This window comes from Enterobacter sp. BIGb0383, from assembly GCF_003751845.1.
Lineage (GTDB): Bacteria > Pseudomonadota > Gammaproteobacteria > Enterobacterales > Enterobacteriaceae > BIGb0383.
Genome location: NZ_RJKQ01000007.1, coordinates 1 through 57,119, shown reverse-complemented (window position 1 = coordinate 57,119; position 57,119 = coordinate 1). Strand labels below are relative to the sequence as shown.

Here is a 57,119-nt window from a genome sequence, read left to right as displayed (position 1 = left end):
TGTTCAGGGAAGCGTGCCGCCCAGTACGCATAGTGCTCACGCGGGTAGTGGCACAGGGCGCGATCCGGGCCGCCATGAATGACTTTTTCCGCCTGCTGATCCCCTTCCAGGCCCAGCGGACGAAGCGTCAGGGCGCCATCGACCTGCCGTTTGCCAATGGCGCTGGGGCGGCTGCCTTCGTAGGCCCGGATCTGCCCAATAAATACGTTTGCCGGATAGCGCATCTTACGATTCCCCTCTTCTTTGCCCGTCGACTGCACAAAATGAGAGACGGGTTCACCTGTCCGGCCAGCGGACATGCTATGACTATTCTTGTTTTTGAAACGCCATTTCACCAATAAGGAGTCAACGACGTGACTATCCAATCGCAATTTTCCGGCGTCTGGTGCCCTTCGATAACGCCGATGGAGGATGACGGCAGCCTGGATCTCAACGGCCTCGCCCGCCATATTAACCGCCTTACCGAAGCCCGACTCGACGTGATCCTGCTGATGGGCAGCATCGGCGAGTTCGCTTCGCTGACGATGGACGAACGCCTGCTGCTGATCCGCGAAGCCAGAGCGATGTCGCCGCTGCCGATGGTGGCAAACGTGTCCGCCACCAGCTTCAGCGATATTCTGCGGCTGGCGAAAGAGGCCGACCGCTGCGGCTACGATGCCGTGATGGTCCTGCCGCCTTACTATTACGGGCAGACCACCCGCCAGCTACTGCATTACTATCGGGCGCTCGGCCAGAAGCTGCCGGGAAAATGGTTCGCCTATAACTTCCCGGCGCGCACTGGCTGCGATATCACGCCGGAGCTGGTTGCCACCCTGGTCGCCGAGTTTAGCAACTTTGCCGGGATTAAAGACACCGTTGACTGCCAGTCCCACACCCGCAACATTATTCTGGCCGTGCAGGATGTGCGCCCGGACTTCGCCGTGCTCTCCGGCTACGATGAATATCTGATTCCGAACCTGCTGGCGGGCGGGGCCGGGATTATCTCCGGCCTGAACAATATTATGCCCGAACGCTTTGTGCAGGCGAAGCAGGCGTGGGCGCAGGGCGATCTCGCCATGCTGCATCAAATCCAGAAAGATATCAGCCGTTTCTCCGCCATTTACGCCATCGGCGACGATTTTGTCACCACGATTAAAACCGTCGTTTCACGCAAATTCGGCTACTGCGGCACCACCGCACGTAACTTCGGCGGCGAGCTGGATGACGCGGCCTGCCGGACGGTCGATACGCTGTTCGGGATAGACAGATAGCGGACATAAAAAAAGGTGGCACCAGGCCACCTTATCCAGCTTAACGAAAAAACTTATTTTTTCGCGGCGAAACGCGCTGCTGCTTCGTCCCAGTTAACCACGTCCCAGAATGCTTTGATGTAGTCCGGACGACGGTTCTGGAATTTCAGGTAGTAAGCGTGCTCCCACACGTCCAGGCCCACAATCGGGAAGCCGGATGCGCCAGAGATGGCTTCACCCATCAGCGGGGAGTCCTGGTTAGCAGTAGACACTACCGCCAGTTTGTCGCCTTTCAGTACCAGCCACGCCCAGCCGGAGCCGAAACGGGTAGCAGCGGCTTTTTCGAACTCTTCTTTGAATTTATCAACGGAGCCGAAGTCACGCTCGATAGCTGCTTTCAGGTCGCCCTGCAGGGTAGTACCGGTTTTCAGGCCTTTCCAGAACAGGCTGTGGTTAGCGTGGCCGCCTGCGTTGTTGCGCAGTACGGTTTTCTTATCGGCCGGCAGCTGATCCAGTTTGGTGATCAGTTCTTCAGCAGACAGGCTGGCGAATTCTGGCAGGCTTTCCAGCGCCGCGTTGGAGTTGTTCACATAAGTCTGATGATGCTTAGTGTGATGGATTTCCATCGTCTGCTTGTCGAAGTGCGGTTCCAGTGCATCATAAGCGTACGGCAGGGATGGCAGTGTATAACTCATAATCATCTCCATTATTATCGGGCGGCAGAGTGGTGTTAAAGCCGCGTAAGCAGTTGGTTCATTATAGTTAATTAAATGATATTGAAAATGTTTATCAATGCCGCATTTTCTATATGGTTATAACCGTTGGTTATGTTGCTTAAATTGTGAGCTTAATCACCCACTTAACGCGTTCATTGCCAGCCTCGTCGATCCGGCGGCAAGCTCCCTAAGGTAAATCAGGCGGCCGATTTTTAGACTCATCGGGTCGGATGGATATCCGACCATAAAAACGATGAGGATGAAAAAATGAGTAACGCGATTACGATGGGTATTTTTTGGCATTTGATAGGTGCAGCCAGTGCAGCCTGTTTCTATGCCCCGTTTAAAAAGGTCAAAAGTTGGTCATGGGAAACCATGTGGTCCGTCGGTGGGATAGTCTCGTGGCTCATCCTGCCCTGGACCGTCAGCGCCCTGCTCCTGCCTGATTTCTGGGCCTACTTCCGCAGCTTTGACGCTGCGACCCTGCTGCCGGTGTTTCTGTTCGGGGCCATGTGGGGGATCGGCAATATCAACTACGGTCTCACCATGCGCTATCTCGGGATGTCGATGGGGATAGGCATTGCCATCGGCATTACGCTGATTGTCGGCACCCTGATGACGCCGGTGATCAACGGTAATTTCGATGTGCTGATCGGCACGCCCGGCGGGCGCATGACCCTGCTTGGCGTGCTGGTTGCGCTGGCGGGCGTCGCGATTGTCACCCGCGCAGGCCAGATGAAAGAGCGCAAAATGGGCGTTAAAGCCGCCGAATTTAACCTCAAAAAAGGGCTGGCGCTGGCGGTGATGTGCGGTATTTTCTCCGCCGGGATGTCCTTTGCCATGAACGCCGCGAAGCCGATGCACGAAGCGGCCGCCGCGCTGGGCGTCGACCCGCTGTACGTGGCACTGCCGAGCTACGTGGTGATTATGGCCGGCGGTGCGCTGGTCAACCTGGGCTTCTGTTTTATCCGCCTGGCCAAAATGAAAGATCTGTCGATAAAAGCCGACTTCTCGCTGGCAAAATCGCTGATTATCAGCAATATCCTGCTATCTGCACTTGGCGGGCTGATGTGGTATCTGCAGTTCTTCTTCTACGCCTGGGGCCACGCCAGCATTCCGCCGCAGTACGACTACATTAGCTGGATGCTGCATATGAGCTTCTACGTACTGTGCGGTGGGATTGTCGGGCTGGTGCTGAAGGAGTGGAGCAACGCCGGGCGACGTCCGGTCGCCGTACTGGGCCTGGGCTGCATGGTGATTATCGTCGCCGCCAATATCGTTGGCCTCGGCATGGCGAGCTAATCAGGCGGCGGCGCGACTGCGATGACGCCACTGGCCTGGCGTCATCCCGATTTCGCGGTTAAAGACCACCGAAAAGTAGTTACTGTCCTCAAACCCGCACTGCATGGCGATTTCGCCGATCATCATCTCCGTATGCTGCAGCAGATATTGAGCATGGCAGATACGCAATTGCCGCAGGTAGTGATTGACGGTCATCCCCGTCTGGTTGCGGAACTGCTGGCGCAGGGTGCGCTCGCTGCACTGCTGCTGTTCGCAGAATTTATCGAGAATAAACGAACGGTTCAGGCTACCGGCCAGGGCGGTGATCAGTTTATCGAGCAGCGCCTCCTGGGTGCTGGCCTCCGGGTTATCCGTGGCATAGCGATAGCGCTTCAGGGTCATCACCAGCTGGGCAAAAAGCGCTTCCGCCATGCTGTTGGCCAGCGCATCCTCTTTCAGACACTCCTGCTCAAGCTGGGTAATCAGCTGGCGCACCAGATTCATCCCGCCGCTGCCCAGCCGCCAGTGTGGGGTGCTGTCCGGGCCGTTGAAGCCGGGGATCGAGGCGGCCCAGTCAAGGTTCAGCTTCAGCCGCTCCGGGCAGTAGATGACGTTTTGCAGCACCAGGTCGTTGACCGAGGCGTAGGAGTGTTTGTCTTCAGCGCGGATATAAAACAGGTCGCCACGGGTAATGCGGTACGGGCGATCGTTGAGCACGTGCAGGCCGTTGCCGCGCCACACCAGCACCAGTTCGCAGAACTCGTGGGTATGCTCGGCAAAAACGTTTTGCGGATAGCGATCCGCCACCCCGACAGCCTGCTCCGGGGTGGAGAAGAAGTCGGCTTTACGGAGAATTAACTGGCCCGGCACGGGGTCACCTCAACGGCTAATAACCCGTCATTATTAGCCGGTTTGCGGTAAAAAAACGGTGATACCCTTCGCGTTACTGAAGAGAGGTATCCCGCCCCTGGCGAATATCGCGCGGGGACCAGTCGAATTCGCGGCGGAACAGAGTCGAGAAGTGGTTACTGTCGCCAAACCCGCAGCGGTAGGCGATATCGGTCACGCTGGCATCGCTGTGACGCAGCAAATGGCGCGCTTTAATCAGCCGCAGACGGTTCAGATAGCGCTGGGGCGTCAGGCCCGTGTGCTGTTTGAGCTGGCGGTGCAGCGTGCGCAGCGAAAGCGTGAAATCCCCGGCAATCGACTCCCAGCACACCTCCTCGGCGTAGTGATCCTCCAGCCAGGCCAGGAGCTGATTCAGCCGCGCATCGTTATTTTCCGCCCCTTCCTCCAGGCTGCTTTTACGCAGCAGCACCAGCAGCTGCATAAACAAGATTTCGCGGTTAGCGAGGGCGTGAGCGTCAACCTGCCCCTCCGAGCCTTCCATCTGGCCGATGATCTGCCGAACCTGTCCCAGCGTGCTCTGATTCACCCGCCAGTGGGACGGATAGTGCCCGTCCTGCTCCTGCGGCAGCAGCTGATTCAGCCCGGCGAGGAACTGGAAACCTTCCGGCGAGCGGTAGAGCACGTTGGTCAGGCAGAGGTTATCCGTATGCTCATACAGATGCCGGTCGTGATCGCGCACAAAGCAGACGGTCCCGCCGCTGATGGTATAGGGCTGGCCGTTAAACACGTGAATGCCGGTGCCATGTTCAACAATCACGATTTCATGGAAATCATGGTAGTGCTCAGGAAACGCCGCCTGTGGCAGCCGCGGTTCAATCGCGACAGGTGACTGACCTGACGGAAAAAAATCCACGCTATGCAGTACGGTCATGATGGCTCCGGCTACTGAGAAAAGTTCTCAAAATACTAATTAAGGATGCTGAACCTCACCTTCAACTTTCGACAGCAATCCGTGCAAAGGCTGTCGATTTTTCAAGAATCGCCGGGAAAGATCGGGAAATGCGGTCACGGTCACAGCGCCTGCCACCCGCGCTTTTAGCGGAAATTGTGAACTCCCTCACGTTCATCTTTGCTTTCTTGCCAGCGGCGAAATCCCCCTGTCAGTAACAAGAAGGTCGGAAAAACGGGCTTTTTTTAGACTGGTCTGCAATGACTCTCAGAAGGACCCCATCATGACTTTTCGCCATTGTGTCGCGGTTGACTTAGGTGCCTCCAGCGGACGTGTAATGCTGGCGCGCTATGACCGCGAACAGCGATCCCTGACGCTTCGCGAAATCCACCGTTTCGTAAACTGTCTGCAAAAAACAGACGGCTTCGACTGCTGGGATATTGACAGCCTGGAGGCGGAAATCCGCTGCGGGCTGGAGAAAGTCTGCGCGCAAGGGATTGCCATCGATAGCATCGGGATCGATACCTGGGGCGTCGACTACGTCCTGCTTAACGCCCGGGGAGAACGCGTTGGCCTGCCCGTTGCCTATCGGGACAAGCGCACGGACGGCGTGATGCTGCGCGCCCAGAAGCAGATCGGCAAAGCCGAGATCTACCGCCGCAGCGGCATCCAGTTTTTACCCTTTAACACCCTCTATCAGCTGCGCGCCCTGGTCGAACAGCAGGGAAGCCAGGTGGATCAGGTCGCCCATGCGTTGCTGATCCCCGATTACTTCAGCTACCGGCTAACCGGCAATCTCAACTGGGAATACACCAACGCCACCACCACCCAACTGGTCAATATCAACACCGATAACTGGGATGAAACACTGCTGGCGTGGACCGGTGCCTCCGCCGACTGGTTTGGTACGCCGACCCATCCCGGCAATGTGATCGGTCACTGGCGCTGCCCGCAGGGCAATGCGATCCCGGTGGTCGCCGTCGCCAGTCACGATACCGCCAGCGCGGTGATCGCCGCACCGCTGGCGGGTAAAGATGCGGCTTACCTCTCTTCCGGAACCTGGTCGCTGATGGGCTTTGAAAGCAAAACCCCCTGTACCAGCGAGGAAGCGCTGGCGGCCAATATCACCAATGAAGGCGGGGCCGAAGGCCGCTACCGGGTGCTGAAAAACATTATGGGGCTGTGGCTGCTGCAGCGGGTGCTGAAGGAGCAAAACATTAGCGATCTGCCCGCGCTGATCGCCCGCACGGAGCAGCTGCCCGCCTGTCGCTTTCTGATCCACCCCAACGATGACCGTTTTATCAACCCGGACGATATGAGCGCCGAGATCCAGGCCGCCTGCCGGGAAACCGGTCAGCCCGTGCCGGAGAACGCCGCCGAACTGGCGCGCTGCATCTTCGACAGCCTGGCGCTGCTCTACGCCGACGTGCTGAGTGAGCTTGCCGCCCTGCGCGGGAAGCCGTTCAGCCAGCTGCATATTGTCGGCGGCGGCGGCCAGAACCAGCTGCTTAACCAGCTCTGCGCCGACGCCTGCGGCATCCGCGTGGTCGCGGGTCCCGTCGAAGCCTCGACCCTGGGCAATATCGGCGTGCAGCTGATGACCCTCGACGAACTGAGCAACGTCGACGACTTCCGTCAGGTGGTCACCGCCAGCCACGCGCTGACGACCTATCTTCCCCATTCCGATCATGAAATTGCCCGCTACGCCGCGCAGTTTCAGCAAAAACGACAGACAAAGGAGCTTTGCGCATGACCACTCAACTTGAACAAGCCTGGGACCTGGCTAAACAACGTTTTGCCGCCGTCGGTGTGGATGTCGAGGAGGCGCTGCGCCAGCTTGATCGTTTGCCCGTCTCGATGCACTGCTGGCAGGGCGATGATGTTGCCGGATTTGAAAACCCGGAAGGCGCCCTGACCGGCGGTATCCAGGCCACGGGCAACTATCCGGGCAAAGCGCGTAATGCCGTCGAGCTGCGCGCCGATCTTGAGCAGGCCCTGAGCCTGATCCCGGGACCAAAGCGCCTGAATCTTCATGCGATTTACCTGGAGTCAGAAACGCCGGTCGGGCGCGATCAAATCAAGCCGGAGCACTTTAAAAACTGGGTGGAATGGGCCAAAGCCAACAAGCTGGGGCTGGATTTTAACCCGTCCTGCTTCTCACACCCGCTGAGTGCCGACGGTTTTACCCTCTCCCACGCCGACGACAAAACCCGCCAGTTCTGGATTGACCATGTGAAGGCCAGCCGCCGCGTCTCGGCGTACTTCGGCGAGCAGCTGGGCACGCCGTCGGTGATGAATATCTGGATCCCGGACGGGATGAAAGACGTCACCGTTGACCGCCTGGCCCCGCGCCAGCGCCTGCTTAATGCCCTGGACGAGATCATCAGCGAGAAGCTCAATCCGGCCCACCATATCGACGCCGTGGAGAGCAAGCTGTTCGGTATCGGCGCGGAGAGCTACACCGTCGGCTCGAACGAGTTTTATATGGGCTACGCCACCAGCCGCCAGACCGCGCTGTGCCTGGATGCGGGCCACTTCCATCCGACCGAAGTAATTTCCGACAAGATCTCCGCCGCCATGCTCTATGTTCCGCGTCTGCTGCTGCACGTCAGCCGCCCGGTGCGCTGGGACAGCGACCACGTGGTGCTGCTGGATGACGAAACCCAGGCCATCGCCAGCGAAATCATCCGCCATAACCTCTTTGACCGCGTCCATATCGGCCTCGACTTCTTCGACGCTTCCATCAACCGTATTGCCGCCTGGGTGATCGGCACCCGCAATATGAAACGCGCTCTGCTGCGCGCTCTGCTGGAACCGACTGAGCAGCTGCGTCAGCTGGAAGCCGACGGTGATTACACCGCCCGTCTGGCGCTGCTGGAAGAGCAAAAATCCCTGCCGTGGCAGGCGGTATGGGAGATGTACTGTCAGCGCCATGACACCCCGGCTAACAGCCAGTGGCTGGAAAGCGTGCGCGCCTATGAAAAAACCATTTTGAGCCAGCGTGGGTAACAGACCCTTAGCGATTTAACAGGAACCAAAAGACTATGCAGAACATTACCGACGCCTGGTTTGTCCAGGGCATGATTAAAGCCACCACCGATGCCTGGCTGAAAGGCTGGGACGAGCGCAACGGCGGCAACCTGACCCTGCGTCTGGACGAGGCCGATATCGCGCCGTACAGCGCCGATTTCCACGCGCAGCCGCGCTATATCGCCCTGAGCCAGCCGATGCCGCTGCTGGCTAACACGCCGTTTATCGTCACCGGCTCCGGCAAATTCTTCCGTAACGTCCAGCTCGACCCGCAGGCAAATATTGGCGTGGTAAAAGTGGACAGCGACGGCGCGGGCTACCACATTCTTTGGGGGTTGACGCACGAAGCGGTGCCGACATCCGAACTGCCGGCGCACTTCCTGTCCCACTGCTCGCGCATCAAGGCGACCAACGGCAAAGACAGAGTGATTATGCACTGCCACGCCACCAACCTGATTGCCCTGACCTATGTCCTGGAAAACGACACGGACCTGATCACCCGCAAACTGTGGGAAGGCAGCACCGAGTGTCTGGTCGTGTTCCCTGACGGCGTCGGCATTCTGCCGTGGATGGTGCCGGGCACGGATGAGATCGGCCAGGCGACCGCCAACGAGATGGTGCAGCACTCGCTGGTGCTGTGGCCGTTCCACGGCGTGTTCGGCAGCGGTCCGACCCTGGATGAAGCCTTTGGCCTTATCGACACCGCGGAGAAATCCGCAGAAGTGCTGGTGAAAATCTACTCGATGGGCGGCATGAAGCAGACCATCACCCGGCAAGAACTGGTTGCCCTGGGTCAGCGTTTCGGCGTCACCCCAATGCAGTCAGCGTTAGACCTTTATCAATAACAACATCGCGCCCCGCTCACCGAGACGGGGCGAACTCTGTATCACCTGCAAACCCCTACACTCGTCTATGTGGAGTAAAAGCAATGAAAACAAAAGCAAGCTTGATCCTCACCGTTGCCATCCTGGCGTTGTCCGGTTCCGCCTTAGCTGAAGTCAAAATCGCCCTGGTGGCGAAATCCTTAGGAAATGGTTTCTTCGAAGCGGCGAACGTTGGCGCACAGGAGGCGGCCAAAGAGTTAGGCGATGTCAAAGTCATCTATACCGGCCCGACCACCACCACCGCCGAAGCGCAGATCGAAGTGCTTAACGGTCTGATCGCCCAAGGCGTGGATGCGATCGCGATCTCCGCCAACGATCCCGATGCCGTGGTGCCGGTGCTGAAAAAAGCGATGCAGCGCGGTATCAAAGTCGTTTCCTGGGATTCCGGCGTGGCAAAAGCCGGGCGCCAGATCCACCTTAACCCGTCCAATAACGCGCTGATTGGCGAAACCAACGTCAAGCTGGCCGCCGATGCGCTGAAAGCGCTGAATGTAGACAAAGGCGAAGTGGCGATTCTCAGCGCCACGCCAACCTCCACCAACCAGAACACCTGGATTGCCGAGATGAAAAAGGTGCTGCCGCAGTACCCGTCCGTCAATCTGGTGACCGTCGCCTACGGGGACGATCTCTCCGATAAAAGCTACCGCGAAGCGGTCGGCCTGCTGAAAACCTGGCCTGATCTGAAAGTCATTGTCTCTCCGTCCTCGGTGGGCATTGTCGCCGCCGCGCAGGCGGTAAAAGACCAGGGCAAGATTGGCAAAGTGTACGTCACCGGCCTGGGACTGCCGTCCGAAATGGCCGGCGCGATTAAATCCGGGGCCAGCAAAAGCTTCGCCATCTGGAACCCGATCGATCTGGGCTATGCCGCCACATATCTGGCGAACGACCTGGTCAAAGGTACCGCCACCAAAACCGAAGCCAGCATGGGCAAGCTTGGCAAAGTGACGCTGGATGCCGACGGCAACGGGGCGATGGCCGAGCCCTTTGTCTACGATGCCAGCAACATTGATAAGTTCTCGAAGATTTTCTAATGCCAGCGCCCTCTTCTGACGGAAGAGGGCATCTACCGGAGAACTATCATGACGGCATCCACACCGCTGCTGTCGCTCAAGGGGATCAGTAAAATCTTCCCCGGCGTGCGCGCGCTTGAGAACGTACAGCTCGACCTCTGGCCCGGCAAAGTGACCGCCCTGATCGGCGAAAACGGCGCGGGTAAATCGACGCTGGTCAAAGTCATGACCGGCATTTACCAGCCCGAAGAGGGCGAAATCCTCTATAAAGCCATCCCTATTCAACTTCCCAACCCCGAATCGGCGCATAAAGTCGGCATCACCGCCATCCACCAGGAGACGGTGCTGTTTGACGAGCTGTCGGTGACGGAGAATATTTTTGTCGGCCAGTATCTGTATAAAGGCTGGCTGAAAAAGCTCGACTGGCCTGCAATGCACGCGAAAGCGCAGGCGCTGCTTACCCGCCTGGAGGTGCAGATTGACCCCAGATCGACGCTGAAAACGCTGAGTATCGCCCAGCGCCATATGGTGGCTATCGCCCGCGCGCTCTCTTTTGATGCTCAGGTAGTGATCCTCGACGAGCCGACCGCCGCGCTGTCGCAGCATGAGATTCTGGAGTTTTATCAAATCGTTGAGCGTCTGAAGCAGGAAGGCAAAGCCATCCTGTTTATCTCGCATAAGTTTGATGAAATCTTCGAGCTGGCAGACCACTACACGATTCTGCGCGACGGCGTCTATGTTGGCTCCGGCAGCATCAACGACATTACCGAAGAGCGGATGGTGGCGATGATGGTCGGGCGCGCCATTACCCAGACTTACCCTAAAGGCACCAGCGAGCCAGGCGAGACGGTACTGGAAGTGCGCGATCTCTGCCACCCGACGGAGTTTGCCCATATCGACTTCTCTCTGCGGAAAGGGGAGATCCTCGGCTTCTATGGCCTGGTGGGCGCGGGGCGCACGGAGCTAATGCAGGCGCTGTCCGGCATCTCACGCCCGAGCAGCGGCGACATTATCCTCAACGGTCACCGGGTGCAGTTCCGCCAGCCCGCCGACGCCATCCGGGCCGGTATTGTCTGCGTCCCGGAAGAGCGCCAGCGGCAGGGCGCGATTATCGAACTCTCCGTGGCCCATAACATCAGCCTGCCCCAGCTCAGCAAGCTCAATCCTTCCGGCGTGCTGAATGACGCTCGCGAGTGGGCGCTGGCCGACGAATACGCCCGCCGTCTGCAGGTTAAAGCCTTTAGCTGGAAACAGGCGGTCAGCACGCTCTCCGGCGGTAATCAGCAGAAGGTGGTGATCGGTAAATGGCTGGCGACACACCCGGAGGTCATCATTCTCGATGAGCCAACCAAAGGGATCGATATCGGCTCCAAAGCGGCGGTCCATCAGTTTATGTCAGAGCTGGTGGCTCAGGGGCTGGCGGTGATCATGGTCTCTTCAGAATTGCCGGAAGTGATGGGCATGGCGGACCGGATTATCGTCATGCATGAAGGGTTGATGGTTGCGCAGTATCGCGCCGGGGACGTGACGGCGGAAACCATCGTCAGCGCCGCCAGCGGCGTCAGTCAGGAGGCGGCATAATGTGGCAACAGCTGCTTAAACACCGCGAAGCCCTGCTGGGTGCGGTGATCGTATTAATGGTGGCGGCGATTGGCAGTCGTGTGCCGTCGTTTGTCAGTCCCAACAACCTGGTGGAGATCTTTAACGATACCGCCATCCTGATTATCCTCGCCCTCGGCCAGATGATGGTCCTGCTGACCAAAGGCATTGATTTGTCGATGGCCGCCAACCTGGCGCTGACCGGCATGATTGTCGCCCTGCTTAACTTCCACTATCCGGCGATCCCGGTCGGAGCGCTGCTGCTCCTCGCCACCGGGCTGGGGCTAGTCATGGGTATGATTAACGGCCTGCTGGTGTGGAAACTGGGTATCCCGGCGATTGTGGTGACGCTCGGCACCATGAGCATTTATCGCGGCATTATCTTCCTGCTCTCCGAGGGCGGCTGGATCAACGCCCATCAGATGAGCCCGGCATTCCTGGCCCTGCCGCGCACGGTGGTGCTGGGCCTGCCATTGCTGAGCTGGTGCGCCGTCGCTGCGCTATTGGTGGTGGGCTACTTCCTGCGCTATAGCCGGACCGGCCGCGCCCTGTATACCGCTGGCGGCAACGCCACCGCCGCCTGGTACACCGGGATCAACGCCGGAAAAATGCAGTTTGTCAGCTTCTGCCTCTCCGGGGCGCTGGCGGGCTTCTGCGGCTATTTATGGATTTCCCGCTTTGCCGTCGCCTATGTTGACGTCGCTAACGGTTTTGAACTGCAGGTCGTGGCAGCCTGCGTCATTGGCGGTATCAGTACCATGGGCGGCACCGGTCGGGTGCTCGGCTGTCTCTTTGGTGCGCTGTTCCTCGGCGTGATCAACAACGCTCTGCCAGTGATTGGCATTTCGCCCTTCTGGCAGATGGCGATTTCCGGGGCGGTGATTGTGATCGCCGTGGTGCTGAACGAACGCGGCAATAAGCGCAAAGGTCGACTGATCCTGCGCGATGCGGCGCTGGCCAGACAAAAACAGGCGGTGAGCTCATGAGCAAAATACTGACCTCTGAAGAGATACAACAGACCCCAACGGCAACGCCGTTTTTCCAGCGCCTGCTGTGCTGGGAAGGCTTTCTGCTGGCGGTCACCCTGGCGGTATTCGTGGTGAACGCGCTCGCCTCACCTTACTTCCTGAATATCTGGAACCTCTCAGACGCCACCTTTAACTTCACGGAAAAGGCAATCATCGTCCTGCCGATGGCGATGCTGATCATCGCCCGCGAGATTGATTTGTCGGTGGCCTCAACCATCGCCCTGAGTTCGACCGCAATGGGCTTTTGCGCGGCGGCGGGCGTTGATACGCCGCTGCTGGTGTGCGTCGGCCTCGGCGTCGGGTTGCTGTGCGGGCTGTTTAACGGTTTGCTGGTGACCCGCTTTAACCTCTCCTCCATCGTGATCACTATCGGCACCATGAGCCTCTATCGCGGCATCACCTATATCCTGCTGGGCGACAAGGCGCTGAATCAGTACCCGGAGAGCTTTGCCTGGTTCGGTCAGGGCTACGTCTGGGGCGCGCTCTCCTTTGAGTTCGCCCTGTTCCTGCTGCTGGCGGCGCTGTTTGTCTTTCTGCTGCACCGTACCAACTTCGGCCGCCGGACCTACGCTATCGGCAATAACCCGACCGCAGCCTGGTTCTCAGGTATCAACGTCAAGCGTCATAACCTGCTGCTGTTCGCGCTGGTGGGGCTGATGGCCGGGCTGGCCTCGGTGCTGCTGACCTCGCGCCTCGGCAGTACCCGCCCGACCATTGCGATGGGCTGGGAGCTGGCGGTGGTGACCATGGCGGTGCTCGGCGGGGTCAATATTCTCGGCGGCGCGGGCAGTATGCCCGGCGTGATTATCGCCGCCTTTTTGATGGGGCTGGTGACCTTCGGTCTGAGCCTGCTTAACGTTCCCGGCATAGTGATGTCGATAATCATCGGCGCGATGCTGATCGTGGTGATCTCGCTGCCCATTATCACCCGCAGGGTGATGCAGCGAAGACGGATTTAAGCCGGGGGGCGGTATGCCGCCCGGCAAGAAAATCACAGTAATCAAGGAGAGTAATCATGAGTTTTATGCTGGCACTACCCAAAATCAGCCTGCATGGCGCAGGCGCTATTGGCGATATGGTCAATCTGGTGGCAGGCAAGCAGTGGGGCAAAGCGCTGATTGTCACCGACGGGCAGCTGGTCAAGATGGGCCTGCTCGACAGCCTGTTTACCGCGCTGGACGCGCATAAGATGTCGTATCAGCTGTTCGACGAGGTGTTTCCCAACCCGACAGAAGAGCTGGTGCAAAAAGGCTATGCTGCTTACCAGGAAGCCGGGTGCGACTACGTCATCGCCTTCGGCGGCGGTAGCCCAATCGATACCGCCAAAGCGGTAAAAATCCTGACCGCCAACCCCGGTCCGTCCACCGCCTATTCCGGCGTCGGTAAAGTAAAAAATGCCGGCGTACCGTTGGTGGCAATCAACACCACCGCCGGAACCGCAGCGGAGATGACCAGCAACGCGGTGATTATCGACAGCGCCCGCCAGGTGAAAGAGGTGATTATCGATCCGAATATCATCCCCGATATTGCCGTGGATGACGCCAGCGTGATGCTGGATATTCCGGCCTCGGTGACCGCCGCAACCGGCATGGACGCTCTGACCCACGCCATCGAAGCCTATGTTTCCGTCGGGGCCCATCCCCTGACCGACGCCAACGCCCTTGAGGCAATTCGTCTCATTACCCTGTGGCTGCCTGCCGCCGTGGATAACGGCCAGAATCTGGAAGCGCGGGAGCAGATGGCCTTCGGCCAGTACCTGGCAGGAATGGCCTTTAATAGCGCCGGTCTGGGTCTGGTCCATGCTCTGGCCCACCAGCCGGGCGCGACCCATAACCTGCCCCACGGCGTCTGCAACGCTATCCTGCTGCCGATTATCGAAAACTTTAACCGCCCGAATGCCATCCCGCGCTTTGCCCGCGTGGCCCAGGCGATGGGCGTTGATACCCGTGGCATGAGCGACGAAGCGGCAAGCCAGGCGGCGATTAACGCCATCCGCGAACTGAGCGCCCGCGTCGGTATCCCGTCCGGGTTCAGCAAGCTGGGCGTCACCAAAGCGGATATCGAAGGCTGGCTGGATAAAGCCCTCGCCGATCCCTGCGCGCCCTGTAACCCGCGCACCGCCAGCCGCGATGAGGTCCGCGAGCTGTATCTGGAGGCACTATGATCCGCAAAGCCTTTGTGATGCAGGTTAACCCCAACATGCACGAAGAGTATGAGCGTCGCCATAGCCCAATCTGGCCCGAGCTGGAAGCGGTACTGAAAGATCATGGCGCGCACCACTACGCGATCTGGCTCGATAAAGAGCGCAACCTGCTGTTTGCCACGGTGGAGATCGAATCGGAAGAGCGCTGGAACGCGGTCGCCCATACGGACGTGTGCCAGCGCTGGTGGAAGCATATGCGCGACGTGATGCCCGCGAATCCGGATAACAGCCCGGTGAGCGCGTCGCTGAAAGAGGTGTTTTACCTGCCGTAATCAAACGCGCTGCCGCTGTCGCGGCAGCGCGTTTTTTTAGCTGGCCTTCGCCGTTTGTGCATCGCCAACGGCCGGTGCAACGGGGCGTTTCGACAGAGTGAAGGCTGAGATAATCGTCACCGTCAGCACAATACAGCCCAGAATCAGGTAGGTATCCTGGAAGCCGATCCGGTCATACATATTCCCGGCAAAAGCGGAGAGGAAAATCGCCGCCAGCTGTTTGGCAAAATTGAAACCCACCAGATAGATCGTCGCCGACAGGCGGGTATCAAATACGCCGGTAATGTATTTAAACGCGCCCACCAGCAGGAACGGCACTTCCAGCGCGTGCAGCATCTTCAGCGCCACCACTTCATACACCGAAGTTGCAAAGGCCGAGCCGATAATACGGGTGGTCATAATGGCCCCGGCGATCAGCAGGGTATTTTTCGCACCGATACGGTTAATGATCCACGGCGAGCAGAACATAATAATGGCGTTGCAAAGCTCCCCGGCGGTGGTCGCAAAACCAAAGGCCTGGGTGCCCGCCTGCGGCGTGGAGAAGAAGGATTTAAAGAAGGTGGCGAACTGCTGGTCGAAGACGTCATACACGCAGGCGACGCCGATCACGTAGAGAATAAACATCCACATTTTGCGCTGACGGAACAGGTTTACCACCATTTTCAGGCTAATCTGCGGCTGGTTCGCCCCCAGCGCATCAATGACCTGGGCATTGGGATTCACCCCCGGTTTCGCCACCAGCAGCAGGATCATCAGCAGCACCGCCGCCGCCGACCCCATCCAGAACACCCACTCCGGGTTAATGCTGAACAGCATCCCCGCCGTCGAAGCACATAGCCCCCAGCCGAGGCAGCCAAACATCCTTGCCTTACCGTACTCAAAGTTGCTGTTGCGGCTAACGCGCTCAACGTAGGCCTCAATCGCCCCCGATCCGGCAGCGAACACAAAGCCGATATACAGCCCGCCGCTTAGCGCCCCCAGCCAGATATTGACCCGCAGTAGCGGCGCAAAGACATAGAGGAAGAAAGGCGCGAACAGGAACAGCAGGATGGCAATCACCCACAGCAGGTTCTTCTTCAGCCCCAGCTTGTCGGAAATAATACCCAGCACGGGCTGGAACGAAATTGCCGACAGGGAAATACAGGAGAAGACGATACCGGTATGGGTTTTACTCAGGCCAATGACATCCGACAGCCAGATCGGCAGGAACGGAAAGCAGGTGGCCATGATGAAGAAATAGAGAAAGACAAACGAACCAAAAATCCAGAAGTTAGGGTTATTTTTATGGGTACAGGTACTGGCAGTCATGTTGTTATCCTCAGTCAGGGGCCGCAGAGCGGCCCCGTCTCCACTATATACCCGTCATACTTCAAGTTGCCTCTTTGTTGGCTGCACTCGTTCACCCCAGTCACTTAGTTATCTAAGCTCCTGGGGATTCACTCGTTTGCCGCCGCGATGCAACTCGAATTATTTTGGGTATACGCGTTCCAGCCCGATTAAAATGGCGCTTTCCGGATCCAGCACCGGCAGCGTTATCCCGGCCTTCATCAGCCATTCACCGCTGACCGTCTGCGGCGTCATCATCCAGCCGGGAAGCTTGCGCATGGTATGGCCGCCTTCCCCGGTAATCTGAATATTGGGGTGGTCCAGCAGCGTGACGCTATAGCGGGCGCTGGCCTCCAGACCCGGAATACGCAGCGGCGCCAGCAGCGTGTAATCCGGCATCGCCAGTTGGCTGATAAGGTACAGCGCCTGGCGTTTATCCTCGCTGACAATCCCCTGAATCTGCGTTGTCTTATCGGGAGCGTCCACGCGCCACTGGGTGCCGGAGTGGATCAGCTTGCGCCACTGTTTATACAGTGCCGCATAGTGGCGATAGCCTTCCCGTTCCCGGGCGTCGGCGCTGACCGGATCCAGCTCCAGCCCCATATGGCCGAAGAGCGCGGTCAGGCCGCGAAACTCGATACTGTGCTGGCGGAAGGTGGCGTGGCAGTGGCGGTTGCCGATATGCGCGCCCATCACTTCCGGCGGGAAGAAATAGCTCATGCCGCGCTGGATGGTGTTGCGCTCCAGGGCGTCGTTATTGTCGGAAGCCCAGAAGCGGTGGCAGCGGGTAAGCACCTCATAGTCGATGCGTCCGCCCCCGGCAGAGCAGGATTCAAACTCCACCTGCGGGAAGCGGGCGCGCAGGGTATCCAGCAGGCGATAGTACTGGTGGGTTTGGGCATCGGCGGCGGCCAGCCCCTGATGGCCCGGCTGCACCAGCTCGCGGTTCATATCCCACTTCACATAGTCGACCTGATGCTCGCCCAGCAGCCAGCTCATACGTTCCAGCAGGTAGTCGAAAGCTTCCGGGATGTTCAGGTTCAGCACCAGCTGATGACGGCCGGTAAGCAGCTTGTAGCCCGGCAGCGCCAGCACCCAGTCCGGATGCGCCCGATAGAGATCTGAATCCGGGTTAATCATCTCCGGCTCAATCCAGATCCCAAACTGCATCCCGCAGGCTTTGACATGATCGATAACCGGTCCCAGTCCCTGAGGATATTTCTTCTCATCGAGATACCAGTCGCCCAGCGCAGCGTAATCATCGTTGCGGCCTTTAAACCAGCCGTCGTCGATAATAAAGCGCTCGACGCCCAGCGCCGCCGCCTCGTCCGCCATCTTCATAATGTAATCAGGGTGGTGGTCGAAGTAGATCCCTTCCCAGGTATTGAGATGCACCGGACGCGTTTTACCGTTGGGGAAACGGATCACTTGCTCACGCAGATAGCGGTGGAACTGCTGGCTCATGCCATTCAGGCCGCTGGCGGAGTAGCTGGCATACAGATACGGCGTCCACAGGGTTTCCCCCGGATTCAGCATTTTTTCGCCCGGCATCCACAGCGCTTCGGCCTGCAGATAGCGGCGGCCGTCAGTTTTCACCTCGGCGCGCAGGCGATGGTTGCCGCTCCAGCCTAAATGCACGCCCCAGACGTCGCCCTGCTGTTCGCTGAAGCCGCCGCTGCCGGTGATGATAGCCGGGAAGTGTTCATGGGAGGTGCGACCGCGGCGGTTCTCAAGCACAAAGCTGTCGTGCTCAAGGCGCAGACGGTGGGGCTGGAACTCACGGATCCAGCGCCCGTGAAAGGCCATGACATCCCGGGCGTACTCCGCTACCGGCAGGGTGATTGCCAGACGCTCTGCCTGCCACACCGTAGTTTGCAGATTGGTCAGGCCGTGGCGAATTTTCAGGACCCCGCTGCTATCCAGCAGCAGCTCGCTGGTCAGGCGCAGCCCGGCGTGCACATCCTCGCTGATTAACGTCAGGGTATTGCCCTGCTGGTGCACCTCGATAGTAGAAAAGACCGGTGAACTGCACAGCCCGGCGCGATGACCTTCGATGCCGGGCGTACCGAACAGGCCGTGCCCCAGCTCCGCCATTAGCGTGACCGGGGAATCAACATCCAGCCGACCGTTGGCCACCGGGCGGTCAAGGCTCAGCGCATCTTCCGGGGAGAAGGCGTCTAAATGCGGTCCCCAGTAGACAATTTCGGCGTAAGGGTGGGTTTTTAGCACCACGTCGGCGCTGGCGCTTTCCAGGCGCAGGTAAACGGATTCCATAAGACATCTCCGGTGATTTTATGTCTTAACTGTTGATCCGAAACGTTTCGGATGCAAAGCCAAACGTTTCGGATATGTGACGAGCGTTAAAAATTCAGCGGGAAAACGGGAGTGTTAGCTGGTGATACCCGGATGAAATTCAGGCTGCCAGAGCACCTGCAGCTGACGGATATCGTCCCCGGCGATAAGACGCTGGATCATGGCAGCAATCTGCACGCCAACGCCCTCGCGGGTAGACTGGATCACCGCCCCCACGTCGGTGGTAACAATGCTGTCCGCCGGTAAACCGTCGTAGACCACCAGCGCAACGCGCGCATCGCCGCTCAGGCGGTTTAGCTGGGCAAGCGCCATCGCAGCCCCGTCACCGTGGGTGTTACAGTCGGTGATAATCGCCGTCGGCGGCTGGGGCAGCGCCAGCAGTTCAAGGGTCTGCTGATAGCCCGCTCGCCTGGACGGCGACAGCGTCCGCTGCCATTCCGTCGACAGTCCGTGTTCGCTCAGCGCATCGAGAAAGCCCTGCCGACGCTGGGAAATAAACGCCTGGCTGTTGTGCTCGCCCAGCAGCGCAATGCGCGTATGGCCGCTGGCAATCAGATGAGAGGTAGCCTGATACGTTCCGGCGTAGTTATCAAAATCAAACCACGCATAGGGCTGCGTCAGCTGGCTACGACCGAGGGCGAGGAACGGGAAACCCGCCGCCTGTAGCTCTTCAAGACGGGGATCGTGCTCCAGGGTGTGGGCGACAATCAGCGCATCCACCCGACGACTCTGCACCAGCCGCATATAGCTGTGCTTATCGGACAGATCGTCATCGGCAATCAAGAGCAGATCGATTTCATGGCGCGCCAGCTCGCGGCTGATCTCGCCGACCATATCCATAAAGACGCTGTTATTGAGCGGCACCGGATGGACCGGAAAAACCAGCCCGACCGCATCGATTTTGCCCATCTTCAGCCGACGCGCAAGGGTATTTGGCCGGTAGCCGCGTCGCTTCGCCTCCGCTTCAACGCGGGCACGCGTCTCGTCGGCGACGTCATCATAACCATTCAGCGCCCGGCTTACCGTGGTAACGGACAGCCCCAGGTCTTTAGCGATGGATTTAAGCGACATATCTTTCCTTGTCAGTAAGTCAGAGTCATGGGATCAGTGTTCCGCAACCATCAGCGCCAGGGTATCCGGCTCCAGCGCCCGGAAAATATGCGCCTGGTCCGCCGGATAGCAGATGTAATCCCCGGGATTCAACTCTTCCGGCGACTCGGTGAGACCGACCAGCGCCCGGCCCTGGGTAACAATAATATGCTCAATAGATCCGGCAGGATGCGGATGGGAAAGGCGATCGCTCCCCGGCTGCGCCATCAGCAGGAAAATGTCACGACGTGCGCCCGGCGGGCAGTTCGCCAGCAGGATAGCCTGAAAGTTCGCGTGTTCCGACACCACTTTCGGGCCTTCACCGCGACGAATCACCTGGGTTTTGCTGGCCTGTGGCTCAAGAAGGCGAGCAAAGGGGATATCCAGCGCCACGCACAGGGACCAGAGGGTTTCCAGGCTGGGATTACCGTTACCGGCCTCCAGCTGGGACAGCGTCGATTTGGCGATCCCGGCGCGACGGGCAATCTCCGCCAGCGACAGGCCAGTACGCTGACGCTCCCGCACCAGGCTTTTGGCAATCACGCTAATTGGCTGTGTCATAGCACGGCTCCAGTGTTCATTAAATCGAACGATCGTTCGTCTTGTAAAACGATTGTAGTGCGTTCATTATAATGGATACCCGTTCGATATGGCTAAAAAGCATGTTTAAAAATCTCTTTTCCTCTCTGCAAGGCGACACGGTTAAAGCGATCCTGCTGGTGTGCCTGGCGGTCGGCGTGGTCGGTGTCTCCTACGGCTCGCTGGCGATGGCCTACGGTTTTCCCCTGTGGGTCCCGATGGCGCTCTCTATGCTGGTCGTGGCAGGCGCATCCGAATTTATGTTTATCGGGATTGTCGCCAGCGGCGGTAATCCGCTGGCCGCCGCCGCTGCGGGCCTGCTGGTTAACGCACGCCATCTGCCGTTTGGCGTGACGGTCCGTGACCTGGTGGGCAAACGCGCTGCGGGTCTTCTTGGCTGTCACATCATGAATGATGAAAGCGTGGTGTTCGGTCTTTCACAGAAGACGCCGGAGCAGCGTAAAGCCGCCTACTGGCTCTGCGGGCTGGGCGTTATGGTGCTCTGGCCTCTGGGAGTCTTAATCGGCAGCGGAATCGGCCAGCTGCTTCCGGCCCCGGAAACTATCGGCCTTGACGCGGTATTCCCGGCCATTCTGCTGGCGCTGGTGCTGCCCGCGCTGAAGAAAAAAACCACGCTGATCCGCGCCTCCAGCGGCGCAGCGCTCTCCCTGGCCGCAGTGCCTTTTGCCCCCGTGGGCCTGCCGGTGCTGCTGTCGCTGCTTGGCTTACTGACGAGGAAGAAATAGATGGCCAGTACCACGCTGATTATCGGCGGTATCGCCCTGCTGTCGGTGGGAACTTATCTGATGCGCTTCGGCGGCGCAAAGCTGGGGAATAAGCTGGCGCTTTCAGAGCGGGCGCAGGCGCTGCTGTCCGATGCAGCCACCACCTTGCTCTTTGCCGTGGCGCTGGCCGCGACGCTGTATGAAAATGCGAGTTTTGCCGGAATGGCGCGGGTGCTGGGCGTGGCGTTTGCTCTGTTTCTGGCCTGGCGTAAAGTCCCGCTTATCCTGGTCATACTCTCTGCGGCGGTGGTGACGGCGCTGCTGCGGCTGGCGGGTATAAAATAAAAAAGCGCCCTGAGGCGCTCTTTCGACGTTGGAACCGGCTTATTTGGTCAGTTCGGCGGTCATATGAACCTGGTTGCCGTTGAACGCTTCAGTGATCTGGTAAGAAGATGCACCAGCGGCCTGAGCCTGAGCGGCGATTTTGGCTTCAGCACCGGACAGAGTACCGGCAGTTGCGGTCACGGTCTGAGCTGCGAAAGAACCGAAAGAAGTAGCCAGAGCGATAACTGCGACAAAAGTTTTGATGCTTTTCATAGTATAAATCCTTCACGTTGGTTGTTTAGATAAGGCACCGTGCCTTGATGTGATAATAATAGGCCGGATAACGAACAACTAAAAGCGGAAGGATTTGCTGATAACGTTCAATTTATTTGACCATAAAAACCCCCAACCACAAAAACAAAAAAAGCGCCCCGAGGGCGCTCTTTCGACATTGGAACCGGCTTATTTGGTCAGTTCGGCGGTCATATGAACCTGGTTGCCGTTGAAGGCTTCGGTGATCTGGTAAGAAGAGGCACCAGCGGCCTGAGCCTGAGCGGCGATTTTGGCTTCAGCACCGGACAGAGTACCGGCAGTTGCGGTCACAGTCTGAGCAGCGAAAGAACCGAAAGAAGTAGCCAGAGCGATAACTGCGACAAAAGTTTTGATGCTTTTCATGATATAAACCCTTCAGATTAGTTGTTTGTATAAGGCACCTCGCCTTGATTTGATAATAATAGGCCGGATAACGAACAACTAAAAGCGGAAGGATTTGCTGATATAATTCAATTTATTTGAACAAATAGAGTCTTCACTGACTGGCTGAAATCAATCGCTGCGGATGGGTATAGATGGTCGCCCTGCCCGGTTTGCAAAAGCCCACCAGCGTCAGGTTGCAGCGCTCCGCGACTTCTACTGCCAGAGTGGTGGCCGCAGAGACGGCAAAAACAATTTCCACGCCGCACATGGCCGATTTCTGCACCATCTCGTAGCTGGCGCGGCTGGAAACCAGCACCGCGCCCGGCAGCCAGCTTTCGCCCTCGCGGGCGCGACGCCCCAGCAGTTTATCCAGCGCCACATGACGTCCCACATCCTCATGCCCGCCCGCCAGCACACCGTCAGGCCTGAGCCAGGCGGCGGCGTGGGTACAGCCGGTCAGCTGACCCAGCGGCTGGAAATCCCGCAAATGGGGGAGCGCATGGTCGAGTAGATCGAGAGAGAAGCTTTGCGTAAACGGCAGCGGCGCGACAGGGCGGCCAATATCGTCCAGCTGTTCAACGCCGCAAACGCCGCAGCCGGTGCGTCCGGCCAGCGCCCGACGCCGTTCTTTCAGCCCCATAAAGCGGCGGCTGGACAACTCAATACGCACCTCAAGACCGTTGCAGGAGGGCACCACGTCCATTGCGTAGATCTCGCGTGGATTCTCGATAATCCCTTCGGATAAAGAAAAACCGATAGCGAAAATCTCCAGATCCTTCGGCGAGGCCATCATTACCACGTGGGAAATACCGTTATAGACCAGCGCGACCGGCACCTCTTCCGCCAGGCGGTCAGGCAAGGTCTTCTGCAGGTCGTCCCGCTGCCACAGGGCAACCTCACGACACCCTGTGATATCAGTCACATTTTCAACTGTCTCTGGATGGTTTTTATTCACTTTATATTAACCGTTTTAAAACAAGCGTAATCACATTGTGGTATTCTGCTATTACGCCCTTTATTTATGGGGGCTTGTTCAAACAATTCTGAACTCTTGCGGCGTTGACCGCAAAGAAAACAATAATCCCTGTGCATCTGAAAACCGCAACCAGGGACAAGCAATGTCGAGAAAAGGAGTAAACCATGCAGGTCAGCAGAAGGCAGTTCTTTAAGATCTGCGCTGGCGGTATGGCAGGCACTACGGCAGCAGCGCTGGGCTTTGCCCCCGGCGTCGCGCTGGCGGAAACACGGCAGTATAAGCTGCTGCGCTCCCGCGAAACCCGTAACACCTGTACGTACTGCTCGGTCGGCTGTGGGCTGTTGATGTATAGCCTCGGTGACGGCGCAAAGAACGCAAAATCCTCAATTTTCCATATCGAAGGTGACCCGGACCACCCGGTAAACCGCGGCGCACTGTGCCCGAAAGGGGCCGGCCTGGTGGATTTCATCCACTCCGAATCGCGCCTGAAATACCCCGAATACCGCGCACCAGGTTCAGATAAATGGCAGCGAATCAGCTGGGACGATGCCTTTGACCGCATCGCGAAGCGAATTAAAGAAGACCGCGACGCTAACTACATCGCGCAGAATAGCGAAGGCACCACCGTTAACCGCTGGCTCTCCACCGGGATGCTGTGCGCCTCTGCCTCCAGTAATGAAACCGGCTATTTAACCCAGAAATTTACCCGCGCACTCGGCATGTTAGCCGTCGATAACCAGGCGCGTGTCTGACACGGACCAACGGTAGCAAGTCTTGCTCCAACATTTGGTCGCGGTGCGATGACCAACCACTGGGTCGACATGAAGAACGCCAACCTCATCGTTGTGATGGGTGGGAACGCGGCAGAAGCGCATCCGGTGGGATTCCGCTGGGCGATGGAAGCCAAGATCCACAATGGCGCTAAGCTGATTGTTATCGATCCACGCTTTACGCGAACCGCTTCAGTAGCGGATTTCTATACGCCGATTCGTTCCGGTACTGACATTGCCTTCCTGTCAGGCGTGTTGCTGTACCTGTTAACCAACGAAAAATACAACCGCGAATATACCGAAGCCTACACCAACGCCAGCCTGATCGTGCGCGAAGACTTTGGCTTCGACGATGGTCTGTTTACCGGCTACGACGCGGATAACCGCAAATATGACAAAACCAGCTGGCACTACGAGCTGGATGAAAACGGCTTTGCCAAACGCGACACCACTCTGACGCACCCGCGCTGCGTGTGGAACCTGCTGAAAACGCACGTTTCCCGCTATACGCCGGACGTCGTGGAAAACGTCTGCGGAACGCCAAAAGCCGACTTCCTGAAAGTCTGCGAGTACATCGCTGAAACCTGCGTGCACGACAAAACTGCGTCCTTCCTCTACGCGCTGGGCTGGACTCAACACTCTGTCGGTGCGCAGAACATCCGCACCATGGCGATGATCCAGCTGCTGCTCGGCAATATGGGGATGGCTGGCGGCGGCGTTAACGCCCTGCGTGGCCACTCGAATATTCAGGGTCTGACCGATCTTGGCCTGCTGTCGCAGAGCCTGACCGGCTATATGAACCTGCCGAGTGAAAAACAGGCCGACCTGCAGACCTATCTTGCTGCGAATACGCCAAAACCGCTGCTGGACGGCCAGGTTAACTACTGGAGCAACTATCCGAAGTTCTTCGTCTCGCTGATGAAAGCCTTCTACGGCGACAAGGCGACGGCGGATAACAGCTGGGGCTTTGACTGGCTGCCGAAGTGGGATAAGGGCTACGACGTGCTGCAGTATTTCGAGATGATGAACCAGGGCAAAGTGAATGGCTATATCTGCCAGGGCTTTAACCCGGTGGCCTCATTCCCGAATAAAAACAAGGTTGTGGCCTCGCTGTCGAAGCTGAAGTTCCTGGTCACTATCGATCCGCTGAACACCGAAACCTCGACCTTCTGGCAGAACCATGGCGAACATAACGACGTGGATACCGCCAGTATTCAGACAGAAGTATTCCGCCTGCCGTCCACCTGCTTTGCGGAGGAGAACGGCTCTATCGTCAACTCCGGCCGCTGGCTGCAGTGGCACTGGAAAGGCGCGGACGGTCCGGGTGAAGCCGTGACCGACGGTGAGATCCTCGCCGGTATCTTCACGCGTCTGCGCAAGATGTATGCCGAAGAGGGCGGTGCGTGCCCGGAACAGGTCCTCAATATGACCTGGAACTACAGCACGCCGCATGAACCGGCGTCGGAAGAAGTGGCGATGGAGAGCAACGGCCGGGCGCTGGCGGATATTACCGATCCTGCAACCGGTGCCGTACTGGTGAAAAAAGGCCAGCTGCTGAGTACGTTCGCCCATCTGCGCGATGACGGCACCACCTCCAGCGGCTGCTGGATTTTCGCCGGGAGCTGGACGCCGGAAGGCAACCAGATGGCGCGACGCGATAACGCCGATCCATCCGGGCTGGGCAATACCCTGGGCTGGGCATGGGCGTGGCCGCTGAACCGCCGCATCCTGTACAACCGCGCCTCCGCTGACCCGCAGGGCAACCCGTGGGATCCGAAACGTCAGCTGCTGAAGTGGGACGGTACAAAATGGGGCGGCGCCGATATTCCGGACTACAGCACCGCCGCGCCGGGCAGCAATGTCGGGCCGTTTATCATGCAGCCGGAAGGGATGGGACGTCTGTTTGCCCTCGACAAGATGGCAGAAGGACCGTTCCCGGAACACTACGAGCCGTTTGAAACGCCGCTGGGCACCAACCCGCTGCACCCGAACGTGGTATCCAACCCGGCCGCCCGCGTGTTTAAAGGCGATCTGGAAGCGATGGGTAAAGCCGATAAGTTCCCGTATGTCGGCACCACCTACCGTCTGACGGAGCACTTCCACTACTGGACCAAACACGCGCTGCTGAACGCCATTGCGCAGCCGGAACAGTTTGTGGAGATCGGCGAGAAGCTGGCCAATAAGCTCGGCATCACTCAGGGCGATACGGTCAGGGTCTCTTCGAACCGCGGCTATATCAAGGCGAAAGCGGTGGTAACCAAGCGTATTCGCACCCTGAAAGTGAACGGTCAGGATGTCGATACCATCGGCATTCCAATCCACTGGGGCTACGAGGGCGTGGCGAAGAAGGGCTTTATCGCCAATACCCTGACCCCGTTCGTCGGTGATGCAAACACCCAGACGCCGGAGTTCAAGGCGTTCCTGGTGAATGTGGAAAAGGTATAGCGGAGACGAATTATGGCTTATCAATCTCAAGATATTATCCGTCGTTCCGCGACTAACGGTTTCACGCCCGCGCCGCAGGCGCGGGATCACCAGCAGGAAGTGGCGAAGCTTATCGACGTCACCACCTGTATCGGCTGCAAAGCCTGTCAGGTGGCCTGTTCAGAGTGGAACGATATCCGTGACGAGGTGGGTCACAACGTCGGGGTGTACGACAACCCGGCGGACCTGACCGCCAAATCCTGGACGGTGATGCGCTTCTCGGAAGTGGAGCAGAACGACAAACTGGAGTGGCTGATCCGCAAGGATGGCTGTATGCACTGCGCCGACCCGGGCTGCCTGAAGGCGTGTCCGTCGGAAGGGGCTATCATTCAGTATGCCAACGGAATTGTCGACTTCCAGTCCGAGCAGTGCATTGGCTGTGGCTACTGCATCGCCGGCTGTCCGTTCGACGTGCCGCGTATGAACCCGGAAGACAACCGCGTCTATAAATGCACCCTGTGCGTGGATCGCGTGAACGTCGGCCAGGAGCCTGCGTGCGTGAAAACCTGCCCGACCGGCGCTATCCATTTCGGGTCGAAAGAGGAGATGAAGCAGCTGGCGGGCGAGCGCGTAACGGAGCTGAAAACCCGTGGTTACGACAACGCGGGCCTGTACGATCCGGCGGGCGTCGGCGGAACGCACGTGATGTACGTGCTGCACCATGCCGACAAGCCGAATCTCTATCACGGCCTGCCGGAGAACCCGGAAATCAGCGCCACCGTGAAGTTCTGGAAAGGCATCTGGAAACCTCTTGCGGCGGTGGGCTTTGCGGCCACCTTCGCGGCCAGCATCTTCCACTATGTCGGGGTCGGTCCGAACCGTGCGGATGAGGAAGATGACAACCTGCATGAAGAGAAAGACGAGGTGCGCAAATGAAAAAACGTGACACCATCGTGCGCTATACGGCGCCGGAACGCATCAACCACTGGATCACCGCCTTCTGTTTCATACTGGCAGCGGTGAGCGGACTGGGGTTTTTCTTCCCATCTTTTAACTGGTTAATGGGGATCCTCGGTACGCCGCAGCTGGCGCGCATTCTGCATCCGTTTGTCGGCGTGGTGATGTTCGCTTCGTTTATCATTATGTTCTTTCGCTACTGGCACCATAACCTCATCAATCGGGAGGATATCTTTTGGGCGAAGAATATACGTAAAATAGTGGTCAACGAAGAAGTGGGTGACACCGGGCGCTATAATTTCGGTCAGAAGTGCGTCTTCTGGGCGGCGATTATTTTCCTGGTGCTGCTGCTGGTAAGCGGCGTGATTATCTGGCGTCCTTACTTTGCACCCGCCTTCCCTATTCCGCTTATCCGCGCCGCGCTGCTGGTACATTCATTTGCAGCCGTGGCCCTGATTGTGGTTATCATGGTGCACATTTACGCCGCCCTGTGGGTAAAAGGCACCATCACCGCTATGGTGGAGGGATGGGTTACCAGCGCGTGGGCGAAGAAACATCACCCGCGCTGGTACCGTGAAATCCGCAAGACAACGGAAAAAGAGACTGAATGAGCATTCGCATTATCCCGCAAGATGAGCTGGAGAAGAGCGAGAAACGCACGGCGGAAGCAATTCCGCCGCTGTTGTTCCCCAGACTGAAAAACCTCTATAACCGCCGCGCCGAGCGTCTGCGCGAGCTGGCGGAAAACAACCCGCTGGGCGACTATCTGCGCTTCGCGGCGCTGATCGCCCACGCTCAGGAAGTGGTGCTCTACGACCACCCGCTGCAGCTGGATCTCAGCGCGCGCCTGAAAGAGGCCGCTGCCCAGGAAAAACCGCCGCTGGATATTCACGTCCTGCCGCGCGATAAGCACTGGCACATGCTGCTGCACTCCCTGATCGCCGAGCTGAAGCCGGAAATGAGCGGTCCTGCGCTGGCGGTGATTGAGAACCTGGAGAAAGCGTCTGAGCAGGAGCTGGAGCAGATGGCCAGTGCGCTGTTTGCCTCTGATTTTTCGCAGGTCAGCAGCGATAAGGCCCCGTTTATCTGGGCTGCACTCTCCCTGTACTGGGCACAGATGGCCAGCCTGATCCCGGGCAAAGCGCGTGCCGAATACGGCGAACAGCGCCAGTTCTGCCCGGTCTGCGGCAGTATGCCTGTATCCAGCGTGGTACAGATTGGTACTACCCAGGGTCTGCGGTATCTGCACTGCAATCTGTGTGAATCAGAATGGCACGTGGTACGCGTGAAGTGCAGCAACTGCGAGCAAAGCCGTGACCTGCACTACTGGTCGCTGGATAACGAGCAGGCACCGGTGAAAGCGGAAAGCTGTGGCGACTGTGGGACGTACCTGAAGATTCTTTATCAGGAAAAAGACCCGAAAGTCGAAGCGGTTGCCGATGACCTGGCCTCGCTGGTGCTCGACGCCCGTATGGAGCAGGAGGGCTTCGCCCGCAGCTCCATCAACCCGTTCCTGTTCCCGGGTGAAGGCGAGTAATCCTCCGATGAATGCCGGGCTTGCCCGGCATTCACTATTATCCGTTCAACGATCCCATCGCGCTTTAGATTGGTCTTATTTTAGGGGGAGGGGTAATGTGGCGGGTAATAGATAATCGCGGATTTGATTTTTATTATTTAGAACAAAACAAAAAACCACATCAAATAAAGAACACCTGAAATAATTTCAGATACCCAGCAAGCCAGGCTTGCCAGATATCCGCATTCAGATATTAATGAACGTTAAATTACGGGCGATTCCCTGGATCGTTAGCATCGATACAGCCAACGGGTGCCGGGAAGCAAACACAGGTGATGCCATCCTGAGTTTGCGGCGTACATTGACTGGCGATGGCATTAACAGAATATGACACGCCTGATAAAGCAGCTAAAATAACAGCCAATTTAATTACCTTCATTTTTATTCCCTTCCTTTGCTGAGTGATTGATTTTATTAAATCATGAATAAGTTAAACGAAAGAGAAACAAAATAATTCAGCTCTGGGAGAGTATCTTTTCCACCCAGACACATTATCAAATACAACGTCAGAAATACAAAATAATAAAAACCCAGTAAAAAAGGACCCTAAATAATATCAAATTAAGCAAACTTTCCCTGTTTGCCGATAAAAAGGTGTCAGGTCGGGCTTACGCTGGCGGGCTTTTTTATTGGGCCAGCGCGGCGATCACGTGCAGCGGGTCGTTGGCAATCGCACGCAGCAGCGCTTTTGCCGGCCCGGTTGGCGAACGGCGGCCCTGCTCCCAGTTACGCAGGGTATCCACGCTGACGGAAATCAGGCTGGCGAATTTCGCCTGCGACAGCCCCGATACCTGGCGAATCTCTTTAATTTTTAAAGCATCTATATGAAAGGTTCGGGAAGGCTGACGAGCGCCTTCATCGATCTCATTCATCTGCGTCATGCTTGCGGTTAAGCGTTCAAACAGCGCCTTATCCATCTACCACCTCTCGTTTAGTGTGCGAAGCATCACTTTTTCCTGTGGGGAAAGATCGTCTTTGATTCCTTTACGGTAGATCAGCAGTAAGCGAATCTCAGATCGACTGACCTGGTGAAAATAGATGACTCTTACTCCACCGCGTTTTCCTTTCCCCTGTGCCGCCCAGCGAACTTTTCTCAGGCCACCCGTCCCGGGAATGAGTGCGCCACGCTCAGGCTGTACGGCAAGAAACACCTGAAAAATTCGGTATTCGTCATCATCCAGCAGTTCTTTGACGTCTTCAGTAAAGATTTCCGTTTCTATGAACACCATAAAATATACGCCATTGGCTTATAATAACAGGAATCAAATGTACGTCAATGACGTACCCCTCACGATTACGTTACGAGCCTGAACAGCGCAATGCCAGCGGTTACCCAAGGGAGTTTTTCTTTTGCGAGGCACTTTCCACAATCCCACCGATGGCGATATCCCCCCTTTCACTTTCTCAGGAAACCAGGGTATAAACCTGTATATCCATACAGAAAAAGGGAATGGAAATGACACTGGAAAAAGGCATTGCGCTCCTCGTTGAGGACTTTATCGCGGCGGGTCGCCCCTCATCGCGGAAGAAGAGTATTGATGACCGGAGAGCAGGCTATGTCGCCAGCGCCGTGCTGGCAGGCGAAACAGAAACCCGCGTGCAGGTGGAGGATATAACCCTGGAGGGCCTCACCCTGCGGGTGGTTTCTCCGCCGAACGCCTCGGGCGCATTGCCGACGGTCATTTACTATCACGGCGGCTGTTTTATCAGCGGTGGCTTTGCGACCCACGATAATCAGCTACGTCAGTTGGCGTACTACAGCGGCTGTCGGGTGATTGCGGTGCAGTATCGTCTGGCACCTGAGCATATCTGGCCTGCCGCGCATGATGACGCCGAACGTGGTGCCCAGCTGGTCTGGCGCTATGCGGAAAAACTGGGGGTGGATAAACAACACATCACCCTCGCCGGAGACAGCGCGGGTGGGCATCTGGCACTGATAACAGCCCTGCGGCTGAAGGCCAGCGGAGAGTGGCAGCCCCACAGACTACTGCTGATCTACCCGATGCTGGATGCCACCGCCAGCCATAAGAGCTATACCACTAACGGCGAGGACTACATTATCACCCACCATACCCTGCTCAGTGGATATGAGATGTACCTGCCTGACGTCGATCCGCGCCACCCGGAGGCCAGCCCATTATGGCGGAATGATTTTAGCGGCCTGCCGCCGGTGCATATTGTCACCGCCGAGTTTGACCCGCTGCGTGATGAAGGTGAAGCGCTGTACCAGCATCTGACTGAACAAGGTGTTGATTGCACCTGCCAGCGCTGGTCAGGCGTGATCCACGGCTTCTTCCAGCTTGGCGGAATAAGCCCGGCGGCTCGCGGATTAATGCGGGATTTGGCCTGGCGGGCGGCTGAATAAGCCACCCGCAGGGACCAGCCGCTTACTCCTCTTCGTTACCGCCTTCTATATACGGTCCGAAAGGTCTCGCAGGCAGCACCAGATAGGTGCCTTCAAAGATAGCGCCCGAGGTCTCGTCGCCGAACAGCTCGACCTGCATCTGTACACGCGACTTACGTCCGCGCGCCAGACGGTCGAGATCGCCGCTGAGGGAGCCGAGATCGGCGATCGCGCTGGGTTTACCCGTGATGGGCTTGCTGTAGCGGATATGCGCATCCGCCAGAATAATGGTGCCGCCCAGATGGCGTTCACGCAGCATCAGCCAGATAAGCCCCCAGCCGGTCAGCGTCGCCAGCGAAAACAGGCTACCGGCGAACAGGGTATGGTGCGGGTTCTGATTGCCCGTTTCCGGCATGGTGGTGATAAATTTCTGCCCGGTATACTGCTGAATGCGCACCCCCATTTTTTCACTCAGGGGAATATGCTCATACCAGGCCTGCTGTAGCTGCCCGCACCAGTCGCCGCGATGGAGAATATCGTCAAGGGTAGCGACAGGTTTAATCATCAGAAAATGGCGGACCGGCGTGGTCTGCGGGGTGGTGATTTCGCCCTGATTGACAAATCCGAGCTTGGCAAAGAATTCAACGGCATCCTCGCGGGCACTACAGGTCACGCGCTTCACGCCTTCCTGACGCGCCACCGACTCCAGGGTCATCGCCATCAGTGTCCCCAGGCCTTTCTCCTGTACCGCAGGATCTACCGCCATAAAGCGGATAGACGCCTCGTTATCGGCGTTGATATAGAGTCGCCCGACGGCAACCGGGTTGTCATCTTCATCCACCACCATCTGGTGGTGCGCCAGGGCATCCCAGGCATCACGCTCGGAGCCTTTCGGCTGATGCAGCGGCTTGCGCAGCATTTCCCAGCGGAACTGGTAATAACGCTCAAGTTCTTCTTCCGTTTGCGGCACACGCAGGTGATACATAGCGATACTCTCTCTTGTTGCCCGCAGCCGTACAGGGAGCTGGTTCATACCTGCAACCAGAAGGTTACGGGGCCATCATTGACCAGCGACACCTGCATATCCGCAGCGAATCGCCCGGTTTGCGTTGCCATCTCCTGCGTACGGCAGCGCTCAACAAAGTAGTCATACAGGGCTTCTGCCCGATCCGGCGAAGCGCCCCGGGAAAAGCCCGGACGATTTCCGCGTTCGGTATCGGCCACAAGCGTAAACTGCGACACCACCAGCAGGCTGCCGCCTGCCTGCTGTACGTTAAGGTTCATCCGGCCTTCAGGGTCGCTGAATACGCGGTAGTTCAGTACCCGCTCGCACAGACGGTTCGCTTTCTGTTCATCGTCATCCTTTTCGACACCCAACAACACCAAAAGTCCCGGACCGATTTCACCCGTCACTTCCCCCTCCACGGTGACGCTGGCCCGGGATACGCGCTGAATTAATGCAATCATGGCTGTTCTTCTTCTTGTTCTGCGTTGTGTTTAAGTTTGCGGTATTCACCGAGAGTGACAGTTATTTCAGCGCCAAGCAAGACGATACACCAGGTCCAGTAGACCCAGACGAACAGGATAGGCACCACCGCCAGCACGCCATAAATCAGCTGCCAGGAGGGGAACATGGTGATGTAGAGGGTAAAGATTTTTTTGCCCAGCTCGAAGAACACCGCCGCCACAAACGCCCCGACCAGCGCATCGCGGTTCGGTACCCGGGTGGTCGGTACAATGCTGTAGAGCAGCCAGAAGGAGATCCAGGAGAGAAGAAGAGGGAAGATACGCAGCAGGTTATCCACCACCCCGTTGAACTCGCTGGCCCAGCGCAGTGACAGCAGATAAGAGCTGATCGCCAGGCTTGCCCCGGCAAGCAGCGGTCCCAGCGTCAGGATCATCCAGTACACGGCAAACGAGTACACCGGCGGCCTGACCCGCGTGCTGCGCCAGATAGTATTCAGGGCGCTATCGATGGCATACATCAGCAGTAGCGAAGTGACGATCAGCCCGCAGGCTCCCACCGCGGTCATTTTGCTGGAGTTCGCCACAAACTGCTCGATATAGCGCTGAATCACGTCCCCGGTGGCGGGAATGAAGTTCGCGAAAATAAAATGGCGCAGCTGAACGCTGACTTCGGAAAACATCGGAAATGCGGCAAACAGCGCAAAAATCACCGCCACCAGCGGCACCAGCGACAACAGAGAGACGTAGGCGAGGTTCCCCGCCAGCGTCGTCATATTGTCCTCATCGATGCGTCGCCAGAGCAGTTTCAACCACGCCCATAGCGGGCGGGTATGGTGCTTTGCTTTATGCCGCACGTTTTTCAGCATAGCGTCTTCGCAAAATAAGCCGGGATCGTCTCCCTGTCGGTGACCAGAATGCTGGTCAGCCCCAGCTGATTCGCCCCGGCAATATTATCAGCGTTATCGTCGAAAAAGACGGCGTCATCTACTGAGAAGCCTTCCAGCTCAAGCACTTTCTGGTAGATTCGCGCCTCTGGCTTACGCATCCCCATCTCCTGAGACAGATAGATATGATCGGCGGCCTCACGAACCTCCGGGAATTCATCCGGCCAGAAGGTGGTATGCAGACGGTTGGTATTGGAGAGCACCACCACGCGATGCCCCTGCTCGCGCAGTCGGTGCATCACGTCAATCACCTCGGGCCGTAGGCCGACAAACACCGCCTGCCAGCCGTGAGAAAATTGCTCATAGCTAAGCGGCAGCTCCAGCTCATGACAGAGCGCTTCGGCAAAGGCTTCATCGCTGATTTCGCCTCGCTCGTGCTGATGGAAGGCCTCTCCCATCGTGAAGTTTTGCGTCAGCGTCGCCAGCGGTACACGGCTAAAGTCGCTCCATGCGCCCAGCACCCTATTGAAGTCAATATCGACAATCACATTACCTAAATCAAAGATATAGAGCATGATCCTCTCCTTGCTTGCCGTGGAGAGTTAACTGTAGCGGTAAAGTCTGGAGTTGAATAGTTCCCCCGCTCACGCCCTGTAAATTGCGCTTAAGGCCAGCACGTCTCGATACAGGTCTGAACCGCCGATAACGACGATGCCTGGAGCAGAGTAAAGAGCGCGGACTCATTGCCTGTCAGCCGGTTCAGCGCGTCAAGGATCGCAATATGGGAAAGGTCATGGGAGGGAACCAGAATAATAATCAGCAGCGGCGAAAGATTTGCCGCAAAGCGCCCAAAATCAAGCGGCCGCTTCATTTTTAGCAGAGATAGCGCTCCGGTGGAGGTTCCCGCAGGCGGTGCGGCGTGGAGAAGTAAAACCTGCGGTGTGAGGTAGGTCGTAACACCCGATTTCTCAATGTGCCTGATGATCCGTTCTCCGTAATGGTGGCTGACCACGCCCTCCCCCACCAGTGGCTGAACCGCCGTCCGGATAGCCTGCCGCCAGCTCAGTTGACGACCGCAGAACTGAATACGCTGATGCAGATAGTCTGCCAGCGTTAGCGGCAGCGGCGCCAGCCGTTCGCTCTCCATAAAATGGCCGACAATCGCGCTGAAGGTCTGCTCCAGCTCGGCTTTTGCCTCAGGGGCATAGTGCCCGACGGCGGCCACCAGCGCCTGAACCAGCTCGCGGGAATCACCGATCCCGCCGGGGTTTTCCAGCATTAGTCGGATCTGCTGTCGGTCTGCACTTGTCAGCATATGCTGCACCTGAATAAACGGAACCGCGTCGGGCCGCTCGCCCTGTAGCGGGATGGTGCTAACAATCAGCCGCGTCTGCGCCGGGATGCCCTGCTGCTCCAGCTGGCTCACCGAGCAGGGAACGATCTCCAGCGGTACCACGGTCAGGTTTCGCAGCTGGTTTTCAAGAATTGCCGTCGAGGAAAGCCCCCCTTCCGTCAGCAGTAAAACCTGCTGCTCGCCCGTTTCCGGCCGCCGGTCCAGCCAGGCGGCAAAACTGACCGCGATATAGCTCAGCTCATCATCATTCACGACAATACGGTACTCCTGCTCCAGGGTGACGATCGTTTGCCGGCACAGGCGAAAAATCAGCGGATAGCGCTGGCTCACTTCATCCCGCAGGACATTTTCGTGCTGGATCCCAAACAGACTGCGGTGGATAGCCGGGCCAAGATGAGCAAACAGACGGGCAACCAGCCGGGAAACATCGGCCAGATAGATCCCGGAGAGAGCCTGAAACTGCGTAATCATCGCCTGAATCACCCCGACAAGTCGGCGATCCTCCGTCGACCCTGTCGGACTGGCGTGAAGGCGTTTACTGGTGGAGAGCAGCAGGCAGAAAAACAGCGTGTTATCGAAGAATGCCGGAACGGACAAGGCCGTTGCCAGGTGGCGATTCAACAGCGCCGCCGTTTCGCACTCGGGCTGTTCACTCAGGAATCCGGTCTGCTGCGCCGAAAAATGAATATGGCTTCCCCTGAGAGCATCCAGCAGGCTGAACATCAGCATATAGTGCAGCAGCCGCTTATCCTTATCGGTAAAGGTCCGACCCCGACTGTGCTCGATCAGCTGCAGCCCCTGCTCTATCGCCCGCTGCGTTCGGTCCGCTGCCATCCCGCAGCCGCTGAGGTATCCCTGTATCACGTGGGCAATACGGGTTTCCGTCTGGGTATCTGAATACTTCAGGTTGCGCTGCAGCAGCTGCTGCACACACAGACGTAGCGCCAGGCGGCTCCCCTCAATGTGGTAGCCCTGTTTTTTACCTACCGTCAGGGTAAGCGCATGTTTATCCAGTAAGAACCGCTTTAGCAGATGCAGGTCTTCCAGCGTGGTATTGCGGCTGACGTGGTTGATTTCGCTCAGTTGCTGAGTAAAAAGAGGGGTCGCATTGCAGGTAAGATGCAGCAGGAGATGGTCGCGGCGTTCCCCGGCGCTCAGCTTATAGTGATGGCCATAAAGCACCGCCAGTTGGCGAAGGATAGCCCCGGTTTCACCGGCCTGTAACCGCACGCCCTGCTGGCCTGAGCAGGACAGCGGCGCGTATCCTTCCTCCATCAGCCAGTCATTAATGCGCGACCGCCGATAGTAAAAATGCCGCTGCGCCAGGCCGATACGCTCGCACAGTCCCTTAATCGACATGCCCGGCTCCGCCGCGACCTTCTTCAGAATAGTGACAGCCTGGTGGTCGAGTTGCATATCACCTCCTGATATGGCGGGCACCGGAGGTGCCCGACACGCTAAGACTCAGAGGAAGGAAGGGAAAGGTAAATCCGTTTCTGCCTCAAAGATATCCGGGAATCCACGCGGATGCTGATAAACGCGGCGATCGCGATCCTGCGGATAAACAAACTTCCCGCCCGGCTGCCAGATGAAGGGGACAAATCGGTACTGCAGGCGGTGGCGACGCATCTCGAACAGGGTCAGGATTTCATTGGTGTCGGCCAGCATATTGCACCAGATATCGTGATGGAACGGGATCATCACCCTGGTACGCAGCGCTTCCCCCATACGCAGAATATCAACGGCGGTCATTTTGTCGGTGATACCGACCGGGTTTTCACCAAATGACCCCAGGGCCACGTCGATGTCGTACTGTTTACCGTGCCAGGCATACATATTCGAGTAGTGCGAATCACCGGAGTGGTAGATATTACCGCCGGGCGTTTTCAGCAGATAATTGACGGAGCGCAGGTCCATATCGGGGATCGCGCTGTCGCTGTCCGCCAGCGGTTTTGGCGGATCGGTAATCAGGATAGTGCGGTCCGACGAGGCCAGCACCACAATCTCCATATCCTTGATTCTGATAACGTCTCCGGGTTTAACGACCCGGCAGCGTTCCGCCGGAACGCCCCACTGCATCCATAAATCAACGCAGGCCTGCGGCCCGATAAAAGGCACATCGTCAGACGCATTTTTTAATACGGCGGCGGCCACGTTAATATCAATATGGTCAGCGTGATAATGAGTCGCCAGCACCGCGTCTATCTGGCGGATAGAAAACGGATCCATCACCAGCGGCGTGCTGCGCAGATTCGGCTGGGCGATACGCGCCCCGCTCATTCTGGCCATCTGGTGGCCCGGTTTCATCGCCGGCAGATCCTTACGGCGCTTGCCGGTACCGCACCAGAAGTCGACGCTGATATTGGCCCCCGCCGGGGTTTTCACCCACAGCCCGACGCACCCCAGCCACCACATAGCGACCGACCCCGGCGCGACGTTCTCCGCCTCAATTTCATCATTCAGCCAGCATCCCCACTCCGGAAACGTATTCAGTACCCATGATTCACGCGTAATTTCATTCACCTGAGACATTTTTTTCTCCTTACAGGTCGCAGGACTGCGCTATGTTCTGAAAGGCGATAGCCGCATCCCGACAGCTGCTCGCCTTGAGAATGGCACCGCCGACAATGGCGATATTCGGATTCAGTTGTTGCCTGATAGCAGGCAAAGTATCGAGGCTAATCCCGCCCGCCAGGGCTATGGGTAAGCCGGTGGCTTCACGCACGTCCAGAAACTCACGGAAGGCGGCCTCCGGATCATCGCCACAGTCGGCATTCTTATGCACGCAAAGCAGCGTGGCTCCCAGCGTCTGTAGCGCCAGGGCGCGCTGAACCGGATCGACAACGGACTGCAAATCAAAGACCACTCTGGCCTGATTTTCACCGGCAATGGCCAGCACCTTTTTCACCGCCGTGTCGCTGGCCACCGCCAGCATGGAGTAGTATTCCGCCCCGCACCGGGCCATTAAGGTCGCCTCACGTTCCGGGCCATCAATGATTTTCATATCGAGAAACAGCGGCTTGCCCGGGCAGATAGCGCGGATCTCCTCGACAATGGCGATCCCACAGCGCTTCAGCAGGGAGGTCCCCACCTCAATAATGTCGACATAAGGCCCCGCCTCACGCACCACTTTCAGCGCCTGCTGGCGGTCAAGCAGGTCCAGCGCCAGTTGAATTTTCATCTCATTCTCCATCGTCGTTATGCCACCAGGCCAAACAGCGCCCCGATGAACTTCAGCAGATAAAGCAGCGGCAGCCAGACCAGGGTGAAGTCGATGTTGGAGAACATCAGCCCGGAGCCGTACAGGGAACCCATCAGCGGGTAGAGCAGAATAACGCCGCTATGGGCGAGCAGGCTGGTGATAAAGCCCGCGGCCAGCGCGCCTTTATAGCCACCATATTTGTTACCGAAGACCCCCATCGTGCAGCCGTCAAAGAACATGATGATCGGACTGGGAAAGACGATAATCGGGCACTGAAGCAGAATGGTTGCCCCCATCACCACCAGCGCACCAGCAACCGAAGCGATAAAACCCAGCATCGCTCCCGTCGGCGAGTAAGGGTAAAAAGCCGGGCAGTCGAGGGCGGGAACGGCATCGGGCAACAGGCGGTCGGAGATGCCTTTAAACGCCGGGACAATCGAACCAATAAACATCCTGACACCCACCAGCAGTACCACTACGCCTGCGGTGAAGGTCAGGCCCTGCATCAGCAGCCAGATCACCCAGTTCGTTTTACCGCTGAGTTCGCCAATCCCTTCTGCGCCAACGGCGAAGCCAATGCCCATAAAAATCAGCGGCATCAAAAAAGCGAGGGAGATCGTATTGTCGCGAAACAGGGACAGAAAGCCCGGCAGATGCAGGGATTCCGCATCCTGAGAAACGTTGCCGCAGACGCGGGCAATCTTACTGGCGACCCACGCCCCAACCTGCTGATGGTGGCCCAGAGTGAGATCGTCCCCGACAAAATGCTGCGCCAGTCCCCGCGTAATGGCCGGTGTCAGCGTCCAGTACAGAGCGCAAAGCACCGCTCCGGTCACAATCAGCGGCAGCCCGGAAAGCCCCAGCGCACCCGGCAGCGACAGCACCAGAAAGGTGGCGAGAAAAAGCTGGATGTGCACGGTCAGATAGACGTTTTTACAGCGTTTAAACGGGATCAGATAGACGAATAACAGATGCAGAACAAACCCCAGGATAAACGTCAGGGTGACATCGTTGGCCAGTTTGAGCATCGCAATGCCAAAAGCGGCCTCATTCGCCGGCAGGACGCCCTGGATCCCAAGCGTCGTATTCAGCTTGCCCATCACCGGTGCCAGCGAGGTTAGCAGAGTGCCTGAGCCGATAGTCAGCACCAGCAGACCGACGATGGTTTTCACCGTGCCATCCACCACTTCACTGGCTTTTTTGCGTTGCAGCATCAGGCCCAGCAGCGCAATACATCCCAGAAAAAGCGGTGCCTTATCCAGTATCTGGAAGATAATAAAATCGATAATGTCTTTCATATGCAACCGTCCTTGCGTGGCTGTTTACGGCACCAGGTGTTTGATGTACGCCTCCATACAGCTTTCAATCTCCACCTTGCGCACAAAGTTCGTCAGAACGACGGTTTTATCCTGGAGCTCCGCGGGCATATTGATCGCCAGCTCGCGCGTCGTCACATACAGATCCGCCGCAACGCTGCGCACGCTGCGCACGCTGCCCAGGTCACAGGTATCGACGGTGGCGGAAATGCCCATATTTTTCAGGACCTGCTCAATGTTCATTTTGGCGATAACGCTGGAACCCAGCCCCATGCCACAGACGCAAATGATGTGCATCCTGGTCTCCTTATTTCAGATGATTGATGGCGAGATAAAGGGTATTAACGTCGGTCGCGCTTTCTAACAGCGCGATGTTTTGCGGGTCGTCCAGGAACTGGACGAGCTGAGAGAGCATCTCAATGTGGTTGTGGTTATCGGTCGCACACAGGCCGAAGACGATATGAACGGGATCGTTCTCTTCGCTGCCAAAATTCACCGGCGTTGCCAGCGTGACCAGGCTAAGACCGGTCTTGATGACGCTGGCTGCCGGACGGGAGTGTGCAAGGGCCAGGCCCGGTGCCACGACAATGTAAGGTCCGAGGGTTTCAACCGCCTCGATCATCTCGCGGGTATAGTCCGGGGTCGTATAGCCACCTGCGACCAGCAGATCGCCTGCCGCACGGATCGCCTGACGCCAGTCCGCAGCCGCCGTTTTTAGCTGGATATTCTGGCCGGGAATAATTTCGTTCATCATTGCCACGCTCCTGTGAAAAATCTGCGGCAATGCTAGGGCGAAATTCCACCGGGGGAAAAAACAATTTAGGTTAAGGGGAGAGTCGACAAACTGGGCGCATGTCCGGGATCGGGATATATCCGGGAGAGGTGCATCACGGAAAAAGCCACCAGCGACGTTTTTTCGCGAGGTTAAGCGGAAGAACAGGGGGAAAGATAAGGTGTGGAAATTTGACCCGCTTCAAATCGGGCGCATAAAAAAGCCGCTGAATTCAGCGGCTTTTTTGGACGAAACGCTAATGCTTAGTCGCGAGGACCACGCATTGCACGTTTACGATCGTTCTCGGTCAGGTGACGTTTACGGATACGGACAGAGGTCGGGGTGACTTCTACCAGTTCGTCGTCATCAATGAACTCAAGAGCCTGTTCCAGGGACATTTTCTGAGGCGGAACCAGAGTGGTCGCTTCATCAGTACCTGACGCACGCATGTTGGTCAGTTTCTTACCGGTCAGGCAGTTAACGGTCAGGTCGTTAGAACGGCTGTGAATACCGATGATCTGGCCTTCATAGACTTCCGCACCGTGGCCCAGGAACAGCTTACCGCGGTCCTGCAGGCTGAACAGTGCAAACGCAACTGCTTTACCCTGGCCGTTGGAAATCAGCACGCCGTTCTGGCGCTGGCCGATTTCACCGGTACGCACGTCGTCGTAGTGGCTGAAAGTGGAGTACAGCAGACCGGTACCGGAAGTCATGGTCATGAACTCGGTACGGAAGCCGATCAGACCACGCGCCGGGATCAGGTAGTCCAGACGAATACGGCCTTTGCCGTCAGGGATCATGTCTTTGACATCGCCCTTACGCTCGCCCATCGCCTGCATCACGGAACCCTGATGCTGTTCTTCGATATCCAGGGTCACGTTCTCGAACGGCTCCTGCATACGACCGTCGATCATACGGTTGATAACTTTCGGACGGGAAACCGCCAGCTCAAAGCCTTCACGACGCATGTTTTCGATCAGTACGGACAGGTGCAGCTCACCACGACCGGATACGCGGAACGCGTCCGCATCTTCGGTTTCGTCAACGCGCAGCGCAACGTTATGCACCAGTTCTTTGTTCAGACGGTCAAGGATCTGACGTGAAGTCACGAACTTGCCTTCTTTACCACAGAACGGAGAGGTGTTGACGTTGAAGAACATGGTTACGGTCGGCTCATCAACGGACAGCGCCGGCAGCGCTTCAACATTTGCAGGATCGCAAATGGTGTCGGAGATGTTCAGCTCGCCCAGGCCGGTGATTGCGATGATGTCGCCCGCTTCAGCTTCAGCGGCTTCAATACGCTCCAGACCCAGGTGACCCAGCACTTTGCCCACTTTACCGTTGCGAGTTTTACCTTCGCTATCGATAACGGTGATCTGCTGGTTCGGCTTCACTTTACCGCGCTTGATACGACCAATGCCGATGACACCAACGTAGTTGTTGTAGTCGAGCTGAGAGATCTGCATCTGCAGCGGACCGTCAAGGTCAACGCTCGGCGCTTTAACGTGGTCAACAATCGCCTGGTACAGCGGGGTCATGTCTTCCGCCATATCGGTGTGGTCGTTGCCCGCGATACCCATCAGTGCGGATGCATAGATGATAGGGAAATCGAGCTGCTCGTCGGTCGCGTCGAGGTTAACGAACAGGTCGAAGACCTGGTCAACAACCCAGTCAGGACGCGCGCCAGGACGGTCAACTTTGTTAATTACAACAATTGGCTTCAGGCCATGGGCAAACGCTTTTTTGGTTACAAAGCGAGTCTGCGGCATTGGGCCATCCATTGCGTCAACAACCAGCAGGACGGAGTCTACCATGGACATTACACGTTCAACTTCACCACCGAAGTCGGCGTGACCCGGGGTATCAACGATGTTGATACGGTAGTCATTCCATTTGATAGCGGTGTTTTTAGCGAGGATGGTAATCCCACGCTCTTTCTCCAAATCGTTGGAGTCCATCACGCGTTCAGTAGCCTCAGCACGTTCGCTGAAGGTACCAGATTGTTGCAGCAGCTTGTCAACCAGGGTCGTTTTCCCATGGTCAACGTGCGCAATGATGGCGATGTTACGCAGATTTTCGATCACAACTTTGCCTCAGGCATTAGAAATAGCGCGTTATTGTACACGTATTAATCGAAGGACTAAACAGGATCACAAAGAACCTTTACAAACAATACCGAAAGTAAGGGTTTGTGATCGTTTTCACGGAGCGGTAAAAGGGCACCCAACGTAAATTGCACCAATACAGTGCTTGTTGTTCACTTAAAAGCACTACATTGGTGCAAGGTAACCATTGTGGTGCAGCCCTTTTGCACTATGACGTGCATGATAACGCCTTTTGGGGGGCATTTGAAAGTTGGCACAGATTTCGCTTAATCATTTTTATGGCAACAACGCCAGCTTAACGCTGAGTTTGAAGACCTCGTTACCACGACGACACTGACCAATCCGGGAGAGTTTAAGTATGTCCGCTGAACACGTTTTGACGATGCTGAATGAACATGAAGTGAAGTTTGTCGATCTGCGCTTCACCGATACCAAAGGCAAAGAGCAGCACGTCACAATCCCTGCTCACCAGGTGAACGCCGAATTCTTCGAAGAAGGCAAAATGTTTGACGGCTCCTCGATTGGTGGCTGGAAAGGTATCAACGAATCTGACATGGTTCTGATGCCGGACGCTTCTACCGCGCTGATTGACCCGTTCTACGAAGAATCTACCCTGATCATTCGTTGTGACATTCTTGAGCCAGGCACCCTGCAGGGCTACGACCGTGACCCGCGCTCCATCGCTAAACGCGCTGAAGAGTACCTGCGCTCTACCGGTCTGGCCGATACTGTTCTGTTCGGACCAGAGCCGGAGTTCTTCCTGTTCGACGACATCCGTTTCGGTGCATCTATCTCCGGTTCTCACGTGGCTATCGACGATATCGAAGGCGCATGGAACTCCTCCACCAAATATGAAGGCGGTAACAAAGGTCACCGTCCTGGCGTGAAAGGCGGCTACTTCCCGGTTCCTCCGGTCGATTCCTCTCAGGATATCCGTTCTACCATGTGTCTGATCATGGAAGAGATGGGTCTGGTTGTTGAAGCCCACCACCACGAAGTGGCGACCGCTGGCCAGAACGAAATCGCAACCCGCTTTAACACTATGACCAAAAAAGCGGACGAGATTCAGATCTACAAATATGTCGTGCACAACGTGGCTCACCGCTTCGGTAAGACCGCGACCTTTATGCCGAAGCCGATGTTTGGCGATAACGGCTCCGGTATGCACTGCCATATGTCCCTGTCCAAGAACGGCGTAAACCTGTTCTCTGGCGACAAATATGCCGGTCTGTCCGAGCAGGCGCTGTTCTACATCGGTGGCGTTATCAAGCACGCTAAAGCAATCAACGCCCTGGCAAACCCGACCACCAACTCCTACAAGCGTCTGGTCCCGGGTTACGAAGCGCCGGTAATGCTGGCCTACTCTGCCCGTAACCGCTCTGCGTCTATCCGTATTCCGGTGGTGGCTTCTCCGAAAGCGCGTCGTATCGAAGTACGCTTCCCGGACCCGGCTGCTAACCCGTACCTGTGCTTTGCTGCCCTGCTGATGGCCGGCCTTGACGGTATTAAGAACAAGATCCACCCGGGCGAAGCCATGGACAAAAACCTGTATGACCTGCCGCCGGAAGAAGCGAAAGAGATCCCACAGGTTGCTGGCTCTCTGGAAGAAGCCCTGAACGCGCTGAACGAAGACCGCGAGTTCCTGACCGCCGGTGGCGTATTCACCGATGACGCTATCGATGCCTACATCGCCCTGCGTATCGAAGAAAACGACCGTGTGCGCATGACGCCGCACCCGGTAGAGTTTGAACTCTATTACAGCGTTTAATTTCTACTGCATGTTGCGGAATAATCAGCCCATCTCCGGATGGGCTTTTTTCTCCACCAACAACCTGATCTATCGCGCTTTTTAACCATAAAAAGCTATACTGCACTAAATTGGTGCACCTCTTTTTTGGGAGACTGCTGGATGGCAACAGGCGTGCTGCCCGATGCTGGGCAGATCCTTAACTCACTGATTAACAGCATCCTGCTGGTTGATGACGACCTGGCAGTGCATTACGCGAACCCCGCCGCGCAGCAGCTGCTGGCGCAGAGTTCCCGTAAGCTTTTTGGTGCCCCGCTGCCGGAGCTGCTGAGCTACTTCTCGCTCAATATCGGCCTGATGAATGAGAGCCTGCTGGCGGGCCAGGGCTTTACCGATAATGAAGTCACCCTGGTGATCGACGGCCGCTCACATATTCTTTCCCTGACCGCGCAGCGTCTGCCGGACGGCCTGATCCTGCTGGAGATGTCGCCGATGGATAATCAGCGCCGCCTCAGTCAGGAGCAGCTACAGCATGCCCAGCAGGTCGCGGCACGCGATCTGGTCCGTGGCCTGGCACATGAGATTAAAAACCCGCTGGGTGGCCTGCGCGGCGCGGCACAGCTGCTGGCTAAAGCGCTGCCCGATCCGGCGCTGACCGAATACACCAAGGTGATTATCGAGCAGGCCGACCGTCTGCGGAATCTGGTGGACCGTCTGCTTGGGCCGCAGCAACCCGGTATGCACGTCACCCAGAGCATCCATAAGGTCGCAGAACGGGTGGTCAAGCTGGTGTCGATGGAGCTGCCGGATAACGTCACCCTGGTGCGCGATTACGATCCCAGCCTGCCGGAACTGCCGCACGATCCTGACCAGATAGAACAGGTTCTGCTGAATATCGTGCGCAATGCGCTGCAGGCGCTGGGAACGGAAGGCGGGGAGATTATCCTGCGCACCCGCACCGCGTTCCAGCTGACGCTGCACGGCACGCGCTACAGGCTGGCGGCGCGTATTGACGTAGAAGATAACGGGCCGGGTATCCCTTCTCATCTGCAGGACACGCTGTTCTACCCGATGGTGAGCGGACGTGAAGGGGGTACGGGTCTGGGGCTGTCCATTGCCCGCAACTTGATCGATCAACACTCCGGAAAAATTGAATTTACCAGCTGGCCGGGTCATACCGAATTCTCGGTTTATCTGCCCATCAGAAAATAGACACAGGGTCATTCCGGCGGCAGTGGCCGTCAGAAGATAAGTGTACACAGAGGTGTTTATGCAACGAGGGATAGTCTGGATCGTTGATGACGATAGCTCCATCCGTTGGGTGCTTGAACGCGCGCTCACCGGAGCGGGCCTGAATTGTACGACTTTTGAAAATGGTAATGAGGTGCTTGATGCGCTGACCACCAAAACCCCGGACGTTCTGCTGTCAGATATTCGCATGCCGGGAATGGACGGTCTGGCGCTGTTAAAGCAGATTAAGCAGCGCCATCCGATGCTTCCGGTCATCATAATGACCGCGCATTCGGATCTGGATGCCGCCGTCAGCGCTTATCAGCAGGGCGCGTTTGACTATCTGCCAAAGCCGTTCGATATCGACGAGGCCGTGGCGCTGGTTGAGCGTGCGATCAGCCATTATCAGGAGCAGCAGCAGCCGCGTAATGTGCAGGTGAACGGGCCAACCACCGATATTATCGGCGAAGCCCCGGCGATGCAGGATGTGTTCCGCATTATTGGTCGTCTGTCGCGCTCTTCCATCAGCGTGCTGATCAACGGCGAATCCGGCACCGGTAAAGAGCTGGTTGCCCATGCTCTGCACCGCCACAGCCCGCGCGTAAAAGCGCCGTTTATCGCGCTGAATATGGCCGCCATCCCCAAAGACCTGATCGAGTCCGAGCTGTTCGGTCACGAAAAAGGGGCGTTTACCGGTGCGAATACCATTCGCCAGGGGCGCTTTGAGCAGGCCGATGGCGGCACGCTGTTTCTGGATGAGATCGGCGATATGCCGCTGGATGTGCAGACTCGCCTGCTGCGCGTGCTGGCCGACGGCCAGTTCTATCGCGTCGGTGGCTATGCGCCGGTAAAGGTGGATGTGCGTATTATTGCCGCCACCCATCAGAATCTGGAGCTGCGCGTCCAGGAAGGGAAATTCCGTGAGGATCTCTTTCACCGTCTGAACGTGATCCGCGTGCATCTGCCGCCGCTGCGCGAGCGTCGGGAAGATATTCCGCGCCTGGCGCGTCACTTCCTGCAGGTAGCAGCCCGCGAGCTGGGCGTCGAAGCCAAACTGCTGCACCCTGAAACGGAAGCCGCATTAACCCGGCTGGCGTGGGCGGGTAACGTTCGCCAGCTGGAGAATACCTGTCGCTGGCTGACGGTGATGGCTGCTGGCCAGGAGGTGCTGATCCAGGATCTCCCCGCCGAGCTGTTTGAAACCACGATCCCGGATAGCCCGTCGCAGGCGTTACCGGATAGCTGGGCAACGCTGCTGGCGCAGTGGGCCGACAGAGCGCTGCGTTCCGGTCATCAAAACCTGCTTTCCGAAGCCCAGCCAGAGATGGAGCGCACCCTGTTAACCACCGCGCTGCGCCACACGCAGGGCCATAAACAGGAAGCGGCTCGCCTGCTGGGATGGGGGCGTAATACCCTGACCCGCAAGCTGAAAGAGCTGGGAATGGAGTAGCGCGCACGGAAATGTAAATATGCGCATTAGAGCGCAAATTGCTGCATTTTCGTACTTTACTGCGTCGAAGAGTCCAGTATGATCTGCCCGGCGAATGGGGGGAGTCATCATGCTGGAATCATTAATGAGCCTGTTGTCAGGCGGTGCGGAAGTGGGAATGGCGGCAAGCCAGTCTCCGCAAACGGCACTGGCTGCCGTACTGTGCGCGGCGCTGGTTGGGCTGTTTAGCTAAGACAAGGCCCTCTCATCGGAGAGGGCCTTGTGATATCAGATAACCCGTGAGAACTGCTGCATCCGCGCCTTCTGGCGCAGGTAAGCATCGAAGCACATACAGATATTACGGATCAGCAACCGGCCTTTTGCCGTGACCTGAATCGCCCGGTCAGTGACATCCACCAGCCCGTCTTTTGCCAGCGGCGCCAGCAGACGCAAATCCTCGGCAAAGTAATCCGCAAAGTTCAGATCCCACTGCCGCTCCACCTCCGCCATATCGAGGCGGAAGTTGCAGATCAGCGCTTTAATCACATCCCGACGAATGCAATCATCGTGGGTTAAGACAATCCCGCGCCACAGGGCGTTACCGGTGTCATCAACCTGCTGATAATAGTGCTTCAGCTCTTTCTGGTTCTGCGCATAGCAGTCGCCAAGCATACTGATTGCCGATACGCCCATCCCCAGCAGATCCGTATCACCCTGGGTGGTGTAACCCTGGAAATTACGGTGCAGAACGCCTTCACGCTGGGCAATCGCCAGCTCGTTATCCGGGCGGGCAAAGTGGTCCATGCCGATAAACTGGTAGCCGTTGTCGGTCAGGGAGGTGATGGTTTGCTGCAGGATATCCAGCTTGTGCTGGGCCGACGGCAGATCGGCATCTTTGATTTTACGCTGGGCTGCAAACAGCGTCGGCAGATGCGCATAGTTAAAGACGCTCAGCCGGTCCGGGTTCAGTTCCGCCACGCGCTCTAAGGTGAAAGCGAAGCTTTCCGGGGTCTGTTTTGGCAGGCCGTAGATCAGATCGATATTGGTCGAGGTGAAGCCGATATCCCGGGCGCGACGCAGTAATGCAAAGATAAAGTCTTCATCCTGCTCCCGGTTAACCAGGCGCTGAACCTCTTTATTGAAGTCCTGCACGCCCATGCTCAGCCGGTTAAAACCCTCGGCGCGCAGGTGATCGAGCACGTCGAGCTCGATTTCACGCGGGTCGACCTCGATGGAGATCTCCGCATCCGCCTCAAAGCTGAAGTGGCCGCGCAGCAGCGTCATCAGCCGGGTGATTTGCGCTTTATTGAGGTAGGTTGGCGTCCCGCCGCCCCAGTGCAGCTGGCTGACCCGACGTCCGCTAAACAGCGGCGCACGGTGCAGGATCTCCTGCTCCAGGGCATCGAGATACTGATCGGCCTTATGCTGCTGGCGGGTGACGATTTTATTGCAGCCGCAGAAGTAGCACAGCTTATGGCAAAACGGGATATGGACGTACAGGGATAGCGGACGCTCAGGGTAGCGCGCCACCGCCTGCTGAAATTCAGCATCGCCAAAATCTTCGGAAAATTCGAGGGCGGTAGGGTATGACGTATAGCGCGGCCCGGAATAATTATATTTTTGGATCAGGGCCAGATCCCAGTCGATTAACTGCTCAGACATGCTCACTCCTTCCGATGGTGTCGCAAACGACGGCGGCGTACCGGCCTGACCGCACCGCGGGTCAGAAGCCGGTTGCGCAGCAGCTTCTGACGCTGCGACAACCGCCGTAGTTTAACGAATAACCAGCCCAGATAACATATAACCGGAAGGGTTATAAGGAGTACGACCAGGCCGACAGGATGCAAACGTTAGTTTCCACCTTTCAGCAGGCGCATCATGTCTTCTTTACCTTCTTCCTCTTCCTCGTCATCTTCATCATCCCAGGAGAGGCCGAGCTGCTTCATCAGTTCATCAATACGATCCAGTTTGGCGTCAACCCAGGACTGCTCTTCCGCGCTCAGGGTTTCACCACCTTCCAGTCGTTCCAGCAGCGCGTCCAGGCGCTCGTCCGTTTCCAGCATATCCAGCTCTTCCTGCGGTGAAAGCATAGGTTTCTTCTCGCTCTTAGGTTTGGGTGCTTTTTTGGTCACCGGAACGTCGGTTACGCCCAGCGGAATGGGTTTCTTGCTGCCGGTACGCGGATCTTTGGTCGGCTTTTGCTGGCGGCTACCGGACGATTCTCCCGTGCCATTTGCACGGCTGCCCGCCGTGTTACCGCGGTGTTTTTTATCGTTTTTACGATCGCGAGCCTGCTGGTTCAGCTCTTCACGGCTTTTACGCTTGTCTTTTGCGGAGCTTTTGCCACGCGCTGGGGTCGTTGTTTTCATTATCGGGTCGTCATCTTCAGGCGTTGTTGTTCAGTATATACTCTAAATAATTCGAATTGCAGGTGGCTCAGCCTCTGAAACCTGAAGTATGACGAGTATGGATTTGCGGCGGAATCTAGCAGAAAGCAGAGAAAGAAAAAAGGCGACAGAGCAATCTGTCGCCTTTTTTCTGACTCGCTGCCCTTAACGGGCTCAACATTCCCTGTACGCTAATGACAACCCCTGTCTTCCTTTAGCCTGAACATTCCCTGTTCCTGTTCCCTGTCCTTTGTATAACGCCCTCCGGACGTTTGTCTTCCTGACAAATCCCGTGTCTTCGCCTTCCTGGCGCGCCTGACACTCATCCTGAGTCGTTATTCCATCGTCAGCATCCTGCCTGTGATGAGCACTTTACGCCGATACGCTACGCTAACAAGGTAGGGCAAATATCTGAAGATCGTCAAAATCACACATTTTGCCATTAACTGAATGATTTATATCAATTTCAGTTTTTTCGCCGCCTCTCTCTTTCCCGGATATCGCATAGCACTAATGGGCGATCTCTCACACAGGCCAGGGGATTTGCTTACACAGAAGGAGAGCCGAAAAAACAGTCTTTTTCTGCTGTTCAGGTATAATCGCCGCCAATTGCATGATTTAACGGAGACGACCGTTTTGACTAACTGGAACTACCAACTGACGCATTTTGTCACCAGTGCCCCGGATATTCGCCATTTACCGGCTGATACCGGCATTGAAGTGGCGTTTGCCGGCCGCTCCAACGCGGGGAAATCCAGCGCCCTGAATACGCTGACCAACCAGAAAGGTCTCGCACGCACCTCTAAAACGCCGGGCCGCACGCAGCTGATCAACCTGTTCCAGGTAGCTGACGGGAAGACTCTGGTGGATTTACCCGGCTACGGCTATGCCGAAGTTCCGGAAGAGATTAAGCGCAAATGGCAGAAAGCGCTGGCTGAATATCTGGAAAAACGCCAGTGTCTTCAGGGTCTGGTGGTGCTGATGGATATCCGCCATCCGCTGAAAGATCTCGATAAGCAGATGATCCTGTGGGCGGTTGAGAGCAATATTCAGGTACTGGTGCTGCTGACCAAGGCTGACAAACTGGCCAGCGGTGCGCGCAAAGCACAGCTGAATATGGTCCGCGAAGCGGTACTGGAATTTAACGGTGACGTTCAGGTAGAAGCTTTCTCATCGCTGAAAAAACTGGGCGTGGATAAGCTGCGACAGAAGCTGGACAGCTGGTTTAACGACCTACCGCCGGTCGAGGCTGAGGCCGAAGAGGAATAAAACAGCGCGCGATATGATTCGCGCGTTTTTTTTGTTTCGCGCAATAAAAAACGCCCCAGCCATAAATGACTGGGGCGGCTAAAATATTCAGCCAAATCCGATTACGTGAAGTAAAAGGTCTGAAAGATAGAACATCTTACCTCTGTACCCTACGCGAATAACTCTACTCTTTTTCTGGTCAGTAACAAAGCACTTTTTGTAATTTCTTTTCATAATTTACAGAAAAATTTTTAACGATCATCACAAAAATTCCGCTTTTGCGTTGCTTACTTACGAAAAAGAGCCTTATGCATTGGACACTTAGTGCGCGAGATCCCAGTTTTCGCCACTGCCCACTTCCACCAGCAACGGCACGTCCAGCTGAGTACAATTTTCCATCAATTGATGGATCTGCTTCGTGACAGCCTCGACGTCGTCCTTGTGCACTTCGAACACCAGTTCATCGTGCACCTGCATGATCATCTTCACCCGCGGTTTATCCTTCAGGAGCCAGGCATCCACGGCGATCATGGCGCGCTTAATAATATCCGCCGCCGTTCCCTGCATCGGGGCGTTAATCGCCGCACGCTCGGCACCGGCGCGGCGCGCACCGTTGCTGGACGTGATATCCGGCAGATAGAGGCGGCGGCCTTCCAGCGTTTCCACATAGCCGAGCTCTTTCGCCTGCTCGCGCGTGCGTTCCATATATTCGCGCACGCCAGGATAGCGTTCGAAGTAGAGATCCATATATTTCTGCGACTCTTTGCGTGAAATGCCGAGTCTTTTTGCAAGACCAAAGGCACTCATACCGTAGATCAAACCAAAGTTAATAGCTTTTGCACTACGGCGCTGCTCATTAGTGACGCTCTCCAGCGGCAAACCGAAAACTTCCGCGGCCGTTGCCCGGTGAATATCTTGCCCTTCAGCAAAAGCGGTAAGCAGCCCTTTATCTCGCGACAGATGCGCCATAATACGCAGTTCAATTTGCGAGTAATCAGCAGAGACAATCACATAATCATCAGGTGCGATAAACGCCTGACGAATGCGACGACCTTCTTCGCTACGTACAGGGATATTTTGCAAATTAGGATCAGTTGAAGAAAAGCGCCCTGTCGCGGCACCCGCCTGGTGATAGGAAGTATGCACCCGCCCGGTTTTCGGGTTGATCATCAAAGGTAATTTGTCGGTATAGGTCGATTTCAGCTTCGCCAGCCCACGGTACTCAAGGATCACTTTCGGCAGAGGATAATCCAACGCCAGCTCTTTCAACACCTCTTCAGACGTGGAAGGTGCACCACCAGAGGTTTTCTTCAGCGGCTTAATGCCCTGCTTTTCAAACAGGATCGTCTGTAGCTGCTTCGGTGAAGAGAGGTTGAACGGCTCACCGGCAATCTCATGCGCTTTTTGCTCAAGCTCGATCAGCCGTGTGGCAAGCTCGGCAGAGTGACGGTGCAGCACATCCGGGTCAATCTTCACACCGTTACGCTCAGTACGGGAGAGCACTGGCACCAGTGGCATTTCAATATTGCTAAATATATTTAGCGGACCGGCATTTTTTTGCAGCTCCGGCCACATCTTCAGATGCAGCTGTAGCGTTACGTCGGCGTCTTCCGCCGCGTACGGCCCGGCCTGTTCCAGCGCAATCTGGTTAAAGGTCAGCTGATTTTTACCTTTACCCGCAATCTCTTCGAAAGTGATGGTTTTATGGTTCAGCCAGCGCATTGCAAGGCTGTCCATATCGAATTTCTTATTAAGCTCGCTCTCCAGAGCAAAGGACTCCAGCATGGTATCGAACGCTATGCCGCGCAGCTCAATATCGTAATTGGCCAGAATACCGCGGTCATACTTCAGGTTTTGCCCCACCTTCAGCTGTTTGTCATCCTCAAGCAGAGGTTTCAACAGCTCAAGCGCCCGCTCAAGGGCGATCTGATCCGGCGCATCGAGGTAGTCATGCGCCACCGGCACGTAAGCAGCCAGGCCAGGTTCAACGGCAAAGGAGAGCCCTACAAGCCTTGCGGAGACATTTTCCAGACTGTCGGTTTCGGTATCAAACGCAAAGATCGGCGCATTTTTCAGTTTCTCAATCCAGTCGACAAGCGTCGGTTCATCGAGAATAGTGACGTAGTTTTCTGCGGACAGCGTCGCGGCAGGCACATCATCCTCAGCAGCAACCACAATCGTTTCCTGCGGCTTAGCCGCCGGTTTGCTGCCTTTCGCCTGCAGCCACTTACCGGCTTCGACATCGGTAACCCAGCGTTTGAATTCGTATTTTTTAAACAGCGCCAGCAGATCGTCGGCCAGCGGCTGACGAACTTCAAGCTGCTCACAGCTCAGCTCCAGCTCAACGTCCGTTTTAATGGTCGCCAGTTTATAGGAGAGATACGCCAGCTCTTTATTCTGTTCGAGTTTCGCCGCCATGGTTTTCGCCCCACGGAAGCTCAGCGCAGCAATTTTATCCGGCTCGCCATACAGCGTGTCCAGACCACCCAGCCCCTGCAGCAGCGCCTGGGCCGTTTTCTCCCCCACGCCCGGAACACCCGGAATGTTATCCGAGGAGTCGCCCATCAGCGCCAGGAAATCGATAATCAACTCCGGCGGCACGCCGTATTTCGTCACCACCTCTTCAGGCCCAAGGATGGTATTCGTCATGGTATTGATCAGGGTGATGCCCGGCGTGACCAGCTGGGCCATATCTTTATCTCCGGTACTGATCAGCACCGGACGACCAAAACCTTCGGCTTCACGCGCCAGGGTGCCGATCACATCGTCAGCCTCGACGCCGGATACGGCCATCAGCGGCAGACCCATCGCCCTGACCATGTCGTGCAGCGGTTCAATCTGCGCCCGCAGATCGTCCGGCATCGGCGGACGGTGGGATTTGTAATCCTCAAACAGTTCATCACGGAAGGTCTTACCCTTAGCGTCGAACACAACCACCGCATGGCTTGGCTGATACTGCAGGAGCAGGCTGCGCAGCATATTGAGCACGCCATACATCGCTCCGGTGGGTTCACCCGCGCTGTTGGTCAGGGGCGGAAACGCGTGATAGGCCCGGTAAAGGTATGACGAGCCATCAACAAGGATAAGGGGGTTTTCGGGGATCTGAACCATAATGTCCGTGCCTGTTTATCAATTTATGGGTAAAGGATGCCACAGACAGGATAAAAACATGAGTTTTTCACCCCATTTGGCGCAAAAGATTTGCAGATCGTCGGGATCGCTCGAGGATCGGAGTTGTGGATAACTTTGTGCATATTTTTATAAGCAAAGCTAAATAGTTCTATTGACAGAAAGGAAATAAACAAATACTCTTTTATTTTCAATGCATTACAAATATAGTCAGTCCTTATGTGATATATTGATGACTATTTACTCCATGTGGATATAAGTCCCGGATTTTTTCCATTCCGGGAAGATTCGTCATTTGCCGTTATTTACGATATATCAGCGCCCTGCGCCGCGATATTACCGGTTATTCACGGCTAACTCGTTGAACGGATGAAAAAAAAGCCCGGCGGGAGCCAGGCTTTCATACAACAACACCGGTCATTGACCGGCTGTCATTTATTTCTTCTCAACCAGGTATTTCACGGTATTTGCATATTCCTGCAGGAAAATATCCATGCTGCTGGTATCCATGCCCTGCATGTTCAGCTGGTACTTGCCGTTAACAAACATTGCCGGAACGCCTTTCAGCTGCAGATCGGCAGCCGCTTTTTCCTGCTGAGCAACCAGGGATTTCACCACAAAGCTGTTCCAGGCCGCGTCATACTCTTCACCCTTCACACCCGCATCAACAAAGACTTTGCGGATATCAGCGGCGTTCTGCACGGTCTGAGTTTTCTGGACGGCTTCAAACATCGGCGAGGTGATTTTATCTTCAACGCCCAGCGCCATTGCCACAGCCCAGGCCTGGGTGATTTCTTTACCCAAAGGTCCCAGGAACTCAACGTGGTATTTGGTCATTTTGGTGCCTTCCGGCAGCTTTTTCTTCACCGCATCAGAAACATGCAGAACCTGCTCGAACTGATAGCAGTGCGGGCAGTAGAAGGAGAAGAACTCCAGAACCTGCGGCTCACCGGCTACCGGCTGCGGGAGGGTTACAAACTGTTTGCCGTCGGTAAACTGCGCTGCCGATGCGCTAAATGCCAGAATCATACCGGCCAGCGCCAGCCAAATCTTTTTCATGGTTCACTCTCTCCTGGAAATGTCAGATTAATACATGGGCGTTAATTGCAGGGGCGGTTCCTGAAGAACCTTCGCCTGCTCTAAAAATGTGGTGGTCTGTCTCAGCCAGTAATCTTCCCCGGTAAGCCACGGGAAGTTTTTGGGGAACGCGGGATCATCCCAGCGCCGCAGTAGCCATGCAAGATAGTAAACCATTCGCATCGCTCTCAGCGGCTCGATAAGTCCGATTTCGTCCGTGTTGAACTCGCTAAACTCTTCATAGGCTTCAATAATTGTCTCAAGCTGCATACGCCGCTCGGCGTTATCGCCATTGAGCAGCATCCACAGATCCTGGATCGCCGGACCGCTTCTGGCATCATCGAGATCGACAAACAGCGGACCATCGCGCCACAGAATATTACCGGCATGGCAGTCGCCGTGCAGACGGAGCGTATTGAAACGGCCGTGCCACTGGCCCATTACCGCCTCAATTAACGTATCTGTCGCCTTCAGAAAAGCGGCTTTAAGCCCGGCGGGGATCAGCGTTGAGCTTTCAAAGACCTGTCGGGGCTCAATCAGATACTCTTTCACTCCCATTTCAGGACGGGCAATAAAGCGTTTTTTACTGCCGGTCTGGTGGATACGTCCCAGGTAGCGACCCACCCACTCCATCTGATCGATATTGTCAGACTCAAACTGACGGCCACCGAGGCTCGGGAAAATGGCGTAATAAAAACCCTGATGGGTTAACAGGGTTTGCTGCCCGAAGGCGAGGGGTGCGGCTACGGGGACCTCATCAGCCAGCAGCTCCAGCGCAAACTGGTGCTCTTCCTGAATCTGTTCCGCCGTCCAGCGTTGAGGACGATAGAACTTCACCACAAAACGGCGACGATCTTCATCCTGGAACTGATAAACGCGGTTCTCATAGCTGTTTAACGGCGTGAGTCCGGAATCCACCCGAATTCCCTGCGCGAACAGCGCATCCATGATGGTATCCGGGTGTAATGTCTGGAAAGTAAAGGCGTTGTCGTTCATCCCATCATCCGGAAATCTTTACGAATGACAAAGAATATCATTTTGCAGCGCCAGCGGTTGCGCCGCTTACAAGGTTTTACTCTTTAATTACGCCGCGGGCGCGCAGCAGGGCGGTTTTAAAATCTTCTTCATAGTCTTTCTGAATACCGGGGATCACCGCGTCTTTCGTTGAATCACGCATTTTAAGGTGGTAGATCAGAATATCGTCAGAAAGATCGGCAAGTTCGCCGTCATAACCTGACTCCTGCGCCAGTTTTTGCAAAAATTGCACCAGATTCAGCTCGGGTTCTTTCTGCCAGGCTGGCTGGAGGAGTTCAATAACTTCGTTCAGACGTTTACATTTCATGGTGATGCTCCTTACGCGTAAGAAAGACACGTTAACAGGGACAATCCCACAAGAAAAGAGGCGATATTGGTGAATGATGCGGACAAGGTAACGGGCGTTGTGCTGGCCGGAGGAAAAGCCACGCGCATGGGCGGCAACGATAAGGGTTTGTTAGTCCTCAACGGTAAGCCGCTATGGCAGCACGTGGCCGATATCCTGGCGCCGCAGGTGGCGCAGATGGCGATCAGCGCGAACCGGAACCTCGATATCTATAAGGCCAGCGGTTTGACGGTGGTCCGCGATACGCTGACGGATTATCCCGGTCCGCTGGCGGGGATGCTGTCGGCAATGCAGCAGATCGACTCGCCGTGGTTCCTGTTTTCCCCATGTGATACGCCGCATATACCGGATACGCTGCTGGCGCGTTTGCAGCAGCAGCGAGATCGGGCTCCGGTGGTCTGGGTACAGGACGGTGAGCGCGATCATCCGACGATTGCGTTGGTTCATCGCCGGGTTTTGCCCGCGATGCAGGCTTATCTCGCCAGCGGCGAGCGTAGGGTAATGGTGTTTATGCGCCAGACAGGTGGCCATGCGGTGGACTGCAGCGATATAAAATCAGCTTTTAGCAACGTAAATACCCCGGACGATCTCGACCGGTGGCAGGAGACGCGATGATTCCGGTTCTGGCTATTGCCGCGTGGAGCGGTACAGGAAAGACGACGCTGCTTAAAAAGCTTATTCCGCTTCTTTGCGAGAAAGGTATCCGGCCAGGCTTAATCAAACATACGCATCACAATATGGATGTCGATAAGCCAGGAAAAGACAGCTACGAGCTGCGTAAAGCCGGTGCAGCCCAGACGATTGTTGCCAGCGCGCAGCGCTGGGCGCTGATGACCGAAACGCCGGACGAACCTGAGATCGATTTAGCGTATCTGGTCAGCCGGATGGATGCTTCAACGCTGGATCTGGTCCTGGTTGAAGGCTTCAAGCACGAGCCGGTCGCAAAGATCCTGCTGTTCCGTGAAGGCTGCGGGCATAGCAGGGATGAACTTGTCGTAGATGAATATACGATCGCGATTGCCAGTGACGTGCCGCTTGAAGTAGATGTTCCGGTATTAAATTTGAACGATCCGGAAGGCATTGTGGGGTTTATTCAGGTATGGATGATGGAGAAACGTGCATTCTGATGCACTTTTCTCGCAAGCAGAAACGCAAAAAGGCCATCCTTTCGGATGGCCTTCTGCTTTATTTGATGCCTGGCAGTTCCCTACTCTCGCATGGGGAGACCCCACACTACCATCG

Annotated in this window: 56 protein-coding genes (1 of these 56 running past the window's edge); 25 read left to right on the top strand and 31 right to left on the bottom strand. The window is 56.6% G+C overall.

Annotated features, from left to right (window positions below):
• On the bottom strand, positions 1-224 hold the 5' end (the start) of the coding sequence (yiiM, locus tag EDF81_RS22575) for a 6-hydroxyaminopurine reductase (protein WP_123350415.1). It extends 454 nt beyond the left edge of the window; the window shows 224 of its 678 coding nt (coding positions 1-224); the start codon lies at positions 222-224; the stop codon falls past the left edge of the window.
• 129 nt (positions 225-353) lie between these two features.
• On the opposite strand from yiiM, the gene EDF81_RS22570 reads away from it, so the two are divergent.
• Positions 354-1,250 (top strand): dihydrodipicolinate synthase family protein, encoded by an 897-nt coding sequence (locus EDF81_RS22570; RefSeq protein ID WP_123350414.1) that lies wholly within the window; start codon positions 354-356, stop codon positions 1,248-1,250.
• Positions 1,251-1,303: 53 nt separating this feature from the next.
• Here EDF81_RS22570 and sodA read toward each other — a convergent pair whose 3' ends face one another.
• Positions 1,304-1,924 (bottom strand): superoxide dismutase [Mn], encoded by a 621-nt coding sequence (sodA, locus tag EDF81_RS22565; protein WP_123350413.1) that lies wholly within the window; start codon positions 1,922-1,924, stop codon positions 1,304-1,306.
• Between the two features lie 288 nt (positions 1,925-2,212).
• On the opposite strand from sodA, the gene rhaT reads away from it, so the two are divergent.
• Positions 2,213-3,247, top strand: coding sequence for an L-rhamnose/proton symporter RhaT (gene rhaT / locus EDF81_RS22560; RefSeq protein WP_123350412.1), 1,035 nt, complete (start codon positions 2,213-2,215; stop codon positions 3,245-3,247).
• Here rhaT and rhaR read toward each other — a convergent pair whose 3' ends face one another.
• On the bottom strand, positions 3,248-4,096 hold the full coding sequence (gene rhaR, locus EDF81_RS22555) for an HTH-type transcriptional activator RhaR (RefSeq protein WP_123350411.1): 849 nt from the start codon (positions 4,094-4,096) through the stop codon (positions 3,248-3,250).
• A gap of 73 nt (positions 4,097-4,169) precedes the next feature.
• A complete protein-coding gene (gene rhaS / locus EDF81_RS22550; protein ID WP_123350410.1) occupies positions 4,170-5,006 on the bottom strand; it encodes an HTH-type transcriptional activator RhaS in 837 nt (278 codons plus the stop codon).
• A gap of 301 nt (positions 5,007-5,307) precedes the next feature.
• On the opposite strand from rhaS (EDF81_RS22550), the gene rhaB reads away from it, so the two are divergent.
• From rhaB to rhaM, 9 genes are all read left to right on the top strand, one after another.
• Positions 5,308-6,777, top strand: coding sequence for a rhamnulokinase (rhaB, locus tag EDF81_RS22545; RefSeq protein ID WP_123350409.1), 1,470 nt, complete (start codon positions 5,308-5,310; stop codon positions 6,775-6,777).
• Positions 6,774-8,033, top strand: a complete 1,260-nt coding sequence (rhaA, locus tag EDF81_RS22540) for an L-rhamnose isomerase (protein ID WP_123350408.1) — start codon at positions 6,774-6,776, stop codon at positions 8,031-8,033. The genes rhaB and rhaA overlap by 4 nt, the downstream gene beginning before the upstream one ends.
• A gap of 35 nt (positions 8,034-8,068) precedes the next feature.
• Positions 8,069-8,899: a rhamnulose-1-phosphate aldolase gene (gene rhaD, locus EDF81_RS22535; RefSeq protein ID WP_123350407.1), complete on the top strand. Its 831-nt coding sequence runs from the start codon at positions 8,069-8,071 to the stop codon at positions 8,897-8,899.
• 83 nt (positions 8,900-8,982) lie between these two features.
• Complete coding sequence (rhaS, locus tag EDF81_RS22530) at positions 8,983-9,969, top strand: rhamnose ABC transporter substrate-binding protein (protein WP_123350406.1); 987 nt, start codon at positions 8,983-8,985, stop codon at positions 9,967-9,969.
• A gap of 48 nt (positions 9,970-10,017) precedes the next feature.
• The gene (locus tag EDF81_RS22525; RefSeq protein WP_123350405.1) at positions 10,018-11,529 is read left to right on the top strand and encodes a sugar ABC transporter ATP-binding protein; all 1,512 of its coding nucleotides are present in this window, start codon (positions 10,018-10,020) and stop codon (positions 11,527-11,529) included.
• On the top strand, positions 11,529-12,533 hold the full coding sequence (locus EDF81_RS22520) for an ABC transporter permease (RefSeq protein ID WP_123350404.1): 1,005 nt from the start codon (positions 11,529-11,531) through the stop codon (positions 12,531-12,533). Before EDF81_RS22525 ends, EDF81_RS22520 begins: the two co-directional genes overlap by 1 nt.
• On the top strand, positions 12,530-13,534 hold the full coding sequence (locus EDF81_RS22515; RefSeq protein ID WP_123350403.1) for an ABC transporter permease: 1,005 nt from the start codon (positions 12,530-12,532) through the stop codon (positions 13,532-13,534). The genes EDF81_RS22520 and EDF81_RS22515 overlap by 4 nt, the downstream gene beginning before the upstream one ends.
• Positions 13,535-13,590: 56 nt before the next feature.
• Entirely contained in the window at positions 13,591-14,739 is a 1,149-nt protein-coding gene (gene fucO, locus EDF81_RS22510; RefSeq protein WP_123350402.1) for a lactaldehyde reductase, read from the top strand.
• On the top strand, positions 14,736-15,050 hold the full coding sequence (gene rhaM, locus EDF81_RS22505; RefSeq protein WP_123350401.1) for an L-rhamnose mutarotase: 315 nt from the start codon (positions 14,736-14,738) through the stop codon (positions 15,048-15,050). Before fucO ends, rhaM begins: the two co-directional genes overlap by 4 nt.
• 36 nt (positions 15,051-15,086) lie before the next feature.
• Here rhaM and EDF81_RS22500 read toward each other — a convergent pair whose 3' ends face one another.
• The 4 genes from EDF81_RS22500 to EDF81_RS22485 form a co-directional block, all read right to left on the bottom strand.
• On the bottom strand, positions 15,087-16,358 hold the full coding sequence (locus tag EDF81_RS22500; RefSeq protein ID WP_123350400.1) for an MFS transporter: 1,272 nt from the start codon (positions 16,356-16,358) through the stop codon (positions 15,087-15,089).
• 159 nt (positions 16,359-16,517) lie between these two features.
• Positions 16,518-18,650: an alpha-galactosidase gene (locus EDF81_RS22495; protein WP_123350399.1), complete on the bottom strand. Its 2,133-nt coding sequence runs from the start codon at positions 18,648-18,650 to the stop codon at positions 16,518-16,520.
• 114 nt (positions 18,651-18,764) lie between these two features.
• Complete coding sequence (locus tag EDF81_RS22490) at positions 18,765-19,760, bottom strand: LacI family DNA-binding transcriptional regulator (protein ID WP_123350398.1); 996 nt, start codon at positions 19,758-19,760, stop codon at positions 18,765-18,767.
• Between the two features lie 33 nt (positions 19,761-19,793).
• Positions 19,794-20,339 (bottom strand): helix-turn-helix domain-containing protein, encoded by a 546-nt coding sequence (locus EDF81_RS22485; RefSeq protein ID WP_123350397.1) that lies wholly within the window; start codon positions 20,337-20,339, stop codon positions 19,794-19,796.
• Between the two features lie 101 nt (positions 20,340-20,440).
• Between EDF81_RS22485 and EDF81_RS22480 the strand changes: the two genes are divergently transcribed.
• Positions 20,441-21,103, top strand: a complete 663-nt coding sequence (locus EDF81_RS22480) for an AzlC family ABC transporter permease (RefSeq protein WP_123350396.1) — start codon at positions 20,441-20,443, stop codon at positions 21,101-21,103.
• The gene (locus tag EDF81_RS22475) at positions 21,104-21,427 is read left to right on the top strand and encodes an AzlD domain-containing protein (protein ID WP_123350395.1); all 324 of its coding nucleotides are present in this window, start codon (positions 21,104-21,106) and stop codon (positions 21,425-21,427) included.
• 39 nt (positions 21,428-21,466) lie between these two features.
• Here the strand turns inward: EDF81_RS22475 and EDF81_RS22470 are convergent, their stop codons facing one another.
• The 3 genes from EDF81_RS22470 to fdhD all read right to left on the bottom strand — a co-directional run bounded on the left by EDF81_RS22470 (position 21,467) and on the right by fdhD (position 23,057).
• Positions 21,467-21,679, bottom strand: coding sequence for a YdgH/BhsA/McbA-like domain containing protein (locus EDF81_RS22470; RefSeq protein WP_123350394.1), 213 nt, complete (start codon positions 21,677-21,679; stop codon positions 21,467-21,469).
• 189 nt (positions 21,680-21,868) lie between these two features.
• Positions 21,869-22,081 carry a YdgH/BhsA/McbA-like domain containing protein gene (locus EDF81_RS22465; RefSeq protein WP_123350394.1) on the bottom strand — a complete coding sequence of 71 codons (213 nt, stop codon included), beginning with the start codon at positions 22,079-22,081 and terminating at the stop codon, positions 21,869-21,871.
• A 133-nt stretch (positions 22,082-22,214) separates the two neighbouring features.
• Entirely contained in the window at positions 22,215-23,057 is an 843-nt protein-coding gene (gene fdhD, locus EDF81_RS22460; RefSeq protein WP_123350393.1) for a formate dehydrogenase accessory sulfurtransferase FdhD, read from the bottom strand.
• Positions 23,058-23,242: 185 nt separating this feature from the next.
• Here fdhD and fdnG point away from each other — a divergent pair, with 185 nt between their 5' ends.
• The 4 genes from fdnG to fdhE are packed head-to-tail and all read left to right on the top strand — an operon-like array spanning position 23,243 to position 28,766.
• Complete coding sequence (gene fdnG / locus EDF81_RS22455; RefSeq protein WP_123350392.1) at positions 23,243-26,293, top strand: formate dehydrogenase-N subunit alpha; 3,051 nt, start codon at positions 23,243-23,245, stop codon at positions 26,291-26,293.
• 12 nt (positions 26,294-26,305) lie between these two features.
• Positions 26,306-27,208 carry a formate dehydrogenase subunit beta gene (gene fdxH, locus EDF81_RS22450; protein ID WP_123350391.1) on the top strand — a complete coding sequence of 301 codons (903 nt, stop codon included), beginning with the start codon at positions 26,306-26,308 and terminating at the stop codon, positions 27,206-27,208.
• Entirely contained in the window at positions 27,205-27,840 is a 636-nt protein-coding gene (fdoI, locus tag EDF81_RS22445; protein WP_123350390.1) for a formate dehydrogenase cytochrome b556 subunit, read from the top strand. The genes fdxH and fdoI overlap by 4 nt, the downstream gene beginning before the upstream one ends.
• Positions 27,837-28,766, top strand: coding sequence for a formate dehydrogenase accessory protein FdhE (gene fdhE, locus EDF81_RS22440; protein WP_123350389.1), 930 nt, complete (start codon positions 27,837-27,839; stop codon positions 28,764-28,766). The genes fdoI and fdhE overlap by 4 nt, the downstream gene beginning before the upstream one ends.
• Before the next feature lie 247 nt (positions 28,767-29,013).
• Here the strand turns inward: fdhE and EDF81_RS24095 are convergent, their stop codons facing one another.
• The 3 genes from EDF81_RS24095 to EDF81_RS22430 form a co-directional block, all read right to left on the bottom strand.
• A complete protein-coding gene (locus EDF81_RS24095) occupies positions 29,014-29,184 on the bottom strand; it encodes a hypothetical protein (RefSeq protein ID WP_184999580.1) in 171 nt (56 codons plus the stop codon).
• Between the two features lie 247 nt (positions 29,185-29,431).
• Positions 29,432-29,722, bottom strand: a complete 291-nt coding sequence (gene nadS / locus EDF81_RS22435; RefSeq protein WP_123350388.1) for a NadS family protein — start codon at positions 29,720-29,722, stop codon at positions 29,432-29,434.
• On the bottom strand, positions 29,723-30,034 hold the full coding sequence (locus EDF81_RS22430) for a type II toxin-antitoxin system RelE/ParE family toxin (protein ID WP_123350387.1): 312 nt from the start codon (positions 30,032-30,034) through the stop codon (positions 29,723-29,725).
• A gap of 227 nt (positions 30,035-30,261) precedes the next feature.
• On the opposite strand from EDF81_RS22430, the gene EDF81_RS22425 reads away from it, so the two are divergent.
• Positions 30,262-31,170, top strand: a complete 909-nt coding sequence (locus EDF81_RS22425; protein WP_123350468.1) for an alpha/beta hydrolase — start codon at positions 30,262-30,264, stop codon at positions 31,168-31,170.
• A gap of 22 nt (positions 31,171-31,192) precedes the next feature.
• Here the strand turns inward: EDF81_RS22425 and fabY are convergent, their stop codons facing one another.
• The 11 genes from fabY to typA all read right to left on the bottom strand — a co-directional run bounded on the left by fabY (position 31,193) and on the right by typA (position 42,228).
• Positions 31,193-32,134 (bottom strand): fatty acid biosynthesis protein FabY, encoded by a 942-nt coding sequence (fabY, locus tag EDF81_RS22420; protein ID WP_184999582.1) that lies wholly within the window; start codon positions 32,132-32,134, stop codon positions 31,193-31,195.
• 44 nt (positions 32,135-32,178) lie between these two features.
• Positions 32,179-32,616: a D-aminoacyl-tRNA deacylase gene (gene dtd, locus EDF81_RS22415; RefSeq protein ID WP_123350385.1), complete on the bottom strand. Its 438-nt coding sequence runs from the start codon at positions 32,614-32,616 to the stop codon at positions 32,179-32,181.
• Positions 32,613-33,482 carry a virulence factor BrkB family protein gene (locus tag EDF81_RS22410; RefSeq protein ID WP_123350384.1) on the bottom strand — a complete coding sequence of 290 codons (870 nt, stop codon included), beginning with the start codon at positions 33,480-33,482 and terminating at the stop codon, positions 32,613-32,615. Before EDF81_RS22410 ends, dtd begins: the two co-directional genes overlap by 4 nt.
• On the bottom strand, positions 33,476-34,075 hold the full coding sequence (yihX, locus tag EDF81_RS22405) for a glucose-1-phosphatase (RefSeq protein WP_123350383.1): 600 nt from the start codon (positions 34,073-34,075) through the stop codon (positions 33,476-33,478). The genes EDF81_RS22410 and yihX overlap by 7 nt, the downstream gene beginning before the upstream one ends.
• A gap of 89 nt (positions 34,076-34,164) precedes the next feature.
• Entirely contained in the window at positions 34,165-36,270 is a 2,106-nt protein-coding gene (locus EDF81_RS22400) for a PRD domain-containing protein (protein ID WP_123350382.1), read from the bottom strand.
• A 48-nt stretch (positions 36,271-36,318) separates the two neighbouring features.
• Entirely contained in the window at positions 36,319-37,386 is a 1,068-nt protein-coding gene (gene ulaG, locus EDF81_RS22395) for an L-ascorbate 6-phosphate lactonase (protein WP_123350381.1), read from the bottom strand.
• A gap of 10 nt (positions 37,387-37,396) precedes the next feature.
• Positions 37,397-38,035: an orotidine 5'-phosphate decarboxylase / HUMPS family protein gene (locus EDF81_RS22390; RefSeq protein WP_184999579.1), complete on the bottom strand. Its 639-nt coding sequence runs from the start codon at positions 38,033-38,035 to the stop codon at positions 37,397-37,399.
• Positions 38,036-38,052: 17 nt separating this feature from the next.
• A complete protein-coding gene (locus EDF81_RS22385) occupies positions 38,053-39,354 on the bottom strand; it encodes a PTS ascorbate transporter subunit IIC (RefSeq protein WP_123350379.1) in 1,302 nt (433 codons plus the stop codon).
• Between the two features lie 24 nt (positions 39,355-39,378).
• On the bottom strand, positions 39,379-39,669 hold the full coding sequence (locus EDF81_RS22380; RefSeq protein ID WP_123350378.1) for a PTS sugar transporter subunit IIB: 291 nt from the start codon (positions 39,667-39,669) through the stop codon (positions 39,379-39,381).
• Positions 39,670-39,679: 10 nt separating this feature from the next.
• Entirely contained in the window at positions 39,680-40,126 is a 447-nt protein-coding gene (locus EDF81_RS22375; protein ID WP_123350377.1) for a PTS sugar transporter subunit IIA, read from the bottom strand.
• A gap of 281 nt (positions 40,127-40,407) precedes the next feature.
• A complete protein-coding gene (gene typA, locus EDF81_RS22370) occupies positions 40,408-42,228 on the bottom strand; it encodes a ribosome-dependent GTPase TypA (protein ID WP_123350376.1) in 1,821 nt (606 codons plus the stop codon).
• 379 nt (positions 42,229-42,607) lie between these two features.
• Between typA and glnA the strand changes: the two genes are divergently transcribed.
• The 4 genes from glnA (at position 42,608) to EDF81_RS23975 (ending at position 46,908) form a co-directional block, all read left to right on the top strand.
• A complete protein-coding gene (glnA, locus tag EDF81_RS22365) occupies positions 42,608-44,017 on the top strand; it encodes a glutamate--ammonia ligase (protein ID WP_123350375.1) in 1,410 nt (469 codons plus the stop codon).
• A 141-nt stretch (positions 44,018-44,158) separates the two neighbouring features.
• Complete coding sequence (gene glnL / locus EDF81_RS22360; RefSeq protein WP_123350374.1) at positions 44,159-45,208, top strand: nitrogen regulation protein NR(II); 1,050 nt, start codon at positions 44,159-44,161, stop codon at positions 45,206-45,208.
• Positions 45,209-45,266: 58 nt separating this feature from the next.
• Entirely contained in the window at positions 45,267-46,676 is a 1,410-nt protein-coding gene (glnG, locus tag EDF81_RS22355; protein ID WP_123350373.1) for a nitrogen regulation protein NR(I), read from the top strand.
• A gap of 109 nt (positions 46,677-46,785) precedes the next feature.
• Positions 46,786-46,908, top strand: coding sequence for a YshB family small membrane protein (locus EDF81_RS23975; RefSeq protein ID WP_148049952.1), 123 nt, complete (start codon positions 46,786-46,788; stop codon positions 46,906-46,908).
• A 35-nt stretch (positions 46,909-46,943) separates the two neighbouring features.
• On the opposite strand, the gene hemN is transcribed toward EDF81_RS23975, so the two are convergent.
• Entirely contained in the window at positions 46,944-48,317 is a 1,374-nt protein-coding gene (gene hemN / locus EDF81_RS22350) for an oxygen-independent coproporphyrinogen III oxidase (protein WP_123350372.1), read from the bottom strand.
• A gap of 188 nt (positions 48,318-48,505) precedes the next feature.
• Entirely contained in the window at positions 48,506-49,024 is a 519-nt protein-coding gene (gene yihI, locus EDF81_RS22340) for a Der GTPase-activating protein YihI (protein WP_123350370.1), read from the bottom strand.
• 654 nt (positions 49,025-49,678) lie between these two features.
• Here yihI and yihA point away from each other — a divergent pair.
• Positions 49,679-50,311: a ribosome biogenesis GTP-binding protein YihA/YsxC gene (gene yihA / locus EDF81_RS22335; protein WP_123350369.1), complete on the top strand. Its 633-nt coding sequence runs from the start codon at positions 49,679-49,681 to the stop codon at positions 50,309-50,311.
• Between the two features lie 300 nt (positions 50,312-50,611).
• Here yihA and polA read toward each other — a convergent pair whose 3' ends face one another.
• The 4 genes from polA to EDF81_RS22310 form a co-directional block, all read right to left on the bottom strand.
• Entirely contained in the window at positions 50,612-53,401 is a 2,790-nt protein-coding gene (polA, locus tag EDF81_RS22325) for a DNA polymerase I (RefSeq protein WP_123350367.1), read from the bottom strand.
• A 453-nt stretch (positions 53,402-53,854) separates the two neighbouring features.
• Positions 53,855-54,478, bottom strand: coding sequence for a thiol:disulfide interchange protein DsbA (gene dsbA, locus EDF81_RS22320; RefSeq protein ID WP_123350366.1), 624 nt, complete (start codon positions 54,476-54,478; stop codon positions 53,855-53,857).
• A 27-nt stretch (positions 54,479-54,505) separates the two neighbouring features.
• Entirely contained in the window at positions 54,506-55,492 is a 987-nt protein-coding gene (locus EDF81_RS22315) for a serine/threonine protein kinase (RefSeq protein WP_123350365.1), read from the bottom strand.
• Between the two features lie 76 nt (positions 55,493-55,568).
• Entirely contained in the window at positions 55,569-55,838 is a 270-nt protein-coding gene (locus EDF81_RS22310) for a YihD family protein (RefSeq protein WP_123350364.1), read from the bottom strand.
• A 69-nt stretch (positions 55,839-55,907) separates the two neighbouring features.
• Here EDF81_RS22310 and mobA point away from each other — a divergent pair, with 69 nt between their 5' ends.
• Together mobA and mobB are read left to right on the top strand one after the other, a co-directional pair.
• Positions 55,908-56,492, top strand: a complete 585-nt coding sequence (gene mobA, locus EDF81_RS22305; protein ID WP_123350363.1) for a molybdenum cofactor guanylyltransferase MobA — start codon at positions 55,908-55,910, stop codon at positions 56,490-56,492.
• Positions 56,489-57,004: a molybdopterin-guanine dinucleotide biosynthesis protein MobB gene (gene mobB / locus EDF81_RS22300; RefSeq protein WP_123350362.1), complete on the top strand. Its 516-nt coding sequence runs from the start codon at positions 56,489-56,491 to the stop codon at positions 57,002-57,004. The genes mobA and mobB overlap by 4 nt, the downstream gene beginning before the upstream one ends.
• Positions 57,005-57,119: the final 115 nt, after the last annotated feature.

What these genes read in the sequence shown, in the direction of transcription:
- sodA (WP_123350413.1), bottom strand. Translation starts at nt 1,924, where the DNA reads ATGAGTTATACACTGCCATCCCTGCCGTACGCTTATGATGCACTGGAA.
- rhaT (WP_123350412.1), top strand. Translation starts at nt 2,213, where the DNA reads ATGAGTAACGCGATTACGATGGGTATTTTTTGGCATTTGATAGGTGCA.
- rhaS (WP_123350410.1), bottom strand. Translation starts at nt 5,006, where the DNA reads ATGACCGTACTGCATAGCGTGGATTTTTTTCCGTCAGGTCAGTCACCT.
- rhaB (WP_123350409.1), top strand. Translation starts at nt 5,308, where the DNA reads ATGACTTTTCGCCATTGTGTCGCGGTTGACTTAGGTGCCTCCAGCGGA.
- rhaA (WP_123350408.1), top strand. Translation starts at nt 6,774, where the DNA reads ATGACCACTCAACTTGAACAAGCCTGGGACCTGGCTAAACAACGTTTT.
- rhaD (WP_123350407.1), top strand. Translation starts at nt 8,069, where the DNA reads ATGCAGAACATTACCGACGCCTGGTTTGTCCAGGGCATGATTAAAGCC.
- rhaS (WP_123350406.1), top strand. Translation starts at nt 8,983, where the DNA reads ATGAAAACAAAAGCAAGCTTGATCCTCACCGTTGCCATCCTGGCGTTG.
- EDF81_RS22525 (WP_123350405.1), top strand. Translation starts at nt 10,018, where the DNA reads ATGACGGCATCCACACCGCTGCTGTCGCTCAAGGGGATCAGTAAAATC.
- EDF81_RS22520 (WP_123350404.1), top strand. Translation starts at nt 11,529, where the DNA reads ATGTGGCAACAGCTGCTTAAACACCGCGAAGCCCTGCTGGGTGCGGTG.
- EDF81_RS22515 (WP_123350403.1), top strand. Translation starts at nt 12,530, where the DNA reads ATGAGCAAAATACTGACCTCTGAAGAGATACAACAGACCCCAACGGCA.
- fucO (WP_123350402.1), top strand. Translation starts at nt 13,591, where the DNA reads ATGAGTTTTATGCTGGCACTACCCAAAATCAGCCTGCATGGCGCAGGC.
- rhaM (WP_123350401.1), top strand. Translation starts at nt 14,736, where the DNA reads ATGATCCGCAAAGCCTTTGTGATGCAGGTTAACCCCAACATGCACGAA.
- EDF81_RS22500 (WP_123350400.1), bottom strand. Translation starts at nt 16,358, where the DNA reads ATGACTGCCAGTACCTGTACCCATAAAAATAACCCTAACTTCTGGATT.
- EDF81_RS22495 (WP_123350399.1), bottom strand. Translation starts at nt 18,650, where the DNA reads ATGGAATCCGTTTACCTGCGCCTGGAAAGCGCCAGCGCCGACGTGGTG.
- EDF81_RS22490 (WP_123350398.1), bottom strand. Translation starts at nt 19,760, where the DNA reads ATGTCGCTTAAATCCATCGCTAAAGACCTGGGGCTGTCCGTTACCACG.
- EDF81_RS22485 (WP_123350397.1), bottom strand. Translation starts at nt 20,339, where the DNA reads ATGACACAGCCAATTAGCGTGATTGCCAAAAGCCTGGTGCGGGAGCGT.
- EDF81_RS22480 (WP_123350396.1), top strand. Translation starts at nt 20,441, where the DNA reads ATGTTTAAAAATCTCTTTTCCTCTCTGCAAGGCGACACGGTTAAAGCG.
- EDF81_RS22475 (WP_123350395.1), top strand. Translation starts at nt 21,104, where the DNA reads ATGGCCAGTACCACGCTGATTATCGGCGGTATCGCCCTGCTGTCGGTG.
- EDF81_RS22470 (WP_123350394.1), bottom strand. Translation starts at nt 21,679, where the DNA reads ATGAAAAGCATCAAAACTTTTGTCGCAGTTATCGCTCTGGCTACTTCT.
- EDF81_RS22465 (WP_123350394.1), bottom strand. Translation starts at nt 22,081, where the DNA reads ATGAAAAGCATCAAAACTTTTGTCGCAGTTATCGCTCTGGCTACTTCT.
- fdxH (WP_123350391.1), top strand. Translation starts at nt 26,306, where the DNA reads ATGGCTTATCAATCTCAAGATATTATCCGTCGTTCCGCGACTAACGGT.
- fdoI (WP_123350390.1), top strand. Translation starts at nt 27,205, where the DNA reads ATGAAAAAACGTGACACCATCGTGCGCTATACGGCGCCGGAACGCATC.
- fdhE (WP_123350389.1), top strand. Translation starts at nt 27,837, where the DNA reads ATGAGCATTCGCATTATCCCGCAAGATGAGCTGGAGAAGAGCGAGAAA.
- EDF81_RS24095 (WP_184999580.1), bottom strand. Translation starts at nt 29,184, where the DNA reads ATGAAGGTAATTAAATTGGCTGTTATTTTAGCTGCTTTATCAGGCGTG.
- nadS (WP_123350388.1), bottom strand. Translation starts at nt 29,722, where the DNA reads ATGGATAAGGCGCTGTTTGAACGCTTAACCGCAAGCATGACGCAGATG.
- EDF81_RS22430 (WP_123350387.1), bottom strand. Translation starts at nt 30,034, where the DNA reads ATGGTGTTCATAGAAACGGAAATCTTTACTGAAGACGTCAAAGAACTG.
- EDF81_RS22425 (WP_123350468.1), top strand. Translation starts at nt 30,262, where the DNA reads ATGACACTGGAAAAAGGCATTGCGCTCCTCGTTGAGGACTTTATCGCG.
- fabY (WP_184999582.1), bottom strand. Translation starts at nt 32,134, where the DNA reads ATGTATCACCTGCGTGTGCCGCAAACGGAAGAAGAACTTGAGCGTTAT.
- dtd (WP_123350385.1), bottom strand. Translation starts at nt 32,616, where the DNA reads ATGATTGCATTAATTCAGCGCGTATCCCGGGCCAGCGTCACCGTGGAG.
- EDF81_RS22410 (WP_123350384.1), bottom strand. Translation starts at nt 33,482, where the DNA reads ATGCTGAAAAACGTGCGGCATAAAGCAAAGCACCATACCCGCCCGCTA.
- yihX (WP_123350383.1), bottom strand. Translation starts at nt 34,075, where the DNA reads ATGCTCTATATCTTTGATTTAGGTAATGTGATTGTCGATATTGACTTC.
- EDF81_RS22400 (WP_123350382.1), bottom strand. Translation starts at nt 36,270, where the DNA reads ATGCAACTCGACCACCAGGCTGTCACTATTCTGAAGAAGGTCGCGGCG.
- ulaG (WP_123350381.1), bottom strand. Translation starts at nt 37,386, where the DNA reads ATGTCTCAGGTGAATGAAATTACGCGTGAATCATGGGTACTGAATACG.
- EDF81_RS22390 (WP_184999579.1), bottom strand. Translation starts at nt 38,035, where the DNA reads ATGAAAATTCAACTGGCGCTGGACCTGCTTGACCGCCAGCAGGCGCTG.
- EDF81_RS22385 (WP_123350379.1), bottom strand. Translation starts at nt 39,354, where the DNA reads ATGAAAGACATTATCGATTTTATTATCTTCCAGATACTGGATAAGGCA.
- EDF81_RS22380 (WP_123350378.1), bottom strand. Translation starts at nt 39,669, where the DNA reads ATGCACATCATTTGCGTCTGTGGCATGGGGCTGGGTTCCAGCGTTATC.
- EDF81_RS22375 (WP_123350377.1), bottom strand. Translation starts at nt 40,126, where the DNA reads ATGATGAACGAAATTATTCCCGGCCAGAATATCCAGCTAAAAACGGCG.
- glnA (WP_123350375.1), top strand. Translation starts at nt 42,608, where the DNA reads ATGTCCGCTGAACACGTTTTGACGATGCTGAATGAACATGAAGTGAAG.
- glnL (WP_123350374.1), top strand. Translation starts at nt 44,159, where the DNA reads ATGGCAACAGGCGTGCTGCCCGATGCTGGGCAGATCCTTAACTCACTG.
- glnG (WP_123350373.1), top strand. Translation starts at nt 45,267, where the DNA reads ATGCAACGAGGGATAGTCTGGATCGTTGATGACGATAGCTCCATCCGT.
- EDF81_RS23975 (WP_148049952.1), top strand. Translation starts at nt 46,786, where the DNA reads ATGCTGGAATCATTAATGAGCCTGTTGTCAGGCGGTGCGGAAGTGGGA.
- hemN (WP_123350372.1), bottom strand. Translation starts at nt 48,317, where the DNA reads ATGTCTGAGCAGTTAATCGACTGGGATCTGGCCCTGATCCAAAAATAT.
- yihI (WP_123350370.1), bottom strand. Translation starts at nt 49,024, where the DNA reads ATGAAAACAACGACCCCAGCGCGTGGCAAAAGCTCCGCAAAAGACAAG.
- polA (WP_123350367.1), bottom strand. Translation starts at nt 53,401, where the DNA reads ATGGTTCAGATCCCCGAAAACCCCCTTATCCTTGTTGATGGCTCGTCA.
- dsbA (WP_123350366.1), bottom strand. Translation starts at nt 54,478, where the DNA reads ATGAAAAAGATTTGGCTGGCGCTGGCCGGTATGATTCTGGCATTTAGC.
- EDF81_RS22315 (WP_123350365.1), bottom strand. Translation starts at nt 55,492, where the DNA reads ATGAACGACAACGCCTTTACTTTCCAGACATTACACCCGGATACCATC.
- EDF81_RS22310 (WP_123350364.1), bottom strand. Translation starts at nt 55,838, where the DNA reads ATGAAATGTAAACGTCTGAACGAAGTTATTGAACTCCTCCAGCCAGCC.
- mobB (WP_123350362.1), top strand. Translation starts at nt 56,489, where the DNA reads ATGATTCCGGTTCTGGCTATTGCCGCGTGGAGCGGTACAGGAAAGACG.